This window comes from Desulfobacterales bacterium (assembly GCA_034520365.1).
Classification (GTDB): Bacteria; Desulfobacterota; Desulfobacteria; order Desulfobacterales; family Desulfosalsimonadaceae; genus M55B175.
The window spans coordinates 1-57,671 of the sequence record JAXHNP010000007.1 but is presented as its reverse complement, the minus strand read 5'-3'; the positions used below and the strand labels follow the sequence as shown (position 1 = coordinate 57,671).

Genomic DNA, 57,671 nt, shown 5'->3' with positions numbered 1-57,671 from the left:
AGACAGTAATCCGGGACCCTGACCCTCCTAAGGCCACCACCACATCTTGCGCTTCCCCTTTTAACTGGATAGCAGACAGGGCCTTTTTACAATGTTGATTTATCAGGCTGGCTCCGCTGATGAATATATCGGCAAGGTATCTCGGAATCGTAATATTAAAAAATCTGGACTTGGCAGGGCGTTATGATACAAATATAAATATACCCAATCTTTGAAAGCCAACCCCATAACCAGGAGGCAAGATATGAAAAAGCTCGTTTTATCAATTACGCTCCTGTTTTTCTTTCTCTATGCGCTCCCTGTATCGGCAAGCGGTATTATTATCGGCTCCGGCGGAACAATTAAGCTAAACGGCCAGACAATTAAAATGAACTGCACTGATCTCACGGTTGAAGATGGCGGGAACCTGAACCTGGGACAAGGCTTGATTGATTATTGCCGCCATTTTACGCTTGATAAAGGTGCCGTATTCATTGACGGATCAGGTGAGATCACCTTGTGCGGCACCTGGGAAAACAACAGCACCTTTCAAAAAAGCAGCACCAGCACGATATCCTTTGTGACAGGGTGCGGCGTTGAGCACAGAGTAAAGGGCTCCGGTGATACCGATAACGATGGCGTCTCGGATATGCAGGAAGGATTTCACGATGCCAATGGTGATGGCGTGCCGGATTTTCTGGACAGCACCCTTACGGCTATCTACTGGGCGCCGCCTGCCGCCATACAGATGCTGCTGTTGCTGGACAATGATGAATAATCCCTGTTTTTTAAAATCTCTTCAAGCATTGCCTGTTGCTTTTTTAGCTGGGCTTGCTGCTCTTGCATCTGCCCTTCCAGCTTGGATTTAAGCGCTTCGTTCTCACTCTTAAGTTCCTCAATGGTCTTGATATGCTCGCTATTCAATTCCTTGACCGCCTCCACTAACACCGCTGTTAGCTTGGCATAGGATACCGACTTGTAGCCCTCTGATCCGGTTTTCACCAGTTCAGGCAGAACCTTTTCCACGTCTTGGGCGATCAGTCCGATCTGTTTGTCATCGGATAAGCCTCGCTCTGAATACTCTTCTGTTTTCCATTCAAAAGACACCCCTTCAAGTATCGAGACTTTATCTAAAGAGGCGCTGAGGGGCTGGATGTTCTTTTTCATCCGGACGTCGGATGGGGTTACAGCTTCCGCCATTTCCAGGGTGCCATGGATCTTGACCAGGTCATTGTCGAATTCACCGTAAATCAGGGGGGTGGCAGTTTCCGTGTTGTCGATATACAGCTTGTTTGAGCCGGTCTCGTTATAACCTGCACGATTGCCAATAAAAATATTGGAAGAGCCTTCGGTGTTGTAGAGGCCGGCAAAGTTCCCGAGAAAGGTGTTGTAGTAGCCGGTGGTGTTAAAGCGGCCGGCATAGTACCCGAGAAAGGTGTTTTGGTAGCCGGTGGTGTTGTTATAGCCGGCAAAGTACCCGAGAAAGATGTTTCTGGCGCCTTCAGCGTTGTTGTGGCCCGCATAGTTCCCGAGAAAGGTGTTGTGGTAGCCTTCGGTGTTGAAGCGGCCGGCATAGTACCCGAGAAAGGTGTTGCTGTAGCCGGTGGTGTTGTTGTAGCCGGCATCGTACCCGAGAAAGGTGTTGTAGTTGCCGGTGGTGTTGGAGCGGCCGGCATAGTACCCGAGAAAGGTGTTTTGGTAGCCGGTGGTGTTGTTGTAGCCGGCAGAGTACCCGAGAAAGATGTTGGAGTAGCCGGTGGTGTTGTAGAAGCCGGCATAGTTCCCGAGAAAGGTGTTTTGGTAGCCTTCGGTGTTGAAGAGGCCGGCAGAGTCCCCGAGAAAGATGTTGGAGTAGCCGGTGGTGTTGTAGAAGCCGGCATTGTTCCCGAGAAAGGTGTTTCGGTAGCCTTCGGTGTTGTAGAAGCCGGCATCGTACCCGAGAAAGGTGTTGTAGTTGCCGGTGGTGTTGTTGAAGCCGGCATAAGCGCCTATAAACGTGGCGCTCCGATCCCCCTCTAAATTTGTTCCTGCGCCAGCGCCGAAAAGCGTTTTGCTCGGCTCTTCTGTTGCCCCTAAAACCTGGCCAGCAAACGAAATGCATACCCCCATCCAAAAAATTAAGATTATGGCTTTCTTTCTCATTGGATTCCCCTCCATGTCTTTTGGTGTATCCCTATAGTTTCTTTTACCATTTTCCGCATTATGGCCTTGTTCAATAACCGTTTGCAGGGCCTGAAATCAATTTGAGCAAGCCCCCTGACACAAAAAAAAGCCGGACCACTACATTTTGGCAGCCCGGCTGTCTTTGAACAGAATCAAGGGAAAAACCAGTACCGAAAAGACCCGTGACTTTCCGTCCCAATCTCACGATTGATTTGGTTTTATTATGTTTTTACAATGCCGTGGCCAAAACTCAAAGTCAAATAATTTCCAGGAATTTCAGGAAAATAGTGCGGACTTCAAAAGTGCACATTCCGGCTATAAACTTCAGCTATGCGAATTTTAGGACCGCTCAGCACTCTCAAACAGAGTGCGGGAATTCCAATGCGCAGGCAAATTACAATATATTGTGTCAAGCGACAATTATTTTTGATGGGTCAGCTCGCTCCGGGTTTTTCAGCAATGATAACGGAGACGAGTCTGCCGCGGAGTATGCAACCAGACAAGGAAAAGTATCCTTTTTCACAGACGAATTCCTTCTGCGTCAAAGGCTCCGGAAAAAGAGCGGTGCCGTCCCGATCCTTCCGCGGGCGGGCTTTGGGGCTGTCTTTTTTCAGCTGTCAGAAATTTCAGGTTAGAGTGGACTCCGACGCAAGACCGAAGTACACCATTATTTCCCTGAATGGGCATTTGGCGGGCAAGAGTCTGGCCACATTTTCCCTCGCACCAATGGCGCGTCCATCATAATAGCCGTTGATACATACGTCAGAGGCAAGCCCGCGTCAGAGGCAAGCGCGTACTATCTGTTATAGCCAATCCAGGCCACCTTGATCTGTGATTTTAATCATTCAAGGACATCGCTGTTGAACATTTCCGGACAGGCCTTTATGGCATATAAATATTGACATATCAGAAAGATACTCTATATTTAGTTTATTACTGTCATTACCACCATTACCACCATTGCGACCCTCATATCACTTTAAAAAGATTGCCGATTCTCAGGGATTAATTTGTTTTTGTCTGCACGGGGTGAGGATTTTGCCCCGTCCAGTTGAAAGAAAACAGCCATCGGGATTTTTCGCTGATTAAAAATCATCCGGACAGGACTATTTTTCTTATGTTTCACCGCTCTTGGCGCCCTATCTTCCACCTGGGGAAATTGCCCCCCTCCTGATAATGATCACTCAAAAATTATCGACTGGTATCTGGCCTCCATAGCGGATGGATATCCGGTGTCCATGGTCGCAAACGAGTTGCTTGCCGATGATGTTACCATTGCAGACATGACAGAGGATTATATACTGTTCGGCATTGGCCTTGAATCCAAACCGGGCAGGTTTCTTTCCGAAGCCGTGTTTGCGGATTTCCTGTTTGGTCCGGGCGATACCGGTTCTATGGACGGTGTTGTTTCAGATTCGGGAATAGCCGCCAGGTTTATCCAGAATGTGGAAAACCAGATCCGGTATCGCGGTGAAATCATTCAGGCCGCCAACCTGTGTCCGGAAACGCAAGAGACGCAATCGGTTATTCCCTTGATGCCCGTGGTTCTGGAATCAAAGCTGCAGCCGCCTGCCTTGAGTTCCGAAACTGAAGGAATAATGGAGCATGGGGCCATATCCGGTTATGTTTCCGGACCAAGCGGGACAGAATTGTTCAATGCTGAGGTAAGGGCTTACGATTCAAATGGTCGATCGGTTGGCTCTACTTTCACGGACGAGGCCTTAGGCTACTATAACCTCGGAAATCTTGCCCCTGACACGTATAAAATTTATTTTCAGTCCTATTCTCCGAGCCACGCCTCAGAATTTTACAATGACAAGCCAGTGATGAAATTCGCCGATCCCGTGGGGGTAACCGGCGGCAATACCACTTCCGGGATCGACGCGCAGCTGGAACTCGGCGGGTTGATCACCGGTTTGGTGAGCGATGCCTCTGGCATACCACTTAGCGGCATCAGGGTCTATTGTTATAACAAGTACCAGGAAATGATCATGTCGGTTTATACCGGCACCGACGGCACCTATTCCATAGGCTGGCTCAGAGAAGGTACCTATAAATTGCGGTTTTATGATTATGCCGGTACTTATTCAGTTGAATGGTATGACAATAAAACCAATTTCTGTGAAAGCAACGCCATCAGCGTGACAGCGGGCGCCACCACTTCAGGTATCAATGCGGCCCTTGCGGAAGCCGGCAGCATCTCCGGAAAGGTAAGCGCTTCATCCGGCGCTGGTATTGAAAGCCTTTGGGTATATGCCTATGATGCCGATGATTATTACAATTATGACAGGCGAGAATCTGCCCGGACGGATGCCTCGGGAGACTATACCATCACCCGGCTTGCGCCGGGTTCTTACAAAGTGAGGTTCTCGAATTATCAGAACTATATGGAGGAGTGGTATAACAATGATTCCCATTATTGCGGTGCAAGCGAGTTGAGCGTGTCTCAAGGGCAGCACCGCACCGGCATTAATGCCACGCTGGATATGGGCGGCAGTATTTCCGGGACGGTTCGGGATCTGGCCGGCAATGGGTATGCCAATTGCTACGTCTCGGTTTATGATTCAGACGGCAGTTATGTCCTAAACGCTTATCCAGACAGCAACGGCCACTATGCTGCCCAGGGGCTGGCAAGCGGCAATTATCGGTTAAGAGCCAGTGATAGGGCCGGCATCTATGAGCCTATATATTATATTAACAAGCAGTCCTTAGGCGAGGCCGACGAGGTTTCTGTAACCCCGGGGACGGACGCTTCGGGCATAGACATTCAGTTCACCACTGAAATAGGCGGGGGCGATGGTTTTACCATCAGCGGCTATGTTTATGACGCCAATGATGTGCCGGTTAGTTACTGCCCTGTTCGGCTTCTCGACACGACAACCGGAAATTTTGTCAAGTATGACAGTTCAGATTATGGAACCGGCGCCTATCAATTTACCGGTGTGAGTGCAGGAAGTTATAAAGTTTATTTTGAAGCCTATAATTCCCGGCAGCCAAACTGCATTAGTGAATGGTACAATAACAAGGCTGATAAGGATACGGCAAATACTATCACCATAACGGACAGCGATGTACAAAACATCAACGCAACACTGGATTTTGGGGGGACGATCCAGGGGTGGGTCAAGACGCCGGCGGGCGCAGCCCTTGTTTCCGGGAATGTGGCAATTGAGGAGAATTCAACAGGCTATCAACGCTCCGTAAGCATTAATTGCGGCGTATATGTGATTCAGGGATTGCCCGCGGGCAGCTATAATTTTCAGGTCACCCCCTATTCCCAATATTATTACTATGACTCAGCCAGCGTCTCCCCCATATCCGTTACAGTCGGTCAAATTACCGAATATAACCACACGATTGAATCTCAGCCGGGCGGGGCCATCACCGGCAGGAGTACCTATTACAAGGATGGCAAACAGGTTTGGCCGGTGAGCGGAAATGTCTATGTGTATGATGAATCCGGCTCTTACACCTGCAATTACTATTTGAATGCATACAATTGCGGTCGGTACAACCGGAATCCAAGCAAATATTTGCAACCGGCTGTTTATTTTGTGAGATTCTACAATTACGCAGACAGTACGTCAGCATGGTACAACCGTAAGGAATCCATGGCTGCTGCCGACCCTGTGGACGTAGTGAGCGAGCAGACCACCGACGGCATAGACTGTATTTTTGGCAATCCCGGCACCGCGGCATTACCAGGGATTTTTTTGTTCCTGCTGGATGAATAAGGAAACAAGACCGCCGGGATAGGTTGTCGACGACCAGTAATAACCGGAGATGGTATCATCGGCTAAAATGTCAAAAATTGCCGGATTGGATGTTGCGTCATCAATCAGGGTCTGGAGTTCATTAATGTCGGGCAGCCGCCAGTCGGTATGATTTGCCCGTCTTAGACCCTCAGCGGCAGCCAGGGCCTCCTGCCAGTTATAAGCGGCTGGCGTTCCGCTGCATTCGTTTGTTGCTTCATCCCATGTTTGCCCATGGCTGCATTTCTGCCATACAAGGCCGGTATTGTGGTCCGTAATCGTACCGTCTTCATTGTCGGTCGCTGGGGCAGGGAATCTGATGGCCCTCCGCGGACAGCTCTGGCGTGGCTTCTCAGGTCATCTAATGCCCAACAGTACAGGAGTATTTTTGTTTTAATCTGAGTTTAACGTCAATCTGTCGTCAATGTCACTAACTTTAGTGTGTTAAATATTTAAATTTATAGTTTCGTTCAGACCCTAAATAACCTCTCAGTAACCGCCATTCCATATTATCTTTGGAAGTATTCCCTCCCGGGCCGTGCGCCCGGGACCGAGCTAAAAATAACTTTAAAGGCACTGAGGCACGGTAAATTTGTTCTATCTATTTTTCAGGCGGGCACGGTGGCCCGCCCTACGAATGGGGAAAAACCCGATTCATCGTAGGGTCGGCCACCGTGCCGACCATAAGTTCTTGATTTCATTCGCCTAATACCTAATACCTAATACCTAATACCTAATACCTAAAACCCGTCAAGTTACTTAGAAGTATTCCCCCCGGGCTGCCGCCCGGGACCGAGCTAAAAATAACTTTAAAGGCACTAAGGCACTAAGGCACTAAGTTTTTAAACTGTAAACCGTGAGCTATGCCGCATCCCCACTTTGAAAAAGGGGGGATTGGGGGGATTTGTATTGTGTCACGATGAAGATCCCCCTAAATCCCACTTTGTCACTATTGCCAAAATGCCATTTGATTTATCGTATATATTTTGCTATCTCAAAAGAACCGTTTTACAACGTATTTGGGAAATGCGTTTTCAATAAAAGAAATACATTGTAACTATTTGCGCCAGAGGTAACAGTAAACATGTATTCCCTCCCCAAATGTATTCGAGGCCCCGTTTCGTCCTTTTTGATCGTCGGATTCCTTCTCATCGCCTGCCTGGGTTTGCCGTCATTAGCTTCAGCAATGGTGCTGGAGGTCGGGTGTCCTCAATCCAGTTCCATGCTTGTTCTTGATACTGTTGACGAAGTCATTCATCGGGGAGATATGGGGGTAAAAATGAAGCTGCCCATTTCTCAGGACCCCATATCCGATATGGAAATAATCTTGGCACCGGGCACCTATAATACCGCCTCGGGTGACGTGACACTTCATCTTCAGTTTCGCTTAGAATCCATTCCCGAAGAAGACATTTCATACTACACCGGGGAAACGCCAATCCGAATAGAAGGCCCTGGTATTCCGTGGGAGAACGTCCATCTGAATGTCTCCACAGGGGCCATGGAAGGCGGGGCAGGGTATTGGGCGGAGTTTGCCGCCGCCATCAATTACAGTACAGGCTACAGAAGATTGCTCTACAAGCTCACCCTTCCGCCTGAAATACCTGTTAAATTCTATATTGATCGGGTCTTTAAGGAGCTGGAAATGCTTGATATTTTGGACCGCCCTGCCGGTCCCATTGACCATTGGTTTCAGATCATAGAGACCAGCTTTGGTGAAGACTGTGATGAAGGCGCTCCCTTGAGTGCCTACTCCGAATACACCATGAACGAGCAACCTGCTGCTGACATTCCGGTGACAATCAGCGGAGTGAATGCCATTTTTGAGCCCACTACCGCAACTACGGACGCAGAGGGCATATTCGGGGTGGCTGCGTTTGCTGATCCTGAAATTTTCTTAAGTTCAAATGTGACATCAGACCAGGTTTCGCAAGAATCGACCACCAAGAGCAACGAGGTAACAGCGGGAGGAGAACTGTACATAGAGTTTAAAGAAACAGTCCGCAAAAGGGGATTGAGCGGCGCCTACTGCGAAGTCATACGGGTGGAGGGTACAGTACGGGTTATCGGCGGAAGCGGTACAGTCCAAAAAGGGGATATTTTAAGGCCCGGAACGAAACTTTCCCTCGCCACCGGATGGGGCACGATTTCCCAGATTGGACTGCGCTTTATCAACGGCTCGACTGTTGAAGTAATCCAGGACGTCTACACCAACGCCTGTCTTGCGGATATCATCGAGATCGGCAAGACAGGGTTCGTCAACCAAAGCGTGATCCAGGGAACGACGCCTTTGGCCAGCGTCTCCAGAGAATTGTGTGAGGCATACGGCAACCTGCCCAATACGCCGGAAGAATGGGCAAGAACGGCCGGACGGGTAGCGGTGCAAACGGGTGCGTCCATGATTGTTCCAGGTTCGGGAATCGCTGCCTTTTCTCTTAAATATGGGGTTAAAACCGCCGCAGGAGAAGCGTATGATTGCATCATTACCTCGCCCCAGTCCATAAAACAGAATGTTCAAAAAAATGTTTTGAAGCTAAACGACACAACCCCTGACGCGAACAAGCTGGCTTTTGTTGATTTCTACTATGATGGTTCCACCCGGGTGGCCAGCAACCTTGGAGATTTACCCGTCTACGCTGATACGACCGCTACAGATACGCCTCTGATCCTGGCTTCTACAGGCGACTGGGTCGAAATTGACGGGACTGTGGACAGGACCTGGCAGAATGTGGATCTGGGGCAAATCGACGGGGAAGGGCCCATCCTCCGCCTGGGCTGCGAAGCTGATCCGGCGCATTACACCACCCGATTCGAACTTATAGCGCATGACACGGCCGGGGTGGATACCGCGTCGTTCCTGGCCCAGATCAATGGCGAACCCTCCACTGAATTCCAGGCAAAAGACGAGCAAACCTGGCAGGCTGTATTGCCTGGTACTCCACCCACGGGGACGATTTCCTTCCGGCTTCTCGATAAGTTTGGCAATGAATCCTTCCTGGAATGGAGCGCTGCTTCCATGCCGGAAGCCCCGGCCTTGGTAGAAACATTACCGGGAAAATGGGACAAGGGTTCTTCGTACATTTCCTGGGAAACATCGACAGAAATGGATTCATCGGATCTTCTCTGCTATGAGGTTCGTCAAATCTGGCGATCCGCCGATACCCTCAGTTGGGCCAGCGGTCCATGGATTTCTGTCGGTCGGGCCGAAGAAGTCTGGCTGGATGTTCCGGAGGGGGTCGCTCTGGGTACAGCGTTTTACCTGGAAATACGAACTGTCACCCAAAACGGCATTTCAGGCTTCGCTGCCCGGTCTGAAGAACTGGCTTATGCAGAAACCCAGCCCAGTTATTTTGGCGGTCCTCCCATAGGCGCGATATTAAATCTTCTTCTGGGTGGGTGATATCTTGAATTCCGCTTTTTGAAAAAGTGATGGCTTCGCAAAAAGTCCAATATCTTTGTTGCGCTGCATCCCTCGGAATTTCACGTACGATTAAGTACGCTGCATTCCTCGGGATTTGCGCGCCGCGATTTTGACTTTTTGCTTTGCCATCCCAAAATTGACTTTATACGAGACTGTCAGTGATGCAAAATTTAAAACGAAGCGCTTTTCTTATATTTTTTACCTGCGGTTTGTTGGTTTCTGCCAGCGTTTTCGCAGAAATTGACAGCATTGACGTATTGCGGCCTTCAGCCATTCAATCAAACAATACGGTTAATGATAACGGAGGCCGGCCTGCCGAGGCGTATTTAAACAGACAAGGGGCAGTATCCTTTTCCGCAGAAAAATTCCTTCCGCGGTCAAAGCCTGCCGGAAAAAGAGGGGTGCCGTCCCAATCCTTCCGCGGGCGGTCCCTGGAGTTGTCTTTTTTCAGTGGCCAGAAATTTCAGGTTAAGGTGGACTCCGATGCAAGACCGAAGCACAATATTATTTCCCTGAATGGGCATTTGGCCGGCAGGGATCTGGCCACATTTTCCCTAACCGTCACACCGGAAAGCTTCATTATTACACTTCAGGACCTTGATGCGGCCAGGGTGTACCGGGTTGTCGGGGATACGGAAACCGGCGAAGGAAAGGTTCAAGAAATTGACATGAAGAAGATGCCGCCCATGAAACACCTTCCGCCCAGGATTCCCCCGGAAAATTAACCGGACAAATGGTGCGGAAAACAATCAGCTCCGGATGAAGAAGCAAACCGCTCGAAAAGGACCTGGAATGGAAATACCTGAAAATAGATTTTACCGGCTGCGCAGCATGGGATGTTCATTGGCCGTTCTCCTGTTCATATTATTTGCAGCCGCGCCTGCCGCCCCATCGACAACCATCGACATTATGCTGGTCTATGATACCACCGCCACCTCATGGGTTGCGCAAAACGGGGGGTTGACGGCATTTTCGCAGGATACCGTCAACCGCCTGAATTTGAGCCTCCAGAACAGTGAGGTGGACATTTCGTTCCGGCTGGTTCACTCGGTGGCCGTGGATTATACGCATGAGAATGTAGAAACCGAAAACGGAACTGACTATAATCTTGATACTGATTTGAATGCAATAACATACGGAGATGGGGCTTTTGCAGAGGTACATACCCTGAGGGATGACTACGGCGCCGATGTGGTGGCTCTGCTCGTGGATACGGGAACCCCTTACGGATGGGTCGGCGTTGGCTGGCTGCTTTCATACCCCGGCGGTAGTCCGGGCTACGCATTTACCGCCAGTGCCATTCAGTCCGTGGCCATCAGCACGACACTGGACCATGAGATAGGTCACAATCTGGGCGCAGATCATGCAAAGGATCAGAAAAGTTATCCAGGACCTAACAAGGCGCTTGCTTCTTATTCGGCAGGGTGGTATTTTCCGGGCACCAAGAGCGCGGGGTACCACACTATTATGGCATATAGTGATAAAGATGGGAACGGATATCCAGATTACCAGAGTGCGCCCCTGTTTTCAACGCCCCTGGTGACCTATGAGGGCACGCCTGCCGGTGATGCGGCTGACGGCGACAATGCACGGCTTCTTTGCGAGACAATGGATGCGGTCGCGGATTATCGGGATTCTATGGGCACTCTGCAGGTGGCCATCGAACCTGCTGAGGCCTGTGCTGACGGGGCCCGGTGGCGCCGTGCCGGCACAGAGATATGGCTAAGCAGCGACGAAACGGAATGGGATTTGCCGGCGGGCGATTATACAATAGAATTCAAGGCCGTCACCGGCTGGGATAAGCCGGCTGATCAAGGGGTAACGGTTCTCTGCGGCCAAACCACAACAGAAACGGGACAATATACCCTGCCCGGAGCCAAACCAAAATTTATGCCCTGGATACCATTGCTTCTCAAGGATGATTAAAAATAATCTGTTGTTATTCTCTGATCCGCTGGTTGTATTCCTCAATTTTTGATTTCAGGGCGCTTTCTTTTTCGTGGTACTGGTTGATTTTTTCGTTTAACGTCTGAACTTTTTGATTGTAGGCCTTGATTTCCTCGTCATCGCTCATTTCTTCGCGGGATGATTCGATCGCTTGCTTTTTTTCTAAAAGTGCCTCATATTGCTGATCAAGCTGTTCCTTTTTTTCGACCAGCTCTTCGCGCTGCCGGGTGAGCTGGTCACCGGCGGCCGATGAGGACTCTTTCTCTTCCGCGGCTTCGGTTTGCCCTGATGCCGTTTCCCCCGGCACCCTCTCCGCTGTTTGATCCTCAGCCGGGGCGGTTTGCCCGATGCTTTTCTCTTCCGTGCCTCCTGCCTGAGCAGGGCTGTCTTTCGGGGTTTCCGGATGAGCGTCAACCTGTGATTGATACGGCTCCGGAATTGTGCTGTAATCGTCTGTATAGTGCACAACTCCCTTGTCATCCGTATACTGGTAAAATTCCGCCTGCGCCGGCAATGTGAACCACAGGCAGGCAATGAGTGCTGTCAGGGTAATAAGGATATTTCGAATCTTCATTGGCTTGGCCCTTTTTGTTTAAGTGAGTATTCTATAATTTTATACCGGTTCCTTGAGCCAGGGTCAAGCAGCTTGACTCATGTTTCAGATTCCCCTGTAAAGAGCGCTTATGGGTATCAGGCGGATATCGTTTTCTTTGCGGTAGTGTGCCCGGAATAAAAAAGAAAGCGTTTAACCGGACGTTCCAGGCGGTCTGTAAACTGTTTCAGGTTTCGCCAGTCTTTGTCAGCAGCATACTTGACCGCTACCGTCAGGGGCGGGTGACGCTGGATTTCATCAATAATGGCCAGTTTTTCGAGACGCTGAATAAATCCTTCAGACAGCTTTTGTGTTCAGCTAACTTTAGCCATAGTTTAAACATGGTTTAAAAACAACATGGATATTTTAAAAGTCAAGATTGATTTCGGGAATTGTTTGGAGGGCCCGAGGATTTTTAGGAATCATTATAACCATGTATTTCGATGACCATAATCCGCCACATGAACCCTTAATTAATACCCCATTTCCTGGAGAATTTCCTTTATTTTTTTGGCGGAAATATCAGACTGATCTGATTTGGAATATATCGTGACTAAAAAGATTTTTTCCCTGGTTTTTAAGTAATAAATACACCGGTAGCCTGAACGCTTCCCTTTCTGGATATCGGAATTTTGTATCCTTACCTTGAAAACAGCTAAATTGACACCGGGAATCTGGTCACCCGGCAGGTTTCCGTTTTGCAGCTGATCTATAATCGGCTGAATATCAGATCGTATTGACCGATATTTTTTTGCCAAGGCTCTGAGATTTCTTTTAAATTCAAAGGTAAACGAGATCTCAGGCATCTATACCTTTCCAAAGTTCAGATACGGGCCTGGTATTGTTTTCCATCACATCACGCATTCCTTGCTTGAAACTTTCATCAGCCGGTTTCAAAATTCCCAAGCGAAATCCTTTCACAATTTCCAGAAGAGCTGGTAAATATTCCTCTGGAGTGGTGTCGATTTCCCGATAAAGTTCCTCAACGCAAGACGACTTTTGTTTGGCCATGGTTTTTTTCCTCCCTATGCAGATTTTATATTTTAATTATAAACATGATCATCCCGGCAAATCAAGCCAACAACTTCGTCTGCATTCAAATTCCCGGGACACCATACATGGAATTCGGGGGAGATTTTTCCGGGGACAGTATATTAATTTCGGGTAGCACCTGAGTGAATCTTGGTCAGCCAGTTGATTAAAAAATCCCTTACATCGTTTGATGCCCCTATCTTTTTTTAAAAAAGAATTGAGCATTCGCTGATACGACTTGCGCATCAATCAGCCGAATCCTTTCAAATCGTCCAGATCAAAATTTGTGCCTTTGAATTTTCTGTGGCAATAAAGCTTTCGATATCACCGACAGCCAAGTGTAGATGTTATGAAGGGATTAAAAGCGCTTAAGTTAATGACATTGAGTGGCGGGTTGCTTCTGTTTTTTTATGAATCAGATAAAAGCTAATCCAGAGTCAATTCGACTTTTTTTTCTGCCGCACGGCGGTAAAGCCTCGCTTCTCCAGAGCTCTGATTATCTCGCTAGCCTTGAGCATTGGCAGGGTCATGTTCAATGCTCACTTTTTGAACGCCGACAAACTCACCCTGGGCAAACGGCTCATCTTCAATGCAGAGTTCGATTACTTCCCGCATGTTTTTCATCAGCTCTTCAATGCTTTTGCCTTGAGAGTAACAGCCTTTCAATCCCGGAACCTCACCGACATAGAAGCCGTCTTCGTCTTTTTCTATGACCACATAAAATTCTTTGCTCATAATCTTTCTCCTGTTACCATTAAAATAAGGTGTTCAGGGGTAAATTGCAATCGCAATCCTTTTACATTCCCATAAGGGCAACCTAAGGTGGCCCCTACTGGATGGTGCCGTTATCGGAGAAATGCCGAGCATTTAAGTTGATGGCGCACACAATGTAGCGGAAGCCTTTAGGCTTCCATAACGGATAGCTACATTTCTTGACATCCCGGGCCCCCTGTTTTAAAGATTCGTATCAATGGCATATTTGAGGCATATTTGGCGATAATATCAACTCAGGCGGGCGTGGGGGCTGGCCTGAGGCATCCATAAAATGAGCATATTTCAGAAATGAAGCGATTATTCCTTGTATTGGCCTTAAGCGGGCTGCTTGCCTGCACCGCTTGTGTGCCCAAAGGGGTTGTGCCGGGGGTGTTTGAGAAGGAAAAGCCCGGGGCGGAGCTTTTGCGCAAAGCCGAGTCCAGTTTTAAAGAAGAGCGCTTGGATGCGGCGTTTTCCTTCTACCAGCAGTACATCTCTCAGTATCCGGACGGGGAAATGATGCCAAAGGCCCTTGTTCAGATGGGGATTATCAAAGGCCGGCAGGAAAAGTATGCCCAGGCGGTCTCGCATTTCAAAGAGGTAATGAATAAGCACCCCCAGTCAGATTATGCGGGGCAGGCCGGCGTAGAAATGCTTTCGGTTTTATACGATGCCGGGGATTTTGAGGCGGTTATCCGCCGGTCGGCCGCGGTTTTTTCGTATGAGCTTTCCCGGGAAGCATATGTCCGGGCCGGTTTGAGTGTCGGGGATGCGTATATGGCCCTGGATTTGCCCAGGGAGGCCTACTTTGCGTTTTTGAAAGCCTTTGACCGGGCCAAAAAGAAAAAGGCGGAAAAAGAAGTTTTGCCCCGGCTCAAAGCCGCGATCAGCCGGCTGTCCACGGAGACATTAAAGCCGGAGTTGGCCCGCCTGGATGGCCGCCCGCCCAGCGGTTATCTCACGTATCATATGGCAAAAAATTATGCGGATGTAGGAAATCTGGGGGATGCCATGGCCACATGGGCCGATTTTCTGGATCGCTACCCGGATCATGAACTGGCAGAGGCCGCAAAAGAGCGGCTGGAGGAGATCAAAGCCTCAGGCGCGGCCGATCAGATAAATATCGGCTGCCTTCTCCCGCTTACCGGCAGATACGCGGCTTATGGCAAGCAGGCGCTTCATGGCCTGGAAATGGCGCTTTCCATTTCCGGGCAAAACGCGTCGAGCCGGCCGATTCATTTGATTGTGGCAGACACCGCCTCGGATCCGGAGCAGGCCATAAAAGCGGTTGAGGAATTAAACGAAAAGCGGGTAACCGCAATTATCGGGCCGATTGCCACAAGTGAGGCGGCTGCAAAGGCCGCCCAGGAACACGGCATCCCCATTATTACGCTCACCCAGTCCTCAGGCGTCCCGGAGATCGGGGAGTTTGTTTTCAGAAATTTTATCACCCCTCAAATGCAGGTGCGCACGCTTGCCAGGTACGCAGCCGAAACCCTGGACATTGATCGCTTTGCGGTGCTTTATCCGGATGAGAATTATGGCGAGACATTCATGAACCTGTTCTGGGATGAGCTCCTGGCCAGAAAGGCGTCGGTGGTCGGGCTCGAGGATTACAACCCGGCGCATACGGACTTTTCCGATTCGATTAAAAAATTGGCGGGCCTTTACTATGACGTGCCCGCAGACATTGAAGCAAAAACCCGGATCGGACCGCTCGAATGGCAGCCGTCACCGTTTGAGGCATTGTGGGGAATCGGCTGGGAGGACAGCGGGCCTGATGCAGAAAGCCGCAATGAAGCGGGCCTCGCCCCGTATATTCGCGGCTTATTGGGTGATCGTATTTTAGACCCGGAGGAAGAGCCTGAACCCATTGTGGATTTTAAGGCCGTATTCATCCCGGATTCCCCGGAAAAGGCGGGCCTGATCATCCCGCAGCTGGCATATTACGATATTAATGAGGTTTATTTACTGGGTACCAACCTGTGGCATTCGGATCAGTTCATAGAGATGGCGCGCCGGTATGTTCAGGGCGCCATCTGTCCGTCCGGTTTTTATGCGGAAAGCCGCTCAGATGCGGTAAGGCGTTTTGTCGATGAATTTAGAAGGGTTTATGGGGAAGAACCTGATTTTTTTGAGGCCATCGGTTTTGATACGGCCATGATGCTGATCGATCTGCTGGATCGCTCCCCGTATTTCGGCAGGACCTATATCCGGGAGCAGCTCCCGGCAATGCCGCCCTACGACGGCATTACCGGCAAAACCCGGTTTGATGACACGGGTGAGGTGATTAAGGAATTGTATCTGTTGAAAGTGAGCGGGCGGCGGTTTGTTGAGATTAGTTTTTAATCATTCACCAACGCCCCCTGTCCGGTGGATTCCAGGACGGTCTGCCAGATTTTGCCGTGCGGGTCCACGTTTTTGCGCTCACCGGCGGTCAGCGGCATGGGCACGTTTACGAAAAAATTGTTCCAGAACCCGATAATCATGTTGGTTTTTCCGGCCATGCCGGCATGCACCGCATCCCGGCCCAGGAAGCTGCAATACACATGGTCATTGGCATTGGCCGGCAGGCTGCGGACCATGTAGCTCGGGTCAATATACTTAAGCGATATCTCCATGTTCCGGTCTTTAAAATACGCCTGAATCCGCTCCTTTAGGTAGACCCCGATGTCATAGAGCTTGACGTTTCCCGAGGGGTCGTACTTTTTTTCAGCCTGCTCAAAGAAGTTCTGCCCGGCGCCTTCAGCCACCAGGATAACCCCATGCTTCCTTGCTTTAAGACGCTTTTCAAGCTTGGTCAAGAGCCCCTTTTCCCCCTCAAGCTCAAATTTAATCTCCGGGATCAGGGCAAAATTGACATCCTGCTGGGCAAGCGCGGCGGTGGCCGCAATAAAGCCGGAGTGCCGGCCCATCAGCTTGATCAATCCGATGCCGTTGGGATAGCCCTCGGCCTCTTTATGGGCGCCCTTGATGGCTTCCGTGGCGATATCCACGGCCGTATCAAATCCGAAAGACTTTGAAACCATGTGAATGTCGTTATCAATGGTTTTGGGGATGCCGACCACCCCGATTTTTGCCCCCCGGCGATCAATTTCCTCGACAATGCGGGTGGCCGCCTTCAGGGTCCCGTCTCCGCCGATCATAAAGAGAATGCCGATGTTTAGGCGTTCCAGGCAGTCCACGACCGCCTCGATATCCTGCGGCCCCCGGGATGAGCCAAGAATCGAGCCGCCCATTTCATGGATGTGGACCACCTTATCCGGATTCAGTTCCACGAGATCGTGCATATAGTCCGGGATAAAACCCTGGAGGCCGTATCTGATGCCGTAGATATGGCGGACGTGATAGCGGTAATGGAGCTCAAGCACCACCGCGCGGATCACGTTGTTAAGCCCCGGGCATAAGCCTCCGCAGGTAACCAGCGCGCATTTGAGCTTGCTCGGATCAAAAAAGATTTTTTTCCGCGGGCCGGCCAGTTCAAAAGAGGGCGGGGCATGGCCTTCCTGGATCATTTTGTTGATGTCCGCGGCATTGACATCAAGGAGGATGCGGTCATTGTCGTCTTTAAAGATCTTGGGACTCGTGCCGTCCATCTCGCTTAGAATCGGCGAGTTTATCTTGGCTTCGCCCAGGCTTTGAATTTCTGTATTGGCATCGCTGAATTTAGACATAAGTTTGCCTCAATATGATTTTTGAATTTATGTCCCGAATTTATCGGGATACTTGTTAAACTTAAATATTTAATGGGCCTATTGCAAACAGAACGGCCAACTTATTTTCAGGCAGGCACAGTGGCCTGCCCTTCTACGCTACGCATGGGCAAAAAATCGTAGGGTCGGCCACCGTGCCGACCTTTGCCTATGCCCCGCCGTTGAATTTAATGGCGCCTTTGCCCAGGATATCGTGCAGATGGAGGATGCCGGCCACCCGGTTGTCCCTGTCAACAACCGGCAGAACCGTAATTTGGTGGGCTTCCATGATATAGAGGGCATCATAGAGCGGCGTGGTCTGGGTTACCCGCTTGGGGTCTTTAATCATCAAATCCTCCACCGGATGATTGGGGATTTCCGTCCGATTGACCACCATGCGGCGGACATCGCCGTCCGTGATGATGCCGCTTAACTCATCCTGATCGTTTAAAATAATCACCAACCCCAGGCGCTTGTGATCCAGCACCGTGAGCGCCTCATGGATATCCGTGCCTTCATATACCCGGGGAACCGCATCGCCTGTCAGCATGACTTCCTGGGCATTAAAGGAAAGCCGTTTGCCCAGCGAACCGCCGGGGTGGAATTTGTGAAAATCCTGGGCGGTAAATTTTCGCTTGTCGATCAGCACCACGGCCAGGGCATCGCCCATGGCGAGCTGGGCGGTGGTGCTGACGGTCGGCGCCATGTTAAGGGGACAGGCCTCGGCCTCCACGCCCACATCGATCACCAGGTCACTTTCCTGGGCCAGGGTGGAATGGGGATTTCCGGTAAACGCGACAATCGGGCAGCCCGCGCTTTTTATGCTGGGCAGCAGGATGTTTAACTCGTCGGTCTCCCCGCTGTTGGACAGGGCAATGAAGATGTCATCGCCGGATACCATGCCTAAATCCCCGTGCATGGCTTCCACCGGATGCAGAAAAATGGCCCGGGTGCCGGTGCTGTTTAAGGTGGCCACGATTTTTCTGCCGATGATTCCGGATTTGCCGATGCCCGCGATAAGCACCCGGCCGCGGGATTGATAAATCATGTCCACGAGCCGGGTAAAGTTTTCATCAATGCGCTCGGCCAGCTTGAGAATGCCGTCAGCCTCTAATTTTAGAACGTTTTTGGCCTGCTGCAGAATCATTTATATCTCTTTGAGTTTACGGTTCAAGGTTCACGGTTCAAGGTTCACGGTTCACAGTTCACGGTTCTATGTTCACGGTTCTATGTTTAAAAGACTCAGTGCCTTTGGCTTTGGAAACGGCCTATAAAAAAGGCGATTTCCTTTAAAATTTCTTTGCTGCCTGTTTTTCTACACGGGTTTTGGGTTTGGTACAAGGCCTGTTTTGGCTGGAATGTAAAATTTAGGTAAAAATATACAAAAAAAGATTGACACTGAGATGTCCTTGGATTATTTTTCATCTTTTAAATTTTAGTTGATACGGTGGTTGACAGGTTTAAAACTTTTTGACGGCGCCGGCAGGTTATGCTTTCCGGCGTCGTCGTTTATTATTAAGCATATGAAGGGGGAAAACCAATGAAATGCACAACAGTAAGAAAAGGTGAAGAATGTCCATTCATGACAGCCAACGGCTGCTCATTCAACGGCGGTTCCTGCTATGAAATCCTTGAGTCCTGCAGCGGATGCAGCCGCAGCAAGGCGTATGAAGGCGGCTGGTTCTGCACCGTGGCGCCGGACCCAACCATCAAGTGGAAAAACGGCAACTGCAATCTGGCCACCCACGTGGCAATGGAAAGCTCGGAAAAAGCCCAGAAAATCAATCCGATCAAAGCCTCAAAACGGATGAAAAAGTAATTTCGCCCCCCTATGGGCGTAATTGTCATTATCGAGCGTCAGCGAGAAATCTTTTTATTCCATGAATTTTAAGATTTCTCGTCGCTGACGCTCCCCGAAATGACAAGGCGGAAGCCTACACCCTACACCCTACCCCTCTCTGAAACGATTCATTCAATTCTTCGGGCAGCCCGTACTTGGCCACCGCCCGCTGCCACCTTCGGCAATAACGTAGTGCCAGTTGTTCAGTCGATTGCCTGGTGATCCGGGCTTTGTCAAAATCAATAATGTAAACCCGGTTTTCGGCATCCAGCAGGACATTTCCGGGATGCAGATCCACGTGAAGGATGCGGTGGCGGATCAGGCGGTTGATATGCGCCGCGGTCCGGGAAACGGCATCGCCGGGCAGATTTGCCGGGTTTAGGGCGGCATCGGCAAGGCTGCGGGCGGCCGGCAGTTCTTTGGTAACAAGCCAGGCATGGTAGAAAAGCCTTCCCCTGGTGGCAAAGGCGACCGGTTCCGGGGCGTTGACCCCGATTTGCCGCACGTAATCAAGCCGCATAAATTCCGCCTGGCTGCGCGGCATGCCCGTGTTTATATAGGTCCGCCGGTTGAAATGCCGGAGTATTCCGCCCCGGTGATACGGCTTAATCACCACCCGGCCGATACCCGGCAGTTCTTCTGAAAGAATACGGGTGCGGCCGCCCAGGGTCCCTTGGGCGGGCTGCCGATCCATGCTGAAACAACTTATCAGCCTCTCCATCTGGGCTTCGGTCAAGCCTTCCGCAGAGCCGAACCGGTATGCCCGGTGTTTCTGAAATACTGTCATAACCGGTTTTCACCATGCAGCGGATCAGCGGGATAAGCCTTAAGGCCGTATTCGATTTTTTCAATCACCGCTTCCGGGTAAATGGTATGCATCCGGCCGGGTTTGGTCCGCCGGGTAATCGGGGCGTCGTAAGCCTCGTCTTCATTGTATTGGTCAATCAAGAGATCCCGGAATTTATAGGGACCGCACCGTTTTGGGTTGGAATGGCCGTAAAGGCCAATGGTTGGCGTATCAAGGGCCACGGCAATATGCAAAGGGCCGGTATCCGGGGATATGACCATTCGGCAGCCGTCCAGCTGGAGCATGGTATGCCGGATGGGTTTTTCAAGTGCGACAATGGGCCGGCATTGGCACAAAGATAGAATTTCGTCGGCAATCCGCCTCTCTTTTTCACTGGGGCCGCCGATTATCATGGGCTTTAGATCCAGGCGCTGATCCAGTTCATCCATCACCTTGGCGTAAAACGCCGGCGGCCAGTCCTTCTCCGGGTGGGCCGAGGCAATCACAAAGCCGATAACCGGTCTTTGGGTGTCGGCAAAAAACTGGTTCTGCCAGGCGCGCTCCGCCTCGGTAAAGCGGAAATTCCATTTAAGCGGATAATCTTTTATGCTCAGGTATTCGATAAATTCAAAAAATTGATCCTGCACATGCTGCATGGGGCGCGCCAGGATGTGCCGGTTGGTAACAAGATAGAGAAGCTCCCGGGAGCGGTGCCAGTCAAAGCCGAGTTTGATTTCTGCCCGGCATAAAAAGGTCAGGAGGCTCACCTTGGCGCTTGCCTGCGGGGCGATCACCAGGTCAAATTTTTCCCGCCTCAGCTGCTGGATAAGCGCGCGCCATTGCCCCATGTTCCCCTTGCGGTCAAAGGTGATAAACCGGTCAATCCCCGGCTGTTCCTTAACCATTTCATAGGGGATTGTCTGCAGCACCCATGTGATATGGGCATCCGGATAGCCGTGCCGCAGGGCGTTCATCATGGCCAGGGCATGCACGGTATCCCCGATGGCGGATGTCCGGATCAGGCAGATGCGTTTGGCTTCAATATAAGGCATGGTCCTTTTTTAGGGATTTTGCCGCGCAAAATCAATGAATTTGATGCAAACATGCAATACTCAACATTCAGCTCTGGGAGATCGAGGACCTAATCCGGGCCAAGGGGGTCGAAAAATCGTTTGACGACGATTTTATCTCGCTGGCCGGAAGCGTATATTTCAGAAACGATGAACGGCAGATCAACCTGAAATTTGGCTCGAACCTGGTGGAAGAAAAACAGTACACTTCTTATTAAAAAGCGCTATGTCTTTCCGAATGGAAGATCGAGGCGGCTTTTAAAAATTTGAAACGCTCAATTTGGGTTCAGTATACGCCGGAGAGCATCTTTTCCTTGTCAAGGGGGGAAACGTTTTCCACGATCCATTCCCTGAATTTTTTCCCTGCCGGCAGGGTCTGTTTATAGCTCATAATCTCCGGTTTTATACCCAGGTCTTCCGCGATTTTAGATATCATTACCGGCCAGATGGTGCCGATATCGCCTATTACCGGAAGACTGCCCGGTATCCGGGCAAATCCGGACATCTCCATGCGGAAAGGGGTTTTCATGGTAACGGTTTTGGGCAGGCCCTGGTCAATTGCCGTGGAAACGTCTCCTGATTGCCGCTCCTTTTTCCAGGCCATTTCCAGGTTCGGATCCAGATCAATCCGTATGATGTTTTTATCCTTCAGGCTGTAAGTCCATTCCCCCTGCCAGTCAGCCCAGATGCCGTGGCCGGTATAGAGCTCAAACGGGCCGTCGTGTATTTCCTGGGTCAATGCAACTGCCGATTCGATAATAACGTCTGCATCCCCCATCATGCGGGCCAGCCGGCTGCACCGATTTGAAACCGAGATGCTGTCTCCGATGGCAAGCCCGACCTCTCCGCCGCCTATCAACTGGGGAATTGTGACAAGCACGGGAACGCCCATGGCAGCTCCCGCCCCTATCATGGTATACGGATCTGCGCCCAAACCGGCGATTTCCTCGAACGGACGTCCGCATCGTTTTGCAAGAGCCAACACGTCCCTTGCCAGTCGCTCGGTGCGAAAGCCCGTGGGATAGGCCATGTTGCCGGCAACCTTGATGATTTCGTTTCCTTCTGCTTCTGTCATCCGTCGGAACAAGTCTTCATCCAGCACCAGTTCCTGCTGGTACTGCGCAAATTGACTGTCATCCAGAAGGCTGACCTCCATTTTACCGTCCAGCGGAAGCTTGTCCGGGGCAAAGCCCAGGGAACTGCCCTCCACCCGTTTTACCTTTTCAAGGGTTCCGGCCATTTCATGGGCGATAACCGCCGAGCTTGTTGAAACCCCGTCAATTAATCCCCTGTAAATCAGTTCAGCCACCAGGGTGGTTATGCCTTCGTGGATATTGGGGCCGCTGCCCAGAACCGCAACCACCCTGCCGCCCCGCTTTTTGGCCCTGACCGCCATTTTTGCGGCTTCTTCTACACTGGATCTGATTTGAGGGTCAAGGTCCTGCTCCATTGTTTTTACGGCTTCATGGTCAATCTGCATTTTCGACTTCCCCCTGTTTGCCTGTTAATAATTTTTCAATATATGATGCATGGATATCAGCAGCGCCCCGGTGTTTGAAAACGGCTTTTCTGGCATTCTCCCCCATGGACTGCAGTTGTTTCGGATCTTTTAACAGTTGTGTTATCGTTGCTGCCATCGCCTCTGAATCGGACACAGCTGCCCCGCCGCCTTCTGCCTCAAGCATTTCCACTGCATCTGTGAAATCTTCCATTGAAGGACCGTAAAGCACGGGCTTTCCCCAGGCTGCTGGCTCGAAGGGGTTCTGCCCCCCGAGCGGCACAAGGCTTGCACCGCAGAAAACCACCGTGGCGGTGCTGTAGGTGTCAAACAGTTCTCCAAAGGTGTCGACAATCACGATTTTTGCCCTGCGAAGATTTTCCTTGTCTCCGATGCGCGTCCGAAACTCGCAGGAATGCCCTTTTCGGTTTATAAGGGTTGCTATGGCCCCGGCTCTTTCAATATGCCTGGGCGCGATGACAAGGATGGCTTCAGGAAAGATTTTCAATATCTTCTCATAGGCATCAAGGATGATTTCCTCTTCGCCTTCCCGGGTGCTGCCGGCCACAAGCACCTGAGCGTTTTCCGGCAGATCCAGGATCTGCCGCATTCTTGCTTCTGCATCCGGGTCAAGGGCCGCGGCAATTTTTTCGTATTTGGCATTGCCGCTTGCCACCGCCTTTTTAGGATGTGCGCCCAGGGCAATTATCCGTTCCCTGTCTGCGGGCTGTATCATGCTGAAAATGTCAAAACATGCCAAAACCTGTTTTAAAAGGGGACGCATGCGGCGATAGGATGGAAAAGATCTGGGGGAAATCCTGCCGTTTAGCATTGCTACGCGAGCCCCTGCCCGCCGGGCCTCGAAAACCCATGCCGGCCAGATCTCGGTTTCGATAAATATCACGGCCCGGGGCCGGATCCTTGACAAGGCCGGGCGGAGACAAAAGATGAGATCCAGCGGCGCGTAAACAACGGGTATATTTTCCGGATCAAGGGTTTCGGCAAGTTCTCTGCCGTGTTTGGTCGTGGTGGAAAGCAGCACGGAGCATTCCGGCATCCTTTTTTTCAGGGCAGCAATTACAGCATCGGCCACCCTGACCTCGCCCAGAGATACGGCATGAATCCATATCCGCGGATGTCCCTGAAGTTTTTCAAGACATCTCCCGGGAATCCGCCCCAGGCGTTCTTCCAGGTGGTCGCTGTATTTGCCGGTGATCCTGGCATATATCAGAGCAAAGGGCAGGGCGAGGAAAAATACGAAGCTGGCAAGTACTGTGTATCCGGTATAAAAAAGATTCATTGTTTCTTTTCTGGGCGGTTTATTTTACAGGTGATAAGAATTTTAAAAAGCGCATCAAATCCAGTTTTCATTCGCCGCTTTTATCATAATTGCACTTGAAATCAAGAGTTCAAAACTATATGGTCTGCCATTAAAAATCAATGGATTCATTTCGGATGCTTCCGGAAGATTTTTTACCTCCCGTTTTATAATTTCCGAATTTTTCGGCTCATTCGTCTGTAATGCAAATTGCTGAAAAGCCGGATGGCCCTGTGCCGGACAGCATTGCCTTTCAAAACGCGAAAATAGGTTTTATTAAAAAGCATGTAAAGGGTGTCGTCATCTCGAAAAGTATGATGGTGTATTCGGGCCAGTTCTTTGCCTAAATAATAAACCATAGCGGGATTTTTTGGATTCAGTAATACGGAGCGGCCGAAATCAATGAAAAGGATTTTTCCATCTGGTGTTTTAATGAAGTTTTCCGGGGTAGGATCCCGGGTGATTACTCCCCGATTGTGAATCCGAGCCATGATTTTTGCCAAAGGCTTTATATCCGAAAAGAAAAATTGTTTTACGGATTGGCCGTCGATAAATTCACGGGCGTAAATAATTTCTGTGCCCCCCCCTCCTGTTTTTTTGACGAACCCATATGAAGTAGGCACAGGCAAGCCCTCGAGTCTTTTAAGTGCATTGTGCTCGAGTGCCCATACCCGGCGCATGTCGGGAAACAGGGCTGTTTTGCGGAACCGCTTTTCGATGACCCGGTCATAGCGATACACTTCAGTAATCAAATTTTTTTTTCTTTTTTTGTGGATGAGAAGAAGGTCTTTTTCGGAAGAATTTATCATAATAATAGAAGAAAATCCTTTTTATGCGATATTTTGGTTTATTTGGAAGTATCTCGAGGACCTCGAATTACTGATCCTGAACATGACCCATGGGGCGCGGGGGTGAAAAAGGTGAGCAGGCATATTTTCTTCACATTCAACTTCGGCATGGGCTTTTTTCAACCCTTGGGACGGTCCTATGGGATGGGCCGCCGATTGCTTGAAAAGATATTGTGCTTGCAATTAAATTTGCAAAACTATATGGTTTTGAAAAAAAAATCAATGGCTTTGTTGAACCCGGTACCGGCTGTGCGCGGAAAGGAAAAGACGATGAAAGTCGATGTCTCCATCGGCGAACTGGTCGACAAGGTGACCATTCTTGCCATTAAATCCGAACGGATTTCGGATCCGGAAAAGCTCAAAAACATCCGCAGGGAATTCGAAATATTGCATTCAGAAATGCATTCGGCGGGAATCGATGTACAAAGCCCGGAATACGGAAGGCTTTACGAAATCAATACCCGGCTTTGGGAAATCGAGGACGCAATCCGCGATAAAGAAGCGGCGGCAAGTTTTGACAGGGAATTCATCGCACTTGCCCGAAGCGTGTATTTTAACAACGATGAGCGGGCCGCGGTAAAACGGGAAATCAACTTGAAATTCGGCTCGGATCTGGTGGAAGAAAAACAGTACACTTCATATTGAACAGCCCCGCGCCTGTTAATTGAAAGACATCATGAAGATATTGGTGGTTGCGCCGTCCTGGGTCGGGGACATGACCATGGCGCAGAGTCTGTTTAAAAAATGCCGATCGGATTGGCCCGGCGCCGTTATCGATGTGGTCGCGCCGGAGTGGTCTCTGCCGCTGCTGTACCGGATGGCCGAGATCCGAAACGCCGTTGCCCTGCCGGTCGGGCACGGCCAATTGCGCTTCTTCAAGCGCCTGGCCGTCGGCCGCGCCCTCCAGGCGGAAGGCTATGATTGGGCCATTATCACGCCGCGCACTTGGAAATCCGCCTTGGTTCCCTTTTTTGCCGGGATTCCGAAGCGTACCGGGTACACAGGGGAGTGGCGATTTGGCTTGCTTAACGACCGGCGCCGCCTGGACAGGGCGAAACTGGATAAGACGATTTTGCGGCTGCTGGCTTTAGCCCAGGAGAGACACGCCCCTTTGCCCCCGGCAGTCGAGTTTTATCCGGCATTGACCGTGGACAGGGAAAATCAGCGGCAACTGAAAAAGGATCTCAACTTGGCCGCCGTTCGACCTGTGGTGTGTTTTTGCCCCGGAGCGGAATATGGGCCGGCCAAGCAATGGCCGATACCGTTTTTTCAGCGGCTGGCGGAGATGCTAATCGATGCCGGCTACCAGGTGTGGACCCTTGGCTCGGGAAAAGAAGTGTCGCTGGGCAAAGCCATCCATCCCGGCAAAAATCCGTGGTATCATAACCTCTGCGGGAAAACCCGCCTGGAGGATACCATCGATTTGATGGGCTGCGCTGACCATGTTGTTTCCAATGATTCCGGCCTGATGCACGTGGCGGCGGCGATAAACCTCCCGCTGCAGGTGATCTATGGTTCCAGCAGTCCGTCATATACGCCGCCGCTTTCCACCAAAGCCCGCATTCATTGCCTGGGGATTGAATGCTCGCCGTGCTTTAAAAGAAAATGCCCCTATGGGCATTACAACTGTTTATACGGGATTTTTCCGGAACAGGTGTACCAATCCATTGTGGCGGATCAACACATCAACCCGTGATTTCCTTGTAAAGATTCAGGTAGGATGCTCCGATATGATCCGCCGAATACCGGCGGGCGGTTTGAAACCCGGCCTCCGCCATGGCGCGGCGTTTTTCCATGTCTGCATACAGAATCTCAATGGCCTCGGCAATGGCCCGGCTGTTTGCCGGCGGCACCAGCCATCCGTTTTCGCCATGGGTTATCATATCCGGAATGCCGCCCACCGTGCTGGCAATCACCGGCACACGGTAGTCCATGGCATCCAGGATGATCGAGCCCAGCCCCTCTTTTAATGACGGCAGCATCAGTATGTTCATTACGGCCAGGTAGTCGCCCACATTGCCCTTAAAACCGGCAAATTCAATGTTGCTAAGTCCCTCAGCCGCCGCCTGGAAAATCGGTTTATCTTTTCCCTCGCCCAGGAAAATAAAATAAAGCTCCGGAATTTTATTCATTAAATCCCGGGCCGCCTCAATCACATAGCGCTGCCCCTTGTCCTTGTTCACCAGGGCGCCGATGTGGCCAATGACGAATTTACCTTGATATTGTTTTTTTAATTCAGCGACATTTCCAGGATCAAACGGCAGATCCGATTTGGCACTCGGAATAATCCTGATTTGATCTAGAACCGGATCATAGGCCTCAATCTGTGCTTTCACCGCAGATGAAAGCGCCACCACCGCATGCGCCTGCCGGTATACCGATCGTGTCAACGGGTTCCGGGACAAGGGGTTTAAGACCCGGCGGGTGATCACATAGGGCGTTTTTTTGAAAATACGCCGGATATAGGCCCAGTAGGCGCCCTTGGCCTCGTGGGCATGACAGAGATCAGCGGCTTGCCGATGCTTGAAATGGCCGTGCACATAGTGATTGGCGGGAATAAATGACAGGCCCGGGGTGTCCATCAGATATTGTCTGAGCGGCGAGTCGGTTCGGCAGACCAGGTATTGGGGAATGGATTGTTTGGACAGGTACTGGATCAAGAGTGCGGTCTGCCGCTCGCCGCCCCGAAACCCTCTGGCCAGATTGATATGGGTGATCCGCACGATGGCTCCGCCTTTAATGATCTGATGTGTCTTTCACCAGCGCATCCAGCATCTGATACGTCTTTTCAATGGTATGCCGGATGTTGAAATCATTGATGATCCGTTGCCTTGCGCCTTGCCCCATGGCTGAGCGTTTTTCCGGGTCCCGGTAGAACATCTCAATCGCCCGGCCAATGGCCCGGCCGTCCCGGGCCGGGACCACCCGCCCGCTTATGCCGTCCTCTACAATTTCGGAATTTCCGCCGGCGTTGGTCACAATGGCCGGCACGCCCCGTGACATGGCCTCGATCGTTGCCCGGGAAAGCCCTTCCCGGGCGGTGGCCGGCATCACGTAAACATGGCAGGCCGCGGTAATCGCCCTGGCATCCCAACGGTATCCGGTCAAATGGATTCGGTCTTTGAACGGGCTGGCCGCAATTTGGCGGTGCAGTTTCTTATCCGCTTCCAGATCGCCCACCAATAAAAAGTGGATAGGCGCCTCCCTGGGCAGCCAGCGGGCGGCCTCAATCAAGTATTTAAGGCCTTTATGCGGCCGGCTCCGGCCGATACAGCCCACCACAAAGGCATGCGGCGGAATCCCGAATTCACTTAAGTCATGGGGCGGCTGTTCATACCACTCCGGGTTGTGTCCCTTGTGGATAGTCATCAGCTGTTCGGGCTGGAAGCCCCACCACAGGCATTTTTTTTCAAGAAAGTATTGCCTGACCGCTTCGGAGACGCAGATGATCCGGTCGATCCGGGGATGGAGGAAGGTGATCCAGCAGCCGGGGGACAAGTAGCTGATGTTGCCGACGGTGCCGCGGTAGCAGACGATTTTTACCGGAATCCGGCGTGTGGCAAACAGGGCATTGGACAGGGTTTTGTTGTTAAACGCATAGATGGCGTCATAGGGCTTGGCCGACAGCTGATCCCGGATAAACCGGATGCCCGCCGGGTCGATCCGGCCGGTAAACCCCCGCGGCAAAACCGGCACGCCGGAGGCCTCAAGCCGTTTGAAATTCGGGCCATGGGGATTGCAGATGACGTCAATGGCCACCCCTTTTTGCCAGAGCCCGATGAACAGCTCGGTTTCAACCCGATCATTGCAATTGACGATGCAGAGCAGGCGCATTGGTTTCACTGATGAGCTGGTCCCGGTTTTCAAGTGTTTTTTAATCATTATGCGCACTTTTCGTGCTTGATGATTGTAAATAGCGTCGCCAATAATATAATGTAGATAGCAATAAAAATATTTTTGTAAAAAATACACGTGGTCAAGGAAAAAACCAGGAATGCACTGATCAGACTCAGTCCTGAAAATGCGGTATCAACCATGTGGGGATTATTGTAATGCTGCCTGATTGTCGGGATTAGTATGGTTAGTGGCGTAAAAAGGATCGCAATCAATGCGATGGGACCGAGAATGCCATAACTGACAAGGAACTCAAGGAACATATTGTGCAGATGGGGCGCTTTGAGTCCCGTATTTTTGCGGAGTTCCGGGATGAATTGGTCTTTGCCGGCGCCAAACAATGGATGCTTTTTATATATCTTCCAGCCTTCAGTCCATACGCGGAGTCGGTACGCTTCTTCTCCCTGGAGCTTTTCTCTTTCGCCGGAAAAAAACTGTCTGGCATCGTGCAGGCTATCGCGAAGCCGGTCATCGACAGAGACGCTTGATAATTGAAAATAGGCAACCGATGGTATCAAAATTAGCAATATGGCAATAATGCGGTATATCCAGGTATATTTGAAGCTGCCCAGTTGAATTAGGAATAAAAGGGTTAAAATGGGAATGAGGAATAGTGTCCCCCTTGTACCGGATAGGAACGCCACAAGAATACTGCCAATTACAGCCAATAATGGAATGATAATGAGCAGGGGATGACGGCGATAGAAATAGCGGATTCCGGATAATGCCATAAACGCGCAAACAAGCGTCAGATTGCCAAACGCGATGGGATTGTAGGGGCCGGTTATCCGATTGCCGGAGGCCAGCATATGGGCCTGTATCAGCGCATAACCAACCGAGCAGAGGGCTCCGGCAGCAAGACCGTACCAAAACACCCATTTCTTCATGCCGGTCCAGTGGATAAGGAGATAATAAATCGGAATAAAGCCGAGCAAACGGCTTTCATGGTCCAGTTCCCAGTCCAGGGTCATTCCTTCTCTAAGTAATCCGTTTGCCAGAAAAAATATTAAACACATGAAAAAATAACCGGCAAAAGCAGCCATAATAATTTTTTCATTTCGATCAAAAACCGGCCGGGATTTGCGGTTTAACCAGGCAACGATGCCAAATAACACCAGGATCGCAAATATTATACTGCCGCCGTGTTCTAACAGATTGGCCGCTGCCGGCAATATAAATATCAGGATGTATGTAAGGACTCGAACGTAATTTGTCATGCTTTAAAAGAGCGGCTTATTTTCGGCGCCCAAGTTAATCTGTATATCCAAATTTTTCCATCGTGTCTCCGGCAATCTGCCAAAATTGTTCTTTCCAATACGACGGCCACTGATCATAGTCGGGAAAAAAATTTATTTTGGTTTTATTGACTTTTTGCCGGAGGAAGTTGTCGACATCTTTTTTTGAATATTCAATGTTATCGAATTTATTTAGAATGTTATAGACAGCCATGTTGTTTCCGGAAAAAATATCTTCAAATTTTAAAAAAAGATCCGGACTTTTATGCAGTGCATATTCATTGACGGTTTTCCAATACCAGCTCAATTTTTGTAGCGGGTTCCACTCGCCCCAGTTTTTCTGGTCCGGATGATCGGGTATATGAAAAGGGGTGACGTGATGATCAATGATATAGCGATATCTGTTAAGCCAGGAAGTGACGACCTTTCTACCATCCCTTATGATGTGTATAATGACGGCGTCCGGAAATGCACTCCGGATTAAAGGAAAGCATGCGGCGAGATGATAGTTCGTCTCGATATAGACGTCTTCTTTTTTTTTTGCGTGACGATATATTCTCGGAATTTTAAAATAATACTTTTCATATAATGTGGGATTGCGGGCGATTAACTGATGGCTCCGCCGTCTGAAGGCGGGTCGGGGTTCATGAAGACTCCAGGCGTTGGCAATATGATTATTAAATAGTTTCGTGAAAAAGTCGGTGCCCGTCCTCCCTGTCGATGTGATAAACCCGAACATTTATTATTGTACCTCTGCTGTTTCCTTTTATTGAAGGGGAGTTTAGCTTTCATTATTATGTTTGCGGACGATTTTCAATCCCTTTATGGACGATTTTCATAAAGGAGCTGCCCGGGATTATTCTTGCGATTAATGTTAAAAAAAGATATATTTCCTTGGTTATAATGGTCAAGGTTAAATAAACGACTGGAATACGATAAGTTGTTCACCCCGTGGTGTGATATTACAATTTCGATCGCAGAAAGAAGAAGGAATTTTTCATGAATCCGATTGCTGAACAATTAAATGCTGTCATCCAAGAGGCCAACCCCCATTTATTCGATATGCTCTCAGACGTTGGAAAAGCGCTTTTTTTTCCCAAGGGCATTTTAAGCCAGAGTGCTGAGGCCAAGGAAAAGGCAAACCGCTTGAATGCCACCATCGGCATTGCCAAGGAAAACGGGCGCCCCATGGCGCTTCCCTCGGTCATGGCCCTGATGGAAGGGCTGGAGCCGGAAAACGCGCTGACCTATGCCCCCTCCTTCGGGCTCCCGGAACTGCGGAAAGTCTGGAAGGACGCGCTTTTTGAAAAAAACCCGTCCCTTGCCGGAAAGTCTGTCAGCCTGCCGGTGGTGGCCAACGGCATTACCAACGCCATCAGTGTGATCGCCGACGTGTGGGTGGATCCCGGCGATGTGATCATCCTGCCGGATATGATGTGGGGCAATTACAACATGATTTTAAGCGTCCGCAAAAAAGCGGCCATCGTCAATTACCCCATTTTCACAGATGCCGGCGGCTATAATACGGCGGCTTTTGCCGAAACCGTGCGCAAGCAGGCGGAAACCCGGGATAAGATCTGCGTGCTTTTGAATTTTCCGCACAACCCCACCGGCTACACAATCACGGCGGATGAGGCCGACCGCATGGTAAGCGTTTTAAAGGAGGTGGCCGAAGCCGGCACCAATGTGATCGTAATTTGCGATGACGCCTATTTCGGGCTTTTTTATGAGGAGTCCGCCCTTAAAGAATCGATTTTTGTAAGACTCTGCGGCATCCACCCCCGGCTTTTGCCCATTAAGTTAGACGGCGCCACAAAAGAAAATTACGTCTGGGGCCTCCGGGTCGGATTTATGACCTATGGGGCGAGCTTTGACGGTGATCCGGCCACTGTATATGATGCGCTGGAGAGAAAAACCGCGGGCTGCGTGCGGGGAAATATCTCTAATGCCTCTCACTTGAGCCAGTCCATTGTTTTAAAGTCCATGGAAAGCAGCACGTATCCGGAGGAAAAGGCCCATAAGTTTGAGCTGATGAAATCCCGGGCAGATAAAGTCAAGCAGGTCCTTAAAGATCCCAAATACGATGATGCCTGGACCGTCTATCCGTTTAACTCCGGGTATTTCATGTGCGTGCGGCTTAAAACCGTGGGCGCGGAAAAGCTGCGCAAGCATCTGCTGGATCAGTACGGGATCGGGGTGATCGCTTTAGGGGAGCACGACATCCGGATCGCGTTCTCCTGTCTTGAGGTCTCGGATATACAGACGCTTTTCGATGACATGCGCCAGGCGGTGGCGGATTTAACCGGGTAGCGGACTGCCCTGAACTATAACCGGCGTCTACCATGAATATCTTTTTGCCAGCCCAGAAAATAGCAGCGTCTTTCAGGCAGCGGTTCAATCCGTTTGATTTCGCCCGGGCCGGCAAATGGATGTTTTATTTTGTATTGATCGGCATTATCGCGGGGCTGGGCTCCGTGGTATTTCATTACCTGTGCCAGGCGGGCAGCCATTTTTTCATGGATATGATCGCCGGCTACCGCCCGCCGGCGCCGGCGGGCGAGCAGCACCTGTTTCACCCCACCAGCACTTCCTTTAATCGCTGGATTCTGTTATTTCTGCCCGCCTTCGGCGGCATCTTAAGCGGCTGGCTGGTCTATACATTTGCCCCGGAAGCCGAAGGCCACGGCACGGATGCCGCCATTGAGGCCTATCACAACAAGGGCGGGTACATGCGGAGCCGGATTCCGCTCATCAAAACCATCGCCTCGGCCATCACCCTGACCACCGGGGGCTCCGGCGGCCGGGAGGGGCCCATCGCCCAGATCGGCGCCGGATTCGGCTCGTTTCTGGCCACCCGCTTAAACCTCTCGGAGCGCGAACGCCGGATCATGCTCGCGGCCGGCATCGGCGCAGGCGTCGGCAGTATTTTCCGCGCGCCCCTGGCCGGCGCCCTGTTCGCCTCGGAAGTGCTCTACCGGGACCCGGAGTTTGAATCCGAGGTCATCATTCCGGCGGGGATTTCCTCGGTGGTGGCGTATTGCCTGTTCTGCATTGTGTTCGGCTGGGGCTCGCTGTTTGATTCACCGGATGTCATGTTTCGAAATCCCCTGGAGCTCGGCCCCTATGCGGTGCTTGCCATGGTGCTGGTGGTGCTTAGCTACATTTATGTGAAATCCTTTTACGGAACGATGCAAGTTTTTAAGCGCATCTCCCTGCCCAACCACATCAAGCCGGCCATCGGCGGGCTCTTGACGGGCATCATCGGTTTTTTTCTGCCCCAGGCCCTGGCCTTTGGATACGGGTTTGCCCAGCAGGCTATAAATGGGCAATTGCCGATTTTAATTCTTTTCTCCATTGCCATCGGCAAGATCTTTACCACGTCCTTTTCCATCGGCTCCGGCGGCTCCGGCGGGGTGTTCGGGCCGTCCGTGGTTATCGGCGGGGCCATGGGCGGGGTTGTCGGCCAGATCTTTAACCAGCTCATGCCCAACGTGGTCGCACACCCCAGCGCGTTTGTGGTGGTGGGCATGGCCGGATTTTTTACCGCGGTCTCCAATGCCCCCATCTCGACCATCATTTTTGTCAGCGAAATGACCAACTCCTATCAGCTGCTCCTGCCCAGTCTTTTTGTCTGCTCCATTACGTATCTGGGGGCCAAGAATTGGACCATTTACGAAAAGCAGGTGCAGAATCGCGTGGCCTCGCCCGCCCATGCCGGGGAATTCATGGTGGATGTGCTCCAGATGATGAAAGTAAAGGATCTCATGCACCTGGCCCGAAAGGTGGAGAGCATCCCCCAGGATATGCCGTTTTCAGAGTTTAAGACATTTTTCTCCAAAACCAAGCAGCATTATTTTCCGGTGATGAATGAGAACAACCGGATGGTGGGCATTTTTTCTAGCACGGATGTGCGGGGCGTGCTGTTTTCCCCGGAAATCGAGCACCTGGTGGTCATGAAGGATATCGCCACCTCCGAGGTGGTCTCCACCACGGCATCAGAGGATTTGAATACGGTGCTGCAGAAATTTACCACCAAGAATATCGACAGCCTGCCGGTGGTGGCGGAAGACGATCTGGGGGTGCTTTTGGGCATGTTAAACCGCCGGGATGTGATCGCCTTCTATAACCGGCAGATTCAGCGGCTTAAGGGCACGGCCACGGTGTCTGCATAGCTTACCTCAACCAGAAACAGCCCGTGGGCCGGGGCGGTGGGACTTGCCAGGGCGCGGTTTTGAGCCGTTAAAATTTCTTTGAATTTTTCCGGGGTAATTTTGCCAAGGCCCGCATCTGCGAGCGTACCCGCGATATTTCGCACCATGAACCGCAAAAATCCGTTGGCAAAAATTTCAAAGCAGAAGATATCCCCGGCTTGGGTAAATACCCGGGCGTCATAAACCGTTCGCTGCGAATGGGATCTGGGGCTGCCGCTGGCCTCAAACGAGGAAAAATCATGGGTGCCCACAAGGTGGGCGGCGGCCTTTCGCATGGCCGTGACATCCAGCGGCCGGGGAATAAACCAGGCATACTGCCGGCAGATGGCAGACGGAATAGGACGATTCAGGATCCGGTAGCGGTAGGTTTTTAATTTGGCGTCATACTGGGCGTGAAAGTTATCGGGTACTTTTTCGCAGCCGCGGATCACGATATCATCCGGCAGCAGGCTGTTTAAGCCTGCCACAAACGCCTCCGGCGGAAGGTTTTTGTCACAGTGAAAATTGGCCGTCTGGCCCAGGGCATGCACCCCGGCATCGGTTCGCCCCGAGCCGGTCAGCCGGACCGGGGCCTTTACCATTACGGAGATGGCGGATTCGATGGTTTCCTGGATGGTCCGGGCATTTTTCTGCCGCTGCCAGCCGTGGTAGCCGGTGCCGTCGTATTCGATGGTGAGTTTGAAGTTCAAGGTGTTAGGTGCTTAGGGTTTAGGGTTTAAGGTATAGGGTATAGGGTTTTCCGTCTTACTCTTAATCTTACTCTGAAATGTTCAGGGTTTTATGGGATAGGGTGCCAAAATCCGGGAATTAATTCAACCACAATGCCAATCGTTCCCCTCTATCTCTGAAAAAATCAGGGGAGGCTGTCCCCCTCTACTTCTGAAAAAATCAGGGGAGGCTGTCCCCCTCTACTTCTGAAAAAATCAGGGGAGGCTGTCCCCCTCTCCCTCTGGGAGAGGGTCAGGGTGAGGGTAAAAACAGATTTACATCAACAAGCAAGCGGAGCAGACAATGGTAAACGGATTCAAGACGGGCGCAGTGGGGTCCGGGCTGAAAAAAACAGGCGCCCCGGATCTCGGGCTGATCTACTCAGAAACAGATGCCGCGGTGGCCGGTGTGTTTACAACCAATCAGGTAAAGGCGGCACCGGTGATACTTACCCAAGAGCGCATTAAGGCCGGCCGCTGCCGGGCCGTGGTGATAAACTCCGGAAACGCCAACTGCTGTACCGGAAACCAGGGCATGGCCGATGCCCGGGCCATGGCCAAAATGGCGGCCGAGGCTTTGCAGATTCCGGAAGAATCCGTTCTGGCGGCCTCCACCGGGGTGATCGGAAAGCCGCTTGATACCGGAAAAATTGAATCCACCATGCCCGCCCTGATTTCCGGTCTATCCTATGATGGCTGGCCGGATCTGGCCCAGGCCATGATGACCACGGATACGGTGCCCAAAGTCGTAACCCGGGATATCCGGATAGGAGAGAAAACCTGTACGATAACCGGCGTGGCCAAGGGCGCGGGCATGATCCGGCCGGATATGGCCACCATGCTCTGCTTTGTGGTAACTGATGCCGCAGCCTCCCCGGAAACCCTCGGGAAAATGCTTAAAACCGCCAATGAGCAGTCGTTTAATCGGATCACCATTGACGGGGACACCAGCACCAATGACACGGTTCTGCTGCTGGCCGGGGGCGCCGCCGGGGTAGAAATTGAAGACGCAGAATCGGCGGAACTGTTTCAAGCCGCCTTGAATGAATTACTCACAAGCCTGGCCAAAATGATTGTCAAGGACGGGGAGGGGGCGACCAAGTTCGTGGAGATTGGGGTGAAGGGAGCCACCTCTGATTTGGATGCCAGAAAAGTGGCGGATACAGTGGCCAATTCGAATCTTGTCAAAACCGCCTTGTTCGGCGAAGATGCCAACTGGGGGCGTATCATGGCGGCTGTCGGCCGCTCAGGCGCGGACATACTGCCGGCATCGATAGATATCTATTTTGACGCGGTCAAAATCGTGCAAAACGGGGAATGGGCCGGGGATACCGCGGAAGCCCAGGCGACCCAGACAATCCGGCGGCCGGAATTCCGGATCACCATCGATCTCAATCACGGCACAGGCACAGCCACGGTGTGGACCTGCGATTTTTCCATTGATTATGTCAAAATCAACGCGGATTACCGGACCTGATATCCGGCACACAGTTCAGAGTTCTAAGTTCACAGTTCACAGTTCACAGTTCACAGTTAAAAAATTCAATACCGATCTGCAATGCGTTCCTCTCGGCAATGTCAGCATCCACGTATCTGACCTGAAAATAGCCCGCATTGACAAAAATCGGTTCCAGGTCAAGTCTTGCCGCAAATCCGGCCGGCCGCACATCCCCGTCCCACAGCGCCATGGAGGAATAGAAGATGTTTTTGTGCTGGCTGCCAACCAAAATACAAACAGACAACCATTTAAATGCTGATTGAAATTTCATGTTAATACCTCCTGATCTTTTGTTAAAATTCGGTTGCGCCTGGTCATTATTTCGTAACCTGCGTTAAGGCTCGAAAATCATGCTACTTTGGGGTATTCCTTTGTTACTGTTAAGAAATCGTGACTGTTTTGTGACAAACGCATGAATTTTCGCCATTAATTCGTAACACTTTATAGGCTATTGGCTTTTTATGATTTTTAAGGTTTCAGGGGCTTGTCATAGAATTGTCATGAAGTGTAAGAAGGCTTGCATATGGCAAGCGAATGCCGCAGAGTTATTGAATTATGTCGAAAATTGGCGTTAACGCGGGCGGCCCGTTTGAACTGAGGCAGAACACCATGAATGAAATGATTCGTCTACAGAAATTTTTGTCAGAAGCCGGAGTGTGTTCCAGGCGAAAGGCAGAGGCTTATATCCGGGAGGGCAAAGTCAAGGTCAATGGCCGCGTTATCACTCAGATGGGGGTTAAGATTGATCCGGATAAGGATGTTGTCGAAGTCTCTGGACGCGCTGTCACTTCCGCGGGGCCTGATATATACATCATGCTGAATAAACCTGCAGGCTACATCAGCAGCTGCCGGCATGCCAAACGCAAAATCGTGCTCGATCTAATCGATATTCCCCATCGTATCTATCCGGTGGGGCGGCTGGATAAAGACTCCACCGGGCTTCTGCTTTTAACCAACAATGGACAGCTGCATTATCATCTGACCCATCCGTCTTTTGACCATGAGAAAGAATACGCGGTAAAGACCCAAAAGCCGGTTTCAGACGCTGATCTGGCCGCCCTGGCAGGCGGTGTAGAACTGGATGGCAAGCTCACACGGCCGGCGGTAATTAACCGGCAGGGCAGTCACGAATTTCGGATTATCCTGCAAGAGGGCAGGAACCGGCAAATCCGCCGTATGGTAGAAACCCTGAATAACGAGGTGGTTCACCTGCACCGCGTTCGCATGGCGACATTACATCTCGGGGATTTACAAGCCGGGCAGTGGCGGTATTTATCAGCGGACGAAATTGAAAGCCTAAAGCGTTTTTGTGGGTTTTGACCGCCTCTTTGAAATCAAAAAATAATATACCCTTAACGAATTTGTAACAATTATCCGGTAATTGATGATTAATGTATGTTTGCCAGAGATAAAATCTGTAAAAACAGGAGAAATAAAAGAATGGCGCATTATATTCATCATATTCCCGGCCGGCTTCGGGTCAGAAATCCGATGTTTAGAGATAATCCGCCGCTATTGGATGAAGCCCGGAATTGTTTTAAGGATGCTTCCGGAATCAAGCAGGTTTCCGCAAACGCATTAACCGGCAGCCTGACCGTGAGGTATGATCCGGAGATTTTATCGCCCGAGCGGATTCTTCAGATTTTTGAGGATTGCCAGTATGTTGATCTGAAACAGGCGGCCACGCTGGATACCCATCTGAATGAGTCCTTTAACAACGCCGGCAAATATGTGGGACGGGCCGCTTTGAGCGTAATGGTTGATACGGCCCTGAAAGGCTCCGGCCTCTCGTTTTTATCCGTATTGATATAGCCCCCAAATATAATTAATCCTTAAACCGTGAAGTTACTTAGAAGCCGTTTGCGGGCAATCTGGGCGGGTGTTTTGGAGTGGAGGAGGCTTTTAATTGTCTCATTGCCCGTCAATGAGAGCAGGGCGGCGCCGAAAACAATAGCCGTGTCGACCGGCCTGAGGGGGGCCAGCTGCAGAAAGTTTCGGAGGCCCGGGACGAACATGGTACTCAGGTGCAGCCCGATGGACCCGAAAACCGCGAGATTCAGCCAGTTGTTTCCGGGGCGCCGGTAACTGGATAAAACAGTTTGATTCTCCGTCCGGCAGCTGAATGCATGCAGGAGCTGGCCCAGGGTCAGGCTGTGAAAGGCAAGGGCTGAGGCCTGGGCGCCAAATCCGTATGTCAGCAGCCCATACCCGTAAGCGCCCATGGCGGTTCCCGTGATCACGCCGGATTCCCGCATCATGGTGCCATAATCAGACCGGTTGAATATAGGCTCATCATAGGGGCGGGGCGGGTGCTCAAGCACATCGGTGTCCGGCGGCTCAAGGGACAGGGCAAGGCCCGGGAAAATATCCGAAATGATATTGATCCAGAGAAGCTGCATGGCGGTAAGCGGGGAGCCCAGCCCAACTCCCATGGATGCGGCCACGAGCATGATCTCGGTAAAATTCGTGGACAAAAAGAAATGAACGGATTTCTTGATATTGGCATACGTGGTGCGGCCGTGCCGGACCGACTGGATGATCGTATCCAAATGGTCCTTTGCAAGCACCACATCCGCCACATCCCGGGCAACGTCCGTGCCGTCCCGGCCCATGGCGATGCCCACATCCGCCGCTTTAAGCGCGGGCGCATCATTGATCCCGTCGCCGGTCATGGCCACGACTTTGCCGCTTGCCTGAATGGCCTGCACGATTTTGAGCTTGTGCGCCGGGCTGACCCTGGCATACACATGGACTTCCGCGGCCCGTTCCTTTAATTCATCCGGCGTCACTCCCGCCAGTTCCTCGACATCCATTAACTTGAGCGGCCGGCCGTTGCTCAAATCAAGTTCCCGGGCCACGGCTTCAGCGGTCAAGGGCTGATCTCCGGTGATCATGACGGTCTGGATTCCGGCCTGGTGGAATGCGTGTATGGCCGCCTTGACATTCTGCCGGAGGGGATCCCGCAAAGCGATCAAGCCCAGCCAGACGTATCCATTGGGTGACCGGGTCTGTTTTAAGTTCTCAACGGTTCGAAAGGCTGCCCCGAGGATCCGGTAGGCCTTTCCGGCCATCCGCTTGTTTTCGGCTTTTATGCTTTTGCGGTCCTCGGCTGTCAGGGGCCGGATTTCGCCATCAACCATGTGAAAGCCGCACATCCCCAGCACGTCTGCGGGGCTGCCCTTGACCGCGTGCAGAAACTTGTCCGCCGGGGCCGTGTGGATGGTACTCATAATCGGGTGTTTTTCAGACCGGTGGTTGACTTCCAAAAGTTTGTGCTGCTTGCGGATGGATTTTACATCCATATGATGCCTGAGCGCCGCATGCACCAGGGCGTTTTCCGTGGGGGAGCCGATCAGTTCAGGATCACAATTTTCATTATTGCCGTTGATTTTCACCTGGCTGCAGAGAAAGCCCACAGTCAGGAGCTGATCAAGCTCAGGGATCTTTCCGGATGCCACTGCTTCGCCTGCCAGCTGAAGCCGACCATTGTCAAGATCCAGCCGTTTTTTACCGGTATAGACCTCAGCCAGGGTCATCCGGTTCCGGGTAATGGTGCCGGTTTTATCCAGGCAGATCGTTTGCACCGCCCCAAGGGTTTCTACAGCCGGCAGATGCCGGATCAGAATACCGTATTCACGCATTTTATTCATGCCCAGCGCAAATGTCGTGGTGGCGGCGGCAGGCAGGCCCTCCGGCACCGCGGCCGCGGCCAGCGAAACCGATACCCGGAGGAGGTTTAAGATATTAAACCCCCTTAAGAGCCCCACACCGAATACCCCGGCACAGACTCCGCCCCAGAGCATCACCAACTGGTTGCCGGTCCGGTCCAGCTTCGTTTCAATCGGCGGTTTTGGCGGGGTGGTGTCCTGCAGAAGGGCTTGGTACTGGCCGAAGGCAGTATTCGGTCCTGTGGCCACCACGACCGCCTTGCCCCATCCGCCGGTGACAACAGAGCCCATAAAGGCCATGTTTTTCCGCTCGGATATCGGCAGGTCTTTTTTCTTTAGCGCTTTGGTGAATTTTTCCACCGGCAGGCTCTCTCCGGTAATACTTGATTCATCAATGGTCAGGGATGTTGCCTCAACAATCCGGGCATCGGCGGCAATATAAGTACCGGGTTTTAAGACAAGGATATCGCCGGGCACAGCGGTTTCCGAGGCAATCTTGACGGCCTTGTTCTTTCTGATCACCCGCACTGGCGGGGGAACAATTTTCTGGAGGGTCTGTATGGTTTTTTCAGATTGTCGTTCCGTGGCAAACCCGATGACCGAGTTAACGCCTAAGACGCCCACGATAACCGCGGCATCCACAATCGCACCCAAGGCTAAGGAGAGGCCGGCCGCCGCCCCCAGCAGGCCAACCGGCAGGGATTTAAACTGGTCGGCAAAGATGGAAAATCCGGTCCGCTCGCGCCGCTGAGGCAGGATATTGCGCCCGTATAACTTCAGCTTACCGGCTGCCGCATCCTCCGATAATCCGGCTGAGGCTTCGGCGCCAAGTATTTCCATGGTCCGCGAGATGCTTCGGCGGTGCCAATCCTCCATGGCAGCAAACGTCTGCGGGTCGATCGGGTTTGTTTCCCCTGCAGCAGGGGAGTCAGGTGAGAGATTGGCAGAAAACGGGATGTTGGAGGCATTGGGATGTAATATGTGAAATAGCCGTTCGGCAATGGTTTCATGGGGAATGTTCTCATCAAAGCAGACCAGTGCTTTGCCGGTGGAAACGGATACAGATACTTGGGAAATCTCTTTTTGCCTGGAAAGCGCCTCTTCAATCTGCGGTTTCAGAAAGGGAGCGGCTTTTAACCCATAGATACGGAACCGTCCCCGGCCGGGCACCCGGCTGTGAACCGTTTGGACCAAAAATTCCGAGGGCAATGGATGCGGGTCGGCATTTTTCATTTGTAAGCTCTATACATGCTTTAGGGGGTTGTGGGCTTACGGGTTATTCACCGCCGTCATCATCTATGGCTTCGCTGTCCATCAAGGACTTGGTGAAAACCCCAAGAGCATACCAGAAAACCGTATACCAGGGCGGAAGCCTGACTTCCGAGCGCATCAACTGGTAAATACCCGTACCCACCAGCATCAGGAAAATCAGAACCGGCAGGTCAAGTTCCCCCCGGCTGCGGTTTTTGACAAAGCGGTTGCTTACGGTAAAGGAGTGGTAGACTTTTTGCCTGACCGGCGTGCCGTCTGCTTGGGGTATTGTCAGCTGAAAGAGCTTGTCTGTATTTAAAAGCTCGGCCAATTGCCCGGCATCGGAAAAATCCCCTTCAATCAGCAGGCTGCCGGTTAACGGATTGGGGTGGATGGCTTTGACCCCGGCAATCCCTTTCAGGTTTTCCTCCAGAGATTTAAAAAATGCCGGATCATTCTTTTTCTGCTCGATCCGAATCCGCGCCCGGCCGCTTGTCAAGTGAACGATTTTTCCTGTTGGCAGATCCATTAAAATCGCCTGTTAGTCTGATATCTCGTTTAGTTGGGCATTAGCAGGAAGTTTAGGCACAAATATCGGGTTTGATTTTTGGGGCTCGGCAAAAATCAAAAATTTTTTTGAAAATCGAATTATAACAGTCTCGTAAAAACTCAATTGTGAGATGGCAAAGCAAAATGTTCAAGATCGCGGCGCGCAAATCCAGAGGAATGCAGCGTACATAGGAGTACGTGAAATTCCGAGGGATGCAGCGCAACAAAGATATTGGACTTTTTGCGAAGCCATCAATTACGAGGCTTTTTTACTGGCCGTGGCGGCGGATTTCTTGGCTGCTTCACCGGCTTTTGTGGATTCATTCAGCTCGGATCTGGCCTCTGCGGTTAAATCCTCGAAAGTTTCGCGCGTTTCGGCCGCAACGACTTTTCCCTTGTCAACCAGGTAAAGACTGCCCTTGATGGATTCTTTGAGCAGCGGCTTGCCGACGCTGGCGATCACTTTTGCGGCAACGGGGACCAGAATGGCAGCCCCGACCCCGATCGCAATGCCGTAACCGACATTACCGTTTCGAATAAAATTAAACATCGTGCGCCTCCTTTTTAAATAGATAAACGCCCTATAATAAGTATTAGAAGGTTGAATTATAGGTTTGTCAAGTTACAATTGTGTGACAAATCGCGTTTTTATCTTTTTCGGCGGGAGCAGATGGGGGGCACGTACTTTACGGCAGCTTTCTGCCGATATAAATAAAATACTCCCACAATCCGCCATAAGCAACCCGGATGTGCATCGTTTCAGGATGGAAATTCAGCGTTAATTCCGGCAGCAGATGACTTTCCATTCGCACATGATTGATCTGCATCCATGTTTTAAAAGGTTCAAACGGGGAGTCATGGAAGTCCACGGCTGCAATAAGACCGTTTGGAGAGAGATCAGCCGCTGCACAGCGGATGGCATGGCTCCAGCCCGGGTTGATCATAGAGAGTGTATACGAAAAGACAATCAGGTCAAAGGGGTGATCTGGATCTAGGGGCAGGTCATAGGCCGTATTGATCAGGCGGATCTGATGATTGTGTTTACCCAAATGTTTTCGGGCCACGCATAACATTTCGGCTGACAGGTCCATGCCGACGATGTGTGCGCTGGGGAACAGGCGGGATAAAGCAGCCAGGTTTTTGCCCGTGCCGCAGCCGATTTCAAGAATTCTGCCGGGGGCACAGGATTCGCCGATTGTTTGAATCAATTGATTTCTGCCGAAAAGAAACGTCCAGCGCGTGGCGTCATAGATTTTCGAATGTATTTTATAGTATCGCTGCAATGCGGCTGTCATTTGCTGTATGCCCTTTACCCGATAACTTCCGCAAAATGGAGGCTGCCATAGGTGCCCACCCGGTCCTGCCGGTGAAGCGGCTCGCTTAACTCTGGCCTGAATTGCAAAGCGGATTTGGCCGTATGGGGAAGAAAGCTGTGATCGATACCTGCGGAACGGAATAAAATTTTCGTTTTCGGCTGGCTGTTTTTTAATATCAATTCCCATTCTGCCATCAACTCCTCCGGCGAATGCCCGGCCATCCAGTCCTGGTGATCAAGCAGGATAAAGTGTGTGAATTTGCCCGGATGGGTTTCTAAAAAATGGGTCAACGTGGTGGTATACGTTTTTATTTTGTGAATGCTTTCCCGTAAGCAGTTGAAGTTTTCTTTTTTCAGATAATTCGGACAGCAGTCGGGAGAATAATTGCCGGTGAGATAGACCCGCCAGAAATAATTTGACTGCATCGGCACTTCGGTGAATACGTGCCTTAGCTTGTCCTTGATATAGCAGCTCAATCCGCCGGGATAGTTTTCTTTGATCAGCCGGATCTGAGCCCCGGGGACCCCCGCCATGGACATGAAAGCCGGACGCTGCAGCAGCCATGAGTTGAACCGGTCCCACAGCAGGGTTTCTATCTTTTTATAGACGATTCTCTGCTCCTGAAGATTTTTGGCGGAAAGCAGGTCAATAAGGTAAGGGCGGGCCTTTTTCTTGATGTGATAGAGGTAACCCCTCAGGCACCAGGCTAGCAAACCCGATGTGCCGTGATGATAAAATGATTTTCGGAATTTCTTTTTTTTGTTGAAGTAAGCGATGTTGCGGCACCAGAAGTCACGGGCATAACGGGGCAGGTGATGCCGCAAATTTTCGTATATGGTGCGATAATTTTCATGCACGCCGTTTCCGAACATGCGATAAAAGTCTTCATAATTGCCATGCTGAATCAGGGTGCGCTTTAATTCCAGCAGGGCATTCTGGCGGGGATTGACGTCAATTGAATAAATCTCTGCCGGTGCGTCCAGCAGATAGTCCAGGGCATTGCAGCCGGCGCTCGTAATCATCACCACCCGGCTGTCAGGCGTTAGGTTCAATAACTGGCGATCAATCCAGGGGTCCTCCCAGCAGGTGTTATAGATCAAGTGGTGGCCGTGGACGTGCTGAAAAAACCAGTCGTTGAATTTGTCAAAAGATTTTAGAAGATTTTCCATATCAGGAAGCCAGATCCAGAATTTGTTCAAATGAATTGCTTTTTGCGATGGGGTTTTTTGTTGGCGTATTTTTTTTATACAGGTCCCATGTCCGCAAAAATGCGCGGTCAAATGAGCGGTTTTCCATATATTTGCGGGCAGCCGCCTTCATGCGGTCAAGCTGCAGAGGATCGCTGCAGAGCTGGATAATTGCATCAGAGAGCGCCCGGGCATTACCTGCCGGCACAATGAGCCCGGATTGCGGCGCTTTTAAATTCTCCCTGGGGCCGCCCTGGTCTGTCACGATGACCGGAATTCCGGATGCCTGGGCCTCCAAAACCACGTTGCCGAAGGTATCCGTGGAAGAGGGGAAAACAAACACATCGCTTGACGCATAGGCCTGGGCCAGGGCTTCCCCGGTGAGTTCGCCGGTAAACATTGCCCGGGAGCCCTTGAGTTCCTTTTGCATCTCTTTTCGATACGGGCCGTCGCCCACGAGAATCAGCCGGACATTGGGGGCCTGCTTTTCAATCTGCCTGAACGCCTGTACCAGAATCTCCAGATTTTTTTCCCTGGATATGCGGCCGACATATAAAAGCTTTAACTCCTGGTCGGTTAATTGGTAATTGCTTTTCCAGAAGCCGTTTCGTTTGGCGGGATGGAACCGCTGGATGTCGATCCCTCGCGGGTATAGGCAGATTTTGGATTCCGGAATCCCTTTTTTGATGAGTTCCTTTCCGGTTTCCCGGGAGGGCACATAAACCATGTCCATCTGGTTATAGAACCAGCTCATCAGCTTCCACATCATTTCTGCAAGGTCCTCATCCCCGGTGATTTCCGATACATACTGGGGAAATGCCGTGTGATAGGTTCCGTAAAATGGAATCTCAAGTATTTTGGCGATGGCCAGTCCGGCAAGTCCCACCGGGCCGGGTGTTGAGCAATGAATATGCGTGAAATTATTTTGGTAGCAATAATCCATCATCTGCAGAATCGGCGGATAATACATTTTTAATTGCGGGTATTCCGGCAATTCATAAGCGCCGATCGGTGCGAAATTAACCTGCCCCGCCAACTGCTGTTCCGGGCCGCAGGTAAGTACGGAGAGAGATTTATTATTTTTCTGCGCCGCTTCCAGCATCATCCGGATGGTATGGGCGACCCCGTTGGTTTCATGGAGCGTATCCGTAAAAACGGCCATTCTGCAGTTATCCGGGTTAATCCCGGGCGCCTTGCCGAGACACTGGGCATGGCATTTTTCCGCAAATTTCCGGTCCTTGGTAAACAGGCGAAAGGCCAGAAAATAGGGCGCCAGCAGGGAATAAACAGAGCCGGCGGCCCCGATGGTTTGGAAGATATTAAAGAGCCTGGCCTTGGAAAAATTCTCCATGATATTATCGCCGACATTATGGATCAGGGATTCGGAGATATCATTGACGAACCGGAACCAGTCATCCTCTTTATCCATTTTCATATCCCGGGGGTGCTTTGTTATCCACTGCATCCGGGAACTTTTCGCCAGAAGTGAATGCCCTTTTTTCTGGATCATATCAATAAGGCCCGGATTCTGTTCATGCAGAAAGGAAATCGACGGCCGCCGGGAGATCAAAAAATCCTGCAGCCGGGTTAATATCCCTTTGTTTTCGGTTTCATCAGGTATGGTCAGGGCACAGTCAACAAATCGAAGCAGCCTGTCTTTATGCACATATCGTTCGAGTTTGAATTGGGATTTGTAGAACTGATAGGCGATTCCGTATAGATTGTGCCCCAGGGTTTTGGGGGTGGCCGCCGATCCTTCAACCTCGGCGCGTCCGGTTTCAAGTCCTGAAAAAAATTCCGGCAGGGTGGCCGCCCCGGGGACCCAGGTATGCATCCGGGCGATATTAAGGGAGGAATGGTCATCTGAGCCGCCGGTCAGGTTTTTCTGCCACGGATTTTTTCCATAGGGGGGTATGTTGTGTTTGTCCGCAAGCAATTCAATGTCATGCCGGGTAATTCCATTAATAATGGCGGCCAGTACCTGGTTCTGATAGTCATCCCTGGAGCCGTTTAACTCGAAATTTTTAAACAGCAGCAGAAGTTTTTCAAAATAATCAATCGTCAGCTTATGATTCATGTCATAAAACGGATGCGCCAGAATGTGGACAATCCCGGTCTTGTTCAGATAGCCGGCCAGCTCATATACATTCTTACGAAGCCGCCTAATATCTTCATGCTGGGCTTCGGTGATATTGAGGGCCAGCACATGAAGCTTGCAGTGGTCCTCCGGGAAATAGGTGGTGATCTCCTCGCTAACGAACGTATCCCTTAAGTGGGCAATCTCTAAGGCGCCCGAAAGGGTATTATGATCGGTAATGGTGACGTAATCCATTCCCCGGGCCTTGGCGATTTCATAGAGCTTAAACGGGTTGGTAAAACTCTCCGGGCAGTTTAATTTCTGAAGCACCCACTGCGAGGGCCGCTTGGATGACTGCGAATGCACGTGCAAATCGATTTTTAATCCCGATTTTTCCATTAATATATCTCCTGTCGGTTTCGGTATAGCTTATTGTATGGGTGTTTAATCCCCTAATGTTTTACAAAGAGCAATACCTTGATCTGGCGCATTTTCATTTAAAAGGAGATGTTAAGGATCGGATTTGACGATTCCATGATAAATAGGTGATTTGTCGGTAAAAATTCAGCAACAATTCAGTGACGGGTATCTGCTAAGGAGTTTCAGGTCTTAGGTTTTGGGTATTAGATATTAGATTGAGAAAATCAAAAACTTAGGGACTGTAACAAAATAAATATTGATAAAAATCCGGCATTAAAATTTGATTTAGTATCTCTCATTGAGCCCCTGACCCGGGGTGATCCAGAATCTTTTTTGCGTTGGACATGCAAGAGCCTGCACAATCTCGCTGATGAATTAAAGGAAAAAGGGCACGCCACCAGCCATCGTATGGTTGGCGAGCTTTTAAAGGAGATGGGTTATAGTCTGCAAGCAAATAAAAAATATTGGAAGGAGCCTCTCATCCAGACCGTAATGCCCAGTTTGAATATATTTATCAAAGCAAAAACTTATTTCAAGCAAATAATCAAACTGTTATATCAGTAGACACCAAAAAGAAGGAACTCGTTGGTCCCTTCAAGAACAATGGCCGAGAATATCGCCCCAAGGGACAGCCGGAGAAAGTTAATGTTCATGATTTTAAAGATCCCAATCTCGGCAAAGCTTCTCCATACGGGGGTTATGGTTTGAGACAGGATTCTGGCTGGGTTAATGTTGGTATTGATAATGATACCTCTGCATTTGCTGTGGAAAGCATCCGGCAGTGGTGGTTAACGATGGGGAGCAAAGTTTACTCCGATGCCAAAGAGCTTTTAATCACAGCTGATAGTGGCGGTAGCAATGGGTATCGCATTCGTCTATGGAAAGTGGAACTCCAAAAGTTGGCGAACGAAACCAATTTCGATTATAGTTCCTAACTCACAAAAATAGCCCATTCAGGAGATGCTTGCTCTTTGTTTTTCCCTTGACTCCACTGGAGTATATTTCTATTATTTTTAATCAAAAAGTAGCTTTTTTGATGGGGTTTCAGATGCAGTAGCATCCCCAGATTCTCTCGCAAGCCCATAGCTCCGGTAGTTCCCAGTAGTCCCCAGCCCTTCAATCAGAATAACAGATATCCGGATATTTTTACTGTCAACTCCTGCTTAAGATAATTTTTTTGATTTCAAACTGTTAATTTCAAACCGAAAGAAAGGAGACGTTTTATATGCGATTTTTCGATTTTTTGACGAGCATTGCTGTCCGGAGCATGCAGGCATGGATCGTGTGCATTCTTGCGGGAATCTTTGTTTTTCTGTTTAGTTTCGGCATTCATGCCCAATCGACACCTGTCACAGTGTATGTGGACACGGATGCTAGTGGCGCCAATGACGGCACTTCCTGGGCGAATGCATATATATGCCTGCAGGATGCACTCGACAAAGCGAACGCGGACGACAATGCCGGCATAGACTATGAAATCTGGGTCGCCGAGGGAGTATACTACCCTGATGAAGACAGCAAAAGCACCTTTAAGGAGCATACAAACGACAGTCCGGGCGAATACTTCCGCCTGGGAGGCTACGCCGCTGAAGACCCCGAGGATCTGGAATTTGACAACGTCAAACTCTACGGCGGATTTGCCGGAGGCGAAACCGCTATCGACCAGCGGGACTGGGAAGAAAATCTGACCGTGCTTAGCGGGGATATCGAGCAGAACGACACCACCAAAGCGCATGGTGTCGTAACAAATCCGGCCGACATTACCGGCAGCAACGCCTTTCACGTAATGTATTTAAACGGAGGCACCAACGGGATCATCACGGACAACACCGTTATCGACGGGTTCATCGTGACCGCCGGGCAGGCGGAGGGCTCGGATGATAACAGAAAAGGCGGCGCCATCTACTGCAATACGGATCACACCCCTTACCAGGGGACCGAGGAAGAATGCAGCCCTGTGGTCAAAAATGTCATTTTCATCGGAAATCGGGCGGAAACATGGGGCGGAGCGGTGTATAACAATGGCACAAGCGGTCCCAGCGATCCCGAGCTGATCAACGTCACCTTCAGCAGCAACCGGGCCGGAGCCAGGGGCGGGGCCATGTTTAACGATGGCGGCAATATGGGTTACAGCAGCCCGGTCCTGACGAACGTGGTTTTTGTCGACAACCTGTCTGAAAGCAGCGGCGGCGCCATTTATAATTACGCCGTTGATGCCGGCACAACCAATCCGGTACTCACAAACGTAGTTTTCAGCGGCAATGCGGCATGGAAATGGGGAGGGGCGGTGGCCAGCAACGGCGAAGATGGCGGCGACTGCAAGCCAGAGTTGACCAATTCGATTTTATGGGGAAATACGGCCGAAGACGGGGGGGATCAGATATACAACTATTCTGCCTATCCCCGAATCGGCTACAGCGACATCCAGGGCTGTGGCGGCAGCGGCACCGGATGGGACGGTGACCTGGGCCGAGACGATGGGAACAATATCGACGCCGATCCTCTGTTTACAAATCCCGGCAACGGCGATTTAAGACTTCAGACCGGCAGTCCGGCGGCAGATGCTGGCGACACATCCGCCCTTCCTGCCGACTCCCATGATTTGGACGGAGATGGAAACACCACGGAGCCGATCCCTTATGACCGGGCATATCAGCCGCGAGTCATTGGAAGCGCTGTGGATATGGGGGCATATGAAGTCCCCAGGGAACTTTGTCCCGGCATTTATTTGCTGCTCATGGACAGCTGAAGGATTCGCGGGGCCGAAAGGGAAGCACCAAACTTATTAACTTATAGCTTAGGTAAAGCTCATATCCCTCTTTCCCGGCGATCTCGGCACCCCGCCCGGACTTGCTGATCGCCACCGCCGAAATATTGAAACGGCGGGCCAGGGAGGCCAGGCTCACGCCCAGTTCACGCACCGCATAGAAACAGATCAGCCTGCGGGCTGTCAACAACTGTTTGTACCGGCCCGGAAGCCACATCTCTACCATGCACGTTGAACGTTAACCTCGCGGGCATGGGATAGTGTTTGGTATTCAAAGTGTATATTGTGCCGCCTGTTTGCCGGACAGTTGCTGCAAGAATGGCGTCGTTAACATCAGTTCCGCTGTGGGGATTCCATTTGCGATAAAATTCTCCGGCTCTGTCGATGATTTCTTGATCTATCGGTGCGGTTTTAAGCTGCGCCAGGAGTAAAAAAGTGCTTGATTCCTCCTCCGGCCGCATGAAAAAGACAACTTCGGCACGCTGCATGGCACCAGTCCATAGCTCTAACTGCTTTTTGTCCCGAAGCCTTTTGAGCAGATTAAGGGCTTTGCGTTCTCCTCTCAAGTGCCAAATAAGCAGATCTGAATCAAGATAATCCTTCATCGCTTATATCTTTCCTGAGATTTTCGCATTGTATTCCTGGCCGTGTCTATGGTTTCTGTTGCCGATTCTTCGCTTAGAACCGATCATATCCCTGAAAAACCGCCATTACATCAAAAATAAAACCCTTTTTCCCCTGATGCGGCAGCGGGAGGTATTATTTTTTACGCTGCTGGAAGGTGAGGTAATCCGGGGGGTCTGGCCTTTTACATCGCCATAAACCGCAGAGAACCTGTGTTATTTCATTCAAAACTGGAAATGGGAATTGATTTAATATATAATCAGTTCAACGGTAGACTGGCAATAGAACCGGGGGCACTTATGATTCGGATTCTTTTAGAACACCGGAGAGCACTGATGTACAGCCCCCTTCAATCCTCACGACTTTTCAACGAATCTCTTCATCTTCCGTTCATCGGACAGGAGTCATTGTTTTCGGTTTGAGACAGGAAAAGAATATAATAGCAAAAATATCGCCTCCCCGTCTTTACACCGTATTCAACAGAACACGGTTGTTCGATAGGATCTGCCAATACCGGCGGCATTCCGTGATATGGATATCCGGTCTGCCCGGCGCCGGTAAAACAACTCTGGCGGCTTCGTACATAAAGTCGAAACAAATTCCCTCCATTTGGTACCAGATGGACAGGACGGATCATGAACCAGCCAATTTTTTTTATTACATGAGCGAAGCAGTCAAACAATCCGCCTCCTGGCCCGGATCACCATTGCCCAGGCTCTCTCCTGAATATTTGAATAATCTTTCCAGCTATTCCGTTCAATATTTCCGCGAATTGTTCAGTCTGGTGAAAAAACCCTTCCTTCTTGTCCTGGACAATTACCATGAAGTCCCGCCGGAGTCCGGGCTGCATAATCTTGTGAACGCCGGACTGGAACAGGTGCCGCCGGGTTTGAACATCATTGTTCTGAGCCGGGCATCTCCACCTCCGGCAATGACGAGACTTGTCGTCAACAGGAAGATAGGAATCATCGGGCCGGAGGAGTTGTCGTTAACCAGCGGGGAATCGCTGGGCATAGCAGGACTCCATGATAAATGGAAATCAGCAATCGAATTCGTGCCCGAGATTTTGGAACACACAAAAGGTTGGACCGCTGGATTTGTGATCATGCTCGAATATTGTGGTCCGGGGCAGGAGCCTGATCCGGCCTCAAAGGAAATGGCCAGGCAATTCTTCTTCAATTATTTTGCCGGTGAAATTTTCGACAAAATGGAACCCGAAATTCGGCGCTTTCTTCTCCAGGCGGCCTGTTTGCCGTCCTTCACACCGGAAGCCGCCCGGGAACTGACAGGCTTTGCCGGTGCCGGGCGGGTCCTTGCCGAAATGTACCGTAAGAATTATTTCACTGAAAAAAAAGCCCAAAACGGGACATCCTATCAGTTTCATCCGCTGTTCAGGGAATTTCTGCTGTCAAGGAATGAGAAGGAATCAGATCCCGGAGAATTGACGGAACTGTTTCGGAAGGCTGCCGATATACTTGTCCGGCATGGGAACCTCGAAGATGCCTTTCAGCTCTATGGCCAATGCCGTGATCACGGTTCACAGGCCAAGCTAATCCGCAGTCATGCCCAATCGCTCACCGCCCAGGGAAGGCTGGAGCTTATCGAACAATGGCTGTGTGAACTTCCCCCGGAAATCCTCTCATCCGATCCGTGGCTCCTGTTCTGGTACGCTCAGTGCCGTCTGCCTTTTGATCCTTTTATCAGCAGGCACTTCCTTATCAGGGCATATGAGCGTTTCAGAGAACAGGAGGATACGTCGGGATTGATTCTTTCAATTACCGGCATAACCGAAACGATTCTGACCGAATGGGGAGATTTCAAAGAGCTGGATCCATGGATTGACGAGCTTAATCATCTGATGAAAAGCGCGATAGACTTTCCAATCAGGGAACTCGAGCCCAGGGCGCTCATCGCCATTTTTTCCGCCCTGATGTTCAGGCAGCCTGATCATCCCGACATGAACCTCTGGGAAGCCCGGATGTTTAATCTGATCCGTTCCGCTGGTCATGATAACCTGCGCCTGATAGCCGGTAGTTATCTTTCGCATTACTATTACTGGCTGGGTGAGATATATAAGGCCGGAGCGCTCATTGATATCATGAATGCACTCCTGGAAACGGCTGATTTGTCACCACTCGACTTTATGACCGTCAAGATGGAGCAGGCGGTTCATGGATGGTTCACCGCCGATTTTCAGGCGAGCCTGGAGGCGGTGAACCAGGGCCTTGAGGTGGCCGGGAAGAGCGGCGTACACCTTCTCGACTACAGACTTCTCGCCCAGAGTATATACGCCATGATTTCCCTTGATGATGCCCGGGCAGCAAAAAACTGTCTGGACAGGATGAGACCTGTCCTGAACAGCCGAAATTATCTCGATATTTCACATTTTTATCACCTGAGCGGCATGTACCATCTTCAGCAGGGCAATATGGAACAGGCATTTCAGTACAGCATGGAAGCGCTGCGGATCTCACGGGAAATGGGAACCCCGTTTCCTGAAGGGCTCAACGCGATAACAGCGGCTCAGATATGCTTTGAAACCGGAGATGAAAACAAAGCAAAAGAGCTTACCGCCCGAGCCCGGGACATCGGCCGTGATATGCAGAGTCACCTGTTGCATATGCTGTCTCATCTCAATGAGGCCTATTTCAGCCTGAAAACAGGAAGGCGTGACTGCGCGCGGGAAGCTTTGCGAAAAACTCTAAGGATCAGAAAGGAAAAAGGGATCCTCAACTTTCCGGGATGGCGCCCGGATATCATGACGGAACTCTATGCAGAGGCCCTTGAAGCGGAAATGGAGGTGGATTTCGTGAGGGAGGACATAAGGAGCAGGAATCTGCTTCCGAAAAAGCCGTCTGTCATAATCAGAAACTGGCCCTGGCGGGTGAGGATTTTCACTATGGGACGCTTTGAAGCGCTCATTGACGGAGAACCCCTCCGGTTCAAAGGCAAACCGCAGCTAAAACCGCTTGAACTGCTAAAGGCGCTGATTGCCCTGGGCGGCAGCGAAGTCGGACTTGGCCGCCTTGAAGACATCATCTGGCCCCAGGCTGAGGGAGACAAGGCGCGGCAGGCACTTACCACTACCCTTCACCGTCTGCGCAAACTCATCGGCTGCGACAAGGCTGTTGAACTCAGTGAAATGAAACTGTCGTTAAATGATCGGATTTGCTGGGTGGATGTGTGGGCACTTGATCATCTCTACGGCCGGATTGATCAAGCCCTGGCCGATGGCGGCCTTGATTCGGATGAAGCTGTCCGCCTGGCAGAAATGATACTGATACTGTATAAGGGCGATTTTCTGAAGAATGAAGAAGCTCATGCCTGGGCATGGCCCGCCGTGACCAGACTCCGCAGCGGATTTCTCCATGCGGTCGGAGTACTGGCGCGGGCATGGGAAAGAGAAGGGCGTTTAGGGAAAGCGGTCGATCTTTACCTGCGCGGCCTGGAAGTGGACGCGCTTGCCGAAAAGTTTTATCAGGGACTGATGCGCTGCTATCAGCTTCAGGGGCGAACAGCCGAAGGGTTGATCGTTTATGAACGCTGCAGGGACGCCCTGTCAGCCCTGCAGATAACCCCTGCGCCGGAAACTGAATCGATTCTCCTTTCTCTTCGCCAGGGCAAGCCCCGAAGCTGATCGAAAGTCCTGCCGTTTCCCTGGAATCCGGGACGGGTTTCAGAGGTTTTTTATCAGCGCCTTCCTTTTTCAAAAAAAATATCAAAAACGGCAAAAAATCGGAATCCGTAAGCTATCTGTAACCCCCCCTGGGGTATGAAGAAAGAACGGATACCGTATACATATCTCACGTTTTTGTTGCCTTGAATTGCATGAGTTATCCAAAAGATGTGCCCGTTCAACACGTTTAAAAGCAAGTCACTTTCAATGCTCGCCCAAATAACCAGGGTTGTGAATAACTTAAGTTGTGAAAGTTTCATGATGGTCGTTAGATTTGAAGCGCCTTTTAAATCCCACAACGCCAATTGATGTGCTTTCAGTGAGCCCGGTTCGGGTTGGAAGTCTTTCTGGTTTTAGAAGGTGGCGGAACACCGGAGACTTGGGGCTTCTAAGCCAGCTAAAAATGGCCGGGGCTCAGTTAGGGGATGTGGTTTTCTAATTTTCTGCGTTTTTGAAGTCATAAATCGCTAAGGTTTACAGTGAAGATTTGAGGTTTGAACCGGGGTTTCTCAAACACAAATGGAGGATGACATGCGCCATGTGAATGCTGTTTTGGTGATTTTACTAATCTTGCTTATCTCAAATGTCGGATTTGCGGGAAGCCTGGATGACACGGGCGATCCCACCAGTGCGGGCAGCGCCATGTACACGCTGGAGGACCTTTACAACCGTCTGGACACAGGCGCTGCAGGGGCCAAGCGTTCCGGGCCCTTCACTGAGCCTTCGGCCGGGCCCGGTTCGAGTGGCCATACCCTGGACGAGGTGATGGGGCAGGCCCCGGCCGTGGATGACGACAATGGCGCTGGCGCGGCGGATGTGGCCAGCGGCAAGACCTTCTGGGGGCTCAAGAGCGGTGAATGGGGTCTTAAAACCGGCACCGGGACCGGGACCATTGCCACCTACCCCTCGCCGGTTCCCAGGACGGGGCAAACACCCACAGTTCCTCTCGACCCTGCCCCAGAAGGATCTGACGGCGACCTTCAGAAAGGCGTTGCCTGGCCCAACCTCCGGTTTACAGACAACAGCGACGGCACGGTGACCGACAACCTGACGGGGTTGATCTGGCTGAAGAATGCCGATTACAACAGTACGACTGGAAGTACAGGCAGAGCCACATGGGAGGATGCTTTGACATTCTGTAACGCCCTCAACGACGGAGAGTGCGGTCTTAGTGACGGCTCAGTAGAGGGCGACTGGCGGCTCCCCAACGTGATGGAACTCCTGAGCCTGATTGACTGGCGGTATTATAATCCGGCCTTGTCCAATGCTGACAACACAGGAAAGTGGTCATCGGGAGATGCCTTTACGGGCGTGCAGTCGAACTACTATTGGTCCAGTTCGACGGGCGCGTACAATACGAGCTACGTGTGGGGCGTGGACCTGCGCTATGGCAGCGTCTACAACGCCAATAAGACCTACACGTACTATGTGTGGCCCGTTCGCGGAGGACAATAGATCCTTTGAATCTTTGGACCTTTGACGGGGGTGCAGGGGGTGGCCCCCTGCCCGCGGTGAATCGTTCCGATAGCTGTTTCGTAGGTGCGGCTTAAACCGTACAGCGGGTTTAACAATGGCCCCTAACCTATCCGTGCGAATGAATTCGCAACTACATCCGGTATGCGACGAGATTCCGTTGGGCATGTATGCAGGCGTAACGTCGAACCAAAGGAGATCGAAAATGAAGAGAAATATGGAAACGATTGTCCGCTCAGTAATCATGGGACTGATTTGTCTTCTCCTTTTTGGTGTGCAGATCGTATGGGCAGGCAATATCGACGCGACCTTCAAATATGCCTGGAGTGAGAATGCGGGCTGGCACAACTGGCGGTCTACCAGTGCGCAGGCAACTGTGGAAGCGACCTATTTGACGGGCTACGTGTGGGCGGAAAATATCGGGTGGATCAAGCTGGGCGCGGACGCCGGGGGTCCTTATGCCAACACCAATGCGACTAACTGGGGCGTGAACCGCGACGCCGGCACCGGGGCCCTTTCGGGCTATGCCTGGAGCGAGAACGCTGGATGGATCAACTTCAGCCCAACAAATGGCGGGGTGAGCATCGACCTGGCCACGGGGGACTTTTCCGGGCACGCGTGGAGCGAAAACATGGGGTGGATCAAACTTGCGGGGACGGCCCAGGACAACACGGCCTACAAAGTGAAAACCGACCCGACGACCTACCCCGTTGCCTATAACGCCAACGGGGCCGACAGCGGAACGGCCCCGGCCGATCAGACCAAGACGCACGATGTTGATCTGACCCTGGCCACCAACAGTGGCAATCTGGCCAAAATCGGATACACTTTTGCGGGGTGGAACACGGCTGCGGACGGCTCGGGCACGGACTATGCCGCGGGCGGCACTTATACGGCCAATGAAGCCGTGACCCTCTACGCCAAATGGACTGTCAACACCTACCCCGTTACTTATAACGCCAACGGGGCCGACAGCGGCACGGCCCCGGCCGATCAGACCAAGACGCACGATGTAGATCTGACCCTGGCCACCAACAGCGGCAATCTGGCCAAAACCGGATACACCTTTGCGGGGTGGAACACGGCTGCGGACAGCTCGGGCACGGACTATGCCGCGGGCGGCACTTATACGGCCAATGAAGCCGTGACCCTCTACGCCAAATGGACTGTCAACACCTACCGCGTTGCCTATAACGCCAACGGGGCCGACAGTGGCACGGCCGCGGCCGATCAGACCAAGACGCATGATGTTGATCTGACTCTGGCCACCAACAGCGGCAATCTGGCCAAAACCGGATACACCTTTGCGGGGTGGAACACGGCTGCGGACGGCTCGGGCACGGACTATGCCGCGGGCGGCACTTATACGGCCAATGAAGCCGTGACCCTCTACGCCAAATGGACTCTCAACACTTACGCCGTGATTTACGATGCCAACGAGGCCGACAGCGGCACGGCCCCAACCGATCAAATCAAGACCCACGGAGTGGACCTGACCCTGGCTGAGAACACCGGCAACCTGGCCCGGACTGGCTACACCTTTGCCGGCTGGAACACCCAGGCCGACGGGTTGGGCACGGACTATGCCGAAGGCGCTCTATACACGGCAGACGAGGCGGTGACCCTCTATGCCAAATGGACTCTCAACACTTACGCCGTGATTTACGATGCCAACGAGGCCGACAGCGGCACGGCCCCGGCCGATCAAATCAAGACCCACGGAGTGGACCTGACCCTGGCTGAGAACACCGGCAACCTGGCCCGGACTGGCTACACCTTTGCCGGATGGAACACCCAGGCCGACGGGTTGGGCACGGACTATGCGGAAGGCGCTCTATACACGGTAAACGAGGCGGTGACCCTCTATGCCAAGTGGATCAGCAACCACACCATAACCGTATCCGCCGCCCCCACGGACGGGGGCACGGTCACCGGAAGCGGCACCTATGTTGATGGTTCAACCGCTACAGTGAATGCATCAGCCGAGTCCGGATATGTCTTCGTCCATTGGACCGAGGGGAATACCGTTGTCTCCTGCAGCCAGCAGTATATGTTCACGGTCACGGGCAACCGCACTCTGCAGGCAAATTTCAGCCAGATGCAAAACAGTTACGACATTACAGGGTCTGCCAGACCATCGAACTACGGAATGGTCACAGGTTCTGGCTCCTACAATCACGAAGCGATCGTGACCATGACCGCTCTGCCGAACCAGGGCTTTGCCTTGACCAACTGGATCGAGACATGGCCGGGCCTGGCAGGGTCCTGCGTTGTCTCAACCGATGAAGAGTACTCTTTCCAGGCGACAAGAAACCGTAACCTCACGGCCGATTTCCGTCCCAAGGCCCTGCCCGGAGTGCTTATGCTGCTTATAGATGATGAGTAAGGTGGATATGGGATCAAATTAGATAAGGGCGTTTAAAATT

Annotated in this window: 40 protein-coding genes, 1 pseudogene and 1 riboswitch; of the genes and pseudogenes, 19 read left to right on the top strand and 22 right to left on the bottom strand. The window is 51.3% G+C overall.

Going from position 1 to position 57,671, the window contains the following annotated elements; translation table 11 throughout:
* Positions 1-244 precede the first annotated feature (244 nt).
* The gene (locus U5L07_14585; protein MDZ7832971.1) at positions 245-757 is read left to right on the top strand and encodes a hypothetical protein; all 513 of its coding nucleotides are present in this window, start codon (positions 245-247) and stop codon (positions 755-757) included.
* Here U5L07_14585 and U5L07_14580 read toward each other — a convergent pair.
* A complete protein-coding gene (locus U5L07_14580; GenBank protein ID MDZ7832970.1) occupies positions 700-2,121 on the bottom strand; it encodes a tail fiber domain-containing protein in 1,422 nt (473 codons plus the stop codon). The genes U5L07_14585 and U5L07_14580 overlap by 58 nt on opposite strands.
* A gap of 144 nt (positions 2,122-2,265) precedes the next feature.
* Positions 2,266-2,369, bottom strand: a riboswitch (cyclic di-GMP riboswitch).
* A gap of 1,011 nt (positions 2,370-3,380) precedes the next feature.
* Between U5L07_14580 and U5L07_14575 the strand changes: the two genes are divergently transcribed.
* From U5L07_14575 to U5L07_14560, 4 genes are all read left to right on the top strand, one after another.
* The gene (locus U5L07_14575; GenBank protein MDZ7832969.1) at positions 3,381-5,876 is read left to right on the top strand and encodes a carboxypeptidase-like regulatory domain-containing protein; all 2,496 of its coding nucleotides are present in this window, start codon (positions 3,381-3,383) and stop codon (positions 5,874-5,876) included.
* 1,102 nt (positions 5,877-6,978) lie between these two features.
* Positions 6,979-9,294: a hypothetical protein gene (locus U5L07_14570; GenBank protein MDZ7832968.1), complete on the top strand. Its 2,316-nt coding sequence runs from the start codon at positions 6,979-6,981 to the stop codon at positions 9,292-9,294.
* Positions 9,295-9,716: 422 nt separating this feature from the next.
* A complete protein-coding gene (locus tag U5L07_14565; GenBank protein MDZ7832967.1) occupies positions 9,717-10,040 on the top strand; it encodes a hypothetical protein in 324 nt (107 codons plus the stop codon).
* A gap of 67 nt (positions 10,041-10,107) precedes the next feature.
* Positions 10,108-11,241: a M12 family metallo-peptidase gene (locus U5L07_14560; protein ID MDZ7832966.1), complete on the top strand. Its 1,134-nt coding sequence runs from the start codon at positions 10,108-10,110 to the stop codon at positions 11,239-11,241.
* 13 nt (positions 11,242-11,254) lie between these two features.
* On the opposite strand, the gene U5L07_14555 is transcribed toward U5L07_14560, so the two are convergent.
* The 3 genes from U5L07_14555 to U5L07_14545 form a co-directional block, all read right to left on the bottom strand.
* Positions 11,255-11,836: a DUF4124 domain-containing protein gene (locus U5L07_14555; GenBank protein ID MDZ7832965.1), complete on the bottom strand. Its 582-nt coding sequence runs from the start codon at positions 11,834-11,836 to the stop codon at positions 11,255-11,257.
* 816 nt (positions 11,837-12,652) lie between these two features.
* On the bottom strand, positions 12,653-12,865 hold the full coding sequence (locus tag U5L07_14550; protein ID MDZ7832964.1) for a hypothetical protein: 213 nt from the start codon (positions 12,863-12,865) through the stop codon (positions 12,653-12,655).
* A 525-nt stretch (positions 12,866-13,390) separates the two neighbouring features.
* The gene (locus U5L07_14545; protein ID MDZ7832963.1) at positions 13,391-13,621 is read right to left on the bottom strand and encodes a type II toxin-antitoxin system HicB family antitoxin; all 231 of its coding nucleotides are present in this window, start codon (positions 13,619-13,621) and stop codon (positions 13,391-13,393) included.
* 327 nt (positions 13,622-13,948) lie between these two features.
* Here U5L07_14545 and U5L07_14540 point away from each other — a divergent pair, with 327 nt between their 5' ends.
* Positions 13,949-15,988 (top strand): penicillin-binding protein activator, encoded by a 2,040-nt coding sequence (locus tag U5L07_14540; protein MDZ7832962.1) that lies wholly within the window; start codon positions 13,949-13,951, stop codon positions 15,986-15,988.
* Here U5L07_14540 and U5L07_14535 read toward each other — a convergent pair.
* The gene (locus U5L07_14535) at positions 15,985-17,313 is read right to left on the bottom strand and encodes an ATP-dependent 6-phosphofructokinase (protein ID MDZ7832961.1); all 1,329 of its coding nucleotides are present in this window, start codon (positions 17,311-17,313) and stop codon (positions 15,985-15,987) included. The two genes, U5L07_14540 and U5L07_14535, sit on opposite strands and share 4 nt — an antisense overlap.
* A gap of 187 nt (positions 17,314-17,500) precedes the next feature.
* On the bottom strand, positions 17,501-18,478 hold the full coding sequence (locus U5L07_14530) for a KpsF/GutQ family sugar-phosphate isomerase (GenBank protein MDZ7832960.1): 978 nt from the start codon (positions 18,476-18,478) through the stop codon (positions 17,501-17,503).
* Positions 18,479-18,871: 393 nt separating this feature from the next.
* Here U5L07_14530 and U5L07_14525 point away from each other — a divergent pair, with 393 nt between their 5' ends.
* Positions 18,872-19,150 (top strand): PxxKW family cysteine-rich protein, encoded by a 279-nt coding sequence (locus U5L07_14525; protein ID MDZ7832959.1) that lies wholly within the window; start codon positions 18,872-18,874, stop codon positions 19,148-19,150.
* A 115-nt stretch (positions 19,151-19,265) separates the two neighbouring features.
* On the opposite strand, the gene U5L07_14520 is transcribed toward U5L07_14525, so the two are convergent.
* From U5L07_14520 to U5L07_14505, 4 genes are all read right to left on the bottom strand, one after another.
* The gene (locus tag U5L07_14520; GenBank protein ID MDZ7832958.1) at positions 19,266-19,958 is read right to left on the bottom strand and encodes a lipopolysaccharide kinase InaA family protein; all 693 of its coding nucleotides are present in this window, start codon (positions 19,956-19,958) and stop codon (positions 19,266-19,268) included.
* A complete protein-coding gene (locus U5L07_14515) occupies positions 19,955-21,010 on the bottom strand; it encodes a glycosyltransferase family 9 protein (protein ID MDZ7832957.1) in 1,056 nt (351 codons plus the stop codon). Before U5L07_14515 ends, U5L07_14520 begins: the two co-directional genes overlap by 4 nt.
* Before the next feature lie 304 nt (positions 21,011-21,314).
* Positions 21,315-22,508: a hypothetical protein gene (locus U5L07_14510; GenBank protein MDZ7832956.1), complete on the bottom strand. Its 1,194-nt coding sequence runs from the start codon at positions 22,506-22,508 to the stop codon at positions 21,315-21,317.
* Positions 22,498-23,826, bottom strand: a complete 1,329-nt coding sequence (locus tag U5L07_14505; protein ID MDZ7832955.1) for a 3-deoxy-D-manno-octulosonic acid transferase — start codon at positions 23,824-23,826, stop codon at positions 22,498-22,500. Before U5L07_14505 ends, U5L07_14510 begins: the two co-directional genes overlap by 11 nt.
* 1,136 nt (positions 23,827-24,962) lie before the next feature.
* Here U5L07_14505 and U5L07_14500 point away from each other — a divergent pair.
* Positions 24,963-25,337, top strand: a complete 375-nt coding sequence (locus U5L07_14500) for a DUF6165 family protein (protein ID MDZ7832954.1) — start codon at positions 24,963-24,965, stop codon at positions 25,335-25,337.
* Positions 25,338-25,368: 31 nt separating this feature from the next.
* Positions 25,369-26,388, top strand: a complete 1,020-nt coding sequence (gene waaF, locus U5L07_14495; GenBank protein MDZ7832953.1) for a lipopolysaccharide heptosyltransferase II — start codon at positions 25,369-25,371, stop codon at positions 26,386-26,388.
* Here waaF and U5L07_14490 read toward each other — a convergent pair.
* Genes U5L07_14490 through U5L07_14480 form a run of 3 tightly spaced genes read right to left on the bottom strand, consistent with a single transcriptional unit; the run spans position 26,378 to position 29,629 of the window.
* Positions 26,378-27,415 (bottom strand): glycosyltransferase family 4 protein, encoded by a 1,038-nt coding sequence (locus tag U5L07_14490; GenBank protein MDZ7832952.1) that lies wholly within the window; start codon positions 27,413-27,415, stop codon positions 26,378-26,380. The two genes, waaF and U5L07_14490, sit on opposite strands and share 11 nt — an antisense overlap.
* 13 nt (positions 27,416-27,428) lie before the next feature.
* Positions 27,429-28,574 (bottom strand): glycosyltransferase family 4 protein, encoded by a 1,146-nt coding sequence (locus U5L07_14485; GenBank protein ID MDZ7832951.1) that lies wholly within the window; start codon positions 28,572-28,574, stop codon positions 27,429-27,431.
* Positions 28,574-29,629 (bottom strand): O-antigen ligase family protein, encoded by a 1,056-nt coding sequence (locus tag U5L07_14480; protein MDZ7832950.1) that lies wholly within the window; start codon positions 29,627-29,629, stop codon positions 28,574-28,576. Before U5L07_14480 ends, U5L07_14485 begins: the two co-directional genes overlap by 1 nt.
* A gap of 1,191 nt (positions 29,630-30,820) precedes the next feature.
* Between U5L07_14480 and U5L07_14475 the strand changes: the two genes are divergently transcribed.
* Together U5L07_14475 and U5L07_14470 are read left to right on the top strand one after the other, a co-directional pair.
* Entirely contained in the window at positions 30,821-32,131 is a 1,311-nt protein-coding gene (locus U5L07_14475; protein MDZ7832949.1) for an aminotransferase class I/II-fold pyridoxal phosphate-dependent enzyme, read from the top strand.
* Positions 32,132-32,163: 32 nt separating this feature from the next.
* Positions 32,164-33,993, top strand: coding sequence for a chloride channel protein (locus U5L07_14470; protein ID MDZ7832948.1), 1,830 nt, complete (start codon positions 32,164-32,166; stop codon positions 33,991-33,993).
* Here the strand turns inward: U5L07_14470 and truA are convergent.
* Positions 33,957-34,721, bottom strand: a complete 765-nt coding sequence (gene truA / locus U5L07_14465; GenBank protein MDZ7832947.1) for a tRNA pseudouridine(38-40) synthase TruA — start codon at positions 34,719-34,721, stop codon at positions 33,957-33,959. The two genes, U5L07_14470 and truA, sit on opposite strands and share 37 nt — an antisense overlap.
* Positions 34,722-35,013: 292 nt before the next feature.
* Here truA and argJ point away from each other — a divergent pair, with 292 nt between their 5' ends.
* Entirely contained in the window at positions 35,014-36,216 is a 1,203-nt protein-coding gene (gene argJ / locus U5L07_14460; GenBank protein ID MDZ7832946.1) for a bifunctional glutamate N-acetyltransferase/amino-acid acetyltransferase ArgJ, read from the top strand.
* A gap of 43 nt (positions 36,217-36,259) precedes the next feature.
* On the opposite strand, the gene U5L07_14455 is transcribed toward argJ, so the two are convergent.
* Positions 36,260-36,508, bottom strand: coding sequence for a hypothetical protein (locus tag U5L07_14455; GenBank protein MDZ7832945.1), 249 nt, complete (start codon positions 36,506-36,508; stop codon positions 36,260-36,262).
* Between the two features lie 284 nt (positions 36,509-36,792).
* Between U5L07_14455 and U5L07_14450 the strand changes: the two genes are divergently transcribed.
* Positions 36,793-37,557, top strand: coding sequence for a pseudouridine synthase (locus U5L07_14450; GenBank protein MDZ7832944.1), 765 nt, complete (start codon positions 36,793-36,795; stop codon positions 37,555-37,557).
* A 120-nt stretch (positions 37,558-37,677) separates the two neighbouring features.
* Positions 37,678-38,049 carry a hypothetical protein gene (locus U5L07_14445; GenBank protein ID MDZ7832943.1) on the top strand — a complete coding sequence of 124 codons (372 nt, stop codon included), beginning with the start codon at positions 37,678-37,680 and terminating at the stop codon, positions 38,047-38,049.
* Between the two features lie 20 nt (positions 38,050-38,069).
* Here U5L07_14445 and U5L07_14440 read toward each other — a convergent pair whose 3' ends face one another.
* The 6 genes from U5L07_14440 to U5L07_14415 all read right to left on the bottom strand — a co-directional run bounded on the left by U5L07_14440 (position 38,070) and on the right by U5L07_14415 (position 46,684).
* A complete protein-coding gene (locus U5L07_14440) occupies positions 38,070-41,138 on the bottom strand; it encodes an HAD-IC family P-type ATPase (GenBank protein ID MDZ7832942.1) in 3,069 nt (1,022 codons plus the stop codon).
* A gap of 43 nt (positions 41,139-41,181) precedes the next feature.
* The gene (locus U5L07_14435; GenBank protein ID MDZ7832941.1) at positions 41,182-41,685 is read right to left on the bottom strand and encodes a hypothetical protein; all 504 of its coding nucleotides are present in this window, start codon (positions 41,683-41,685) and stop codon (positions 41,182-41,184) included.
* 276 nt (positions 41,686-41,961) lie between these two features.
* The gene (locus tag U5L07_14430; GenBank protein MDZ7832940.1) at positions 41,962-42,255 is read right to left on the bottom strand and encodes a DUF5132 domain-containing protein; all 294 of its coding nucleotides are present in this window, start codon (positions 42,253-42,255) and stop codon (positions 41,962-41,964) included.
* Between the two features lie 136 nt (positions 42,256-42,391).
* A complete protein-coding gene (locus U5L07_14425) occupies positions 42,392-43,000 on the bottom strand; it encodes a class I SAM-dependent methyltransferase (protein ID MDZ7832939.1) in 609 nt (202 codons plus the stop codon).
* 14 nt (positions 43,001-43,014) lie between these two features.
* A complete protein-coding gene (locus tag U5L07_14420; protein ID MDZ7832938.1) occupies positions 43,015-44,190 on the bottom strand; it encodes a BtaA family protein in 1,176 nt (391 codons plus the stop codon).
* Between the two features lies 1 nt (position 44,191).
* Positions 44,192-46,684: a glycosyltransferase gene (locus tag U5L07_14415; protein ID MDZ7832937.1), complete on the bottom strand. Its 2,493-nt coding sequence runs from the start codon at positions 46,682-46,684 to the stop codon at positions 44,192-44,194.
* Positions 46,685-46,987: 303 nt separating this feature from the next.
* On the opposite strand from U5L07_14415, the pseudogene U5L07_14410 reads away from it, so the two are divergent.
* Positions 46,988-47,616, top strand: a pseudogene (locus tag U5L07_14410) (ISAzo13 family transposase).
* A 314-nt stretch (positions 47,617-47,930) separates the two neighbouring features.
* The gene (locus U5L07_14405; GenBank protein MDZ7832936.1) at positions 47,931-49,454 is read left to right on the top strand and encodes a choice-of-anchor Q domain-containing protein; all 1,524 of its coding nucleotides are present in this window, start codon (positions 47,931-47,933) and stop codon (positions 49,452-49,454) included.
* Positions 49,455-49,618: 164 nt separating this feature from the next.
* Here U5L07_14405 and U5L07_14400 read toward each other — a convergent pair whose 3' ends face one another.
* Positions 49,619-50,077, bottom strand: a complete 459-nt coding sequence (locus U5L07_14400) for a PIN domain-containing protein (protein MDZ7832935.1) — start codon at positions 50,075-50,077, stop codon at positions 49,619-49,621.
* A 638-nt stretch (positions 50,078-50,715) separates the two neighbouring features.
* On the opposite strand from U5L07_14400, the gene U5L07_14395 reads away from it, so the two are divergent.
* The 3 genes from U5L07_14395 to U5L07_14385 all read left to right on the top strand — a co-directional run bounded on the left by U5L07_14395 (position 50,716) and on the right by U5L07_14385 (position 57,631).
* Positions 50,716-53,733, top strand: a complete 3,018-nt coding sequence (locus U5L07_14395; GenBank protein MDZ7832934.1) for a BTAD domain-containing putative transcriptional regulator — start codon at positions 50,716-50,718, stop codon at positions 53,731-53,733.
* Positions 53,734-54,291: 558 nt separating this feature from the next.
* Positions 54,292-55,227, top strand: a complete 936-nt coding sequence (locus tag U5L07_14390) for a DUF1566 domain-containing protein (protein MDZ7832933.1) — start codon at positions 54,292-54,294, stop codon at positions 55,225-55,227.
* A gap of 223 nt (positions 55,228-55,450) precedes the next feature.
* Positions 55,451-57,631 carry an InlB B-repeat-containing protein gene (locus U5L07_14385; GenBank protein ID MDZ7832932.1) on the top strand — a complete coding sequence of 727 codons (2,181 nt, stop codon included), beginning with the start codon at positions 55,451-55,453 and terminating at the stop codon, positions 57,629-57,631.
* Positions 57,632-57,671: the final 40 nt, after the last annotated feature.

What these genes read in the sequence shown, in the direction of transcription:
- U5L07_14580 (MDZ7832970.1), bottom strand. Translation starts at nt 2,121, where the DNA reads ATGAGAAAGAAAGCCATAATCTTAATTTTTTGGATGGGGGTATGCATT.
- U5L07_14435 (MDZ7832941.1), bottom strand. Translation starts at nt 41,685, where the DNA reads ATGGATCTGCCAACAGGAAAAATCGTTCACTTGACAAGCGGCCGGGCG.
- U5L07_14415 (MDZ7832937.1), bottom strand. Translation starts at nt 46,684, where the DNA reads ATGGAAAAATCGGGATTAAAAATCGATTTGCACGTGCATTCGCAGTCA.
- U5L07_14420 (MDZ7832938.1), bottom strand. Translation starts at nt 44,190, where the DNA reads ATGGAAAATCTTCTAAAATCTTTTGACAAATTCAACGACTGGTTTTTT.
- U5L07_14400 (MDZ7832935.1), bottom strand. Translation starts at nt 50,077, where the DNA reads ATGAAGGATTATCTTGATTCAGATCTGCTTATTTGGCACTTGAGAGGA.
- U5L07_14525 (MDZ7832959.1), top strand. Translation starts at nt 18,872, where the DNA reads ATGAAATGCACAACAGTAAGAAAAGGTGAAGAATGTCCATTCATGACA.
- U5L07_14445 (MDZ7832943.1), top strand. Translation starts at nt 37,678, where the DNA reads ATGGCGCATTATATTCATCATATTCCCGGCCGGCTTCGGGTCAGAAAT.
- U5L07_14385 (MDZ7832932.1), top strand. Translation starts at nt 55,451, where the DNA reads ATGAAGAGAAATATGGAAACGATTGTCCGCTCAGTAATCATGGGACTG.
- U5L07_14530 (MDZ7832960.1), bottom strand. Translation starts at nt 18,478, where the DNA reads ATGATTCTGCAGCAGGCCAAAAACGTTCTAAAATTAGAGGCTGACGGC.
- U5L07_14425 (MDZ7832939.1), bottom strand. Translation starts at nt 43,000, where the DNA reads ATGACAGCCGCATTGCAGCGATACTATAAAATACATTCGAAAATCTAT.
- U5L07_14430 (MDZ7832940.1), bottom strand. Translation starts at nt 42,255, where the DNA reads ATGTTTAATTTTATTCGAAACGGTAATGTCGGTTACGGCATTGCGATC.
- U5L07_14500 (MDZ7832954.1), top strand. Translation starts at nt 24,963, where the DNA reads ATGAAAGTCGATGTCTCCATCGGCGAACTGGTCGACAAGGTGACCATT.
- U5L07_14475 (MDZ7832949.1), top strand. Translation starts at nt 30,821, where the DNA reads ATGAATCCGATTGCTGAACAATTAAATGCTGTCATCCAAGAGGCCAAC.
- U5L07_14395 (MDZ7832934.1), top strand. Translation starts at nt 50,716, where the DNA reads ATGGACAGGACGGATCATGAACCAGCCAATTTTTTTTATTACATGAGC.
- U5L07_14535 (MDZ7832961.1), bottom strand. Translation starts at nt 17,313, where the DNA reads ATGTCTAAATTCAGCGATGCCAATACAGAAATTCAAAGCCTGGGCGAA.
- U5L07_14555 (MDZ7832965.1), bottom strand. Translation starts at nt 11,836, where the DNA reads ATGAAGATTCGAAATATCCTTATTACCCTGACAGCACTCATTGCCTGC.
- U5L07_14575 (MDZ7832969.1), top strand. Translation starts at nt 3,381, where the DNA reads ATGGTCGCAAACGAGTTGCTTGCCGATGATGTTACCATTGCAGACATG.
- U5L07_14560 (MDZ7832966.1), top strand. Translation starts at nt 10,108, where the DNA reads ATGGAAATACCTGAAAATAGATTTTACCGGCTGCGCAGCATGGGATGT.
- U5L07_14570 (MDZ7832968.1), top strand. Translation starts at nt 6,979, where the DNA reads ATGTATTCCCTCCCCAAATGTATTCGAGGCCCCGTTTCGTCCTTTTTG.
- U5L07_14480 (MDZ7832950.1), bottom strand. Translation starts at nt 29,629, where the DNA reads ATGGCTGCTTTTGCCGGTTATTTTTTCATGTGTTTAATATTTTTTCTG.
- U5L07_14485 (MDZ7832951.1), bottom strand. Translation starts at nt 28,574, where the DNA reads ATGATTAAAAAACACTTGAAAACCGGGACCAGCTCATCAGTGAAACCA.
- U5L07_14585 (MDZ7832971.1), top strand. Translation starts at nt 245, where the DNA reads ATGAAAAAGCTCGTTTTATCAATTACGCTCCTGTTTTTCTTTCTCTAT.
- U5L07_14545 (MDZ7832963.1), bottom strand. Translation starts at nt 13,621, where the DNA reads ATGAGCAAAGAATTTTATGTGGTCATAGAAAAAGACGAAGACGGCTTC.
- U5L07_14440 (MDZ7832942.1), bottom strand. Translation starts at nt 41,138, where the DNA reads ATGAAAAATGCCGACCCGCATCCATTGCCCTCGGAATTTTTGGTCCAA.
- U5L07_14505 (MDZ7832955.1), bottom strand. Translation starts at nt 23,826, where the DNA reads ATGAATCTTTTTTATACCGGATACACAGTACTTGCCAGCTTCGTATTT.
- waaF (MDZ7832953.1), top strand. Translation starts at nt 25,369, where the DNA reads ATGAAGATATTGGTGGTTGCGCCGTCCTGGGTCGGGGACATGACCATG.
- U5L07_14540 (MDZ7832962.1), top strand. Translation starts at nt 13,949, where the DNA reads ATGAAGCGATTATTCCTTGTATTGGCCTTAAGCGGGCTGCTTGCCTGC.
- U5L07_14515 (MDZ7832957.1), bottom strand. Translation starts at nt 21,010, where the DNA reads ATGCCTTATATTGAAGCCAAACGCATCTGCCTGATCCGGACATCCGCC.
- U5L07_14405 (MDZ7832936.1), top strand. Translation starts at nt 47,931, where the DNA reads ATGCGATTTTTCGATTTTTTGACGAGCATTGCTGTCCGGAGCATGCAG.
- U5L07_14550 (MDZ7832964.1), bottom strand. Translation starts at nt 12,865, where the DNA reads ATGGCCAAACAAAAGTCGTCTTGCGTTGAGGAACTTTATCGGGAAATC.
- U5L07_14455 (MDZ7832945.1), bottom strand. Translation starts at nt 36,508, where the DNA reads ATGAAATTTCAATCAGCATTTAAATGGTTGTCTGTTTGTATTTTGGTT.
- U5L07_14390 (MDZ7832933.1), top strand. Translation starts at nt 54,292, where the DNA reads ATGGAGGATGACATGCGCCATGTGAATGCTGTTTTGGTGATTTTACTA.
- U5L07_14470 (MDZ7832948.1), top strand. Translation starts at nt 32,164, where the DNA reads ATGAATATCTTTTTGCCAGCCCAGAAAATAGCAGCGTCTTTCAGGCAG.
- U5L07_14450 (MDZ7832944.1), top strand. Translation starts at nt 36,793, where the DNA reads ATGTCGAAAATTGGCGTTAACGCGGGCGGCCCGTTTGAACTGAGGCAG.
- U5L07_14510 (MDZ7832956.1), bottom strand. Translation starts at nt 22,508, where the DNA reads ATGCAGATTGACCATGAAGCCGTAAAAACAATGGAGCAGGACCTTGAC.
- U5L07_14520 (MDZ7832958.1), bottom strand. Translation starts at nt 19,958, where the DNA reads ATGACAGTATTTCAGAAACACCGGGCATACCGGTTCGGCTCTGCGGAA.